The organism is Bacillus sp. 7884-1 (assembly GCF_002272245.1).
In the GTDB taxonomy this organism is placed as follows: domain Bacteria; phylum Bacillota; class Bacilli; order Bacillales; family Cytobacillaceae; genus Neobacillus.
The window spans coordinates 1-54,297 of sequence record NZ_NPDD01000208.1 but is presented as its reverse complement, the minus strand read 5'-3'; the positions used below and the strand labels follow the sequence as shown (position 1 = coordinate 54,297).

Here is a 54,297-nt window from a genome sequence, read left to right as displayed (position 1 = left end):
GGGCCTATAGCTCAGCTGGTTAGAGCGCACGCCTGATAAGCGTGAGGTCGATGGTTCGAGTCCATTTAGGCCCACTTGATAATGATTGATACAAAAACCGAACTATAAAAAGTTCGGTTTTTTTGCGTTTGTGAGGAAAAGATATGAAAAAGCCGTGAAGGGGAGTAGATAGATGCCTGAACTTCCAGAGATGGAAAATTACCGAAGATTATTAATTCAAAAAATAGCGGGTCAAACCATTTCTCATGTACAAATCAATCGAGAGAAATCGGTTAATGTGAACCCAACGCTCTTTATTAATAGTGTCACAAATCAGAAAGTCATGACAGTCAATCGAAGAGGAAAGCATTTATTATTTCATTTAGAAAACGGGCAAGTCCTTCTGTTGCATTTAATGCTTGGCGGCTGGATGTATTTTGGGACAGAGGATGACAAACCGGAAAGAACGATACAGGTTCGGTTATCTTTTGGAAAACACCATCTTTATTTTATTGGATTGCGATTGGGTTATTTGCATTTATATAGTGAACAGGATGTTCAAAAAGAATTATCTTCTTTGGGTCCGGAGCCATTAGAGCCTCAGTTCACTTTGCAGGATTTTTTAAAACTACTAGATGACAGACGTGGGAAAATAAAAACAAAACTTCTCGATCAGGAGCTTATAGCAGGGATTGGAAATTGTTACTCCGATGAAATTTGTTATCATGCCGGAATTAAAACAAAACGGAGTATAGAGGATATAGGTGAGCCTGAACGAAATCTACTTTACCAGTCGATGAAGCATGTGCTCCTAGACGCTTTAAATCATGGTGGATACATGGAAAATCCCTTTTTCCAAGGGGACAATTTAACAGGGGGTTATAATAATCTCTGTCTTGTGTATGACCGAGAAGGAGAGAAATGTAATAGATGCGGGGGCACTATTATTAAAGAAATGATTTCATCTCGTAAAACCTATTTCTGTCCTAACTGTCAAAAATAGTAAGAATCCTATCTCCTGCGGTAGGATTCTTTTTTTTGAAGGGTTAGAAAATTTGTCAAAAAAATGTGCAATAAACTGTTTCACTAATTGTTTAAATGTAATATACTAAATATTAATAAGTATAGCACATTTATATTTTTATCAAAAAATATAACATAATTAAACTGAAAAGGGGGTCAATGTGATTAAACTTTCGAAACGCCAAGATGAAATTCTAAAGATTGTGAAGGAAAGTGGACCCATCACGGGGCAGCAAATTGCAGAAAAGCTTTCCTTAACAAGAGCAGCATTAAGACCAGACTTAGCTATTTTAACAATGGCTGGTAATTTGGATGCCAGACCTCGAGTTGGTTATTTTTTTAATCATAACCAAGAAGTAAAGCATCAGGCAGAAAAATTTCTCCACAAAAAAGTGGCAGATTTTAAAGCTCTTCCAATCGTTGTGGAAAAATCCACATCTGTATATGATGCGATTGTACAACTATTTTTGGAAGATGTTGGTACTCTTTATGCGGTAGATAGTAATGGCTATTTAGCTGGTGTAATTTCTAGGAAAGATTTACTGAGAACAGCCATCGGCAATAAAGATTTGCAAGAATTACCCTGCAGTGTCATTATGACCAGAATGCCTAACATTATCACAATCACACCTGAGGAAACTTTGTTAGAAGCTGCTAAAAAAATGATTACTAATCACATTGACTCCTTACCTGTAGTGAAAGAAATCAATCCGAGAAACCATACATATTTACTTGTCGGTCGGATTACGAAAACAACCATCACACGAGCATACCTAGAAATAATGGATCGAAATTCGGTATAAAGGGGAGTGGCAGCGATTTTTGTAGAGAAGGAAGTAGTCTATGTGGTTTCGGACTCTGTTGGGGAAACAGCTGAGTTTGTTGTGAAAGCGGTAGCAACACAATTTAACGGTGGAAATGTAGAGATTCGACGCAATTCCTATGTGGAGGACCTCGAAGACATTGAAGATGTCCTTATGATAGCGAAAAAAGGAAAGTCAATCATTGCCTATACGATTGTCATTCCAGTGTTAAAGGAATATTTAGATCGTCGTGCAGCAGAAGATAACATTATGGCAGTGGACTTGCTTAGTCCATTGATGAATGCCTTCACCACTAGCTTTAATAAAACGCCTCATCATCAGCCAGGCTTAATGAGAAAACTAGATGAAGAGTATTTTAGAAAAATAGAAGCCATCGAATTTGCGGTTAAATATGATGATGGGCGTGATCCTCGAGGAATTCTCAAGGCAGATATTGTCTTGATCGGTGTTTCAAGAACCTCGAAGACACCATTATCGATGTATTTGGCTCATAAACGCTTTAAGGTTGCCAATGTTCCCTTAGTTCCGGAGGTACCAGCACCAGAGGAATTGTTCGAGATTCCGAGAAAAAATTGTATTGGATTAATTATCTCTCCCAATAAATTAAACGAAATTCGTGTTGAAAGGCTAAAAGCTTTAGGGTTAGGCTCTAAAGCAAGTTACGCAAGCTTCGAAAGAATTCTTGATGAACTGGATTATGCTGAAAAGATTATGAAGCGAGTAGGCTGTCCGATTATCAATGTTTCAAATAAAGCAATCGAGGAAACAGCTGGATTAATTTTAGAAGTGTTGAAAAAAGAGAGGAGCTTATAATGATGGATAAATTCGTTTACTTGTTTCATGAAGGAAATGGAAATATGAAGGAAACGCTTGGAGGAAAAGGAGCAAACCTAGCAGAAATGACGCGGATTGGACTGCCAGTTCCTTATGGCTTTACGATTTCGACACAAGCATGTAATGCCTATTATGATGCAGGAAAAATGATTCCATCGCTCGTTGAAAGCCAAGTATTGGGAGCACTAAACACCCTAGAGGATAAAATGGGGAAAAAACTAGGTGATGCACAAAATCCGTTACTTGTTTCTGTCCGTTCAGGTTCTGTATTTTCAATGCCAGGGATGATGGATACCGTATTAAACCTTGGAATGAACGATGAAACGGTTATTGGAATGGGGAAATTAACGAATAATCTTCGTTTTGCCTATGATTCTTACCGCCGTTTCATACAAATGTTCAGTAATGTTGTTCTTGATATTAATACGTATTATTTTGAACAATTATTAGAAGAAACACGTGAGGAAAAGGGATATAGCGCAGATCCAGAAATGACTGCAGAGGACTGGAAAGAGGTAATCGAAGGGTATAAAGGGATTGTTAAAAAACATACAAGAAAAGACTTCCCGCAGGATCCGAAGGAACAGCTATTTCTTGCCATCAACGCAGTGTTTGATTCTTGGAATAATCAGCGTGCCATCGTCTACCGCCGCTTGAACAAAATTCCGGATCACCTTGGAACGGCTGTCAATATCCAAAGCATGGTATTCGGTAACATGGGCAATGATTCAGGAACTGGCGTGGCCTTTACTCGGAATCCTTCTACTGGTGAACACGTTCTTTACGGTGAATACTTAATTAATGCACAGGGTGAAGATGTGGTAGCAGGAATTCGTACACCCCAGCCCATTCAAACCTTAAAAGATGAGATGCCTGCGGTTTTTAAACAATTCTCCGAAACATGTAAACGTTTGGAGCAGCATTATCAAGAAATGCAGGATATTGAATTTACAGTAGAACGCGGGCAATTATTTATTCTTCAAACGCGGAATGGTAAGCGGACAGCACAAGCTGCAATTCGGATTGCGGTTGAAATGGTGGAAGAAGGAATTATTGATAAGAAGACAGCCTTGCTTCGTGTCGATCCAGATCAATTAAATCAGCTGCTTCATCGCCGAATAGATGATAAGTATGAGCGTACGTTATTAGCAAAAGGTCTGCCAGCATCACCAGGTGCGGCTACTGGTCAAGTTGTTTTTGATGCAGACGAAGCTGAGGAATTAGGGAATGCTGGTAAAAAGGTTATTCTTGTTCGTCCAGAAACAACGCCTGATGATATTCACGGAATTGTTGCAGCTCAAGCAATCCTTACCAGCCGAGGTGGGATGACAAGTCACGCTGCCGTTGTTGCACGCGGAATGGGTAAAGCATGTATTTGCGGATGTGATGCTCTAAAAATTGATGTAAAAGCAAAACAATTTAAAGTGGACGAGAAGGTTATCAACTACGGTGATGTAATCACGATTGATGGTTCAACAGGAGAAATCATGCTCGGAGAAATTCCAATGATTGAACCAGAGCTTTCAGATGAATTCCAGCTTTTACTTGCTTGGGCAGACCAAGAACGAAAAATTGGGGTTCGTGCAAATGCTGATAATCCTGAAGATGCACAAAAAGCCTTTGAATTTGGCGCAGGTGGTATTGGATTGTGCCGTACAGAGCATATGTTTATGGACTTGAAACGTATTCCAATCGTACAAAAAATGATTCTAGCTGAAACATACAGCGAGCGTAAGGACGCACTTGCTGAATTGCTGCCAATGCAGCAGGGCGATTTTGAAGGAATCTTTGAAGCGATGCAGGGATACCCGGTTACAATTCGTTTATTGGACCCGCCTTTACATGAATTCTTACCAGATAAGGAAGAGCTGTTAGTCGAAGTGACGAAGCTGCAAATTCTGGATCCTTCCTCTTCTGAGCTGAAGAAGAAAGAGTTACTATTGAAAAAGGTTCGCCAATTAGATGAGTATAACCCAATGCTCGGCCACCGCGGATGTCGTCTCGGAATGGTGTATCCAGAAATTTATGAAATGCAGGCAAAGGCAATTTTCTATGCTGCGGCTAAGCTTGCAGACAAAGGGATGGAAGTTCAGCCTGAAATCATGATTCCACTTGTTGGTCATGTTAATGAGTTGAAACAAATGCGCCAGCTTGTGATTGATGCTGCTGAAAAGGTACAGGAAGAAACAGGAAAGCAATTTGAGTATACAATTGGAACGATGATTGAAATTCCACGTGCGGCGATTACAGCCGACCAAATTGCTGAAGAAGCAGATTTCTTCTCTTTTGGTACGAACGATTTAACACAAACAACATTCGGATATAGCCGTGATGATGCAGAAGGAAAATTCCTGCAGAATTATATTGAAAATAAGGTTTTGCCAGAAAATCCGTTTGCTGTCCTTGATCAAGATGGTGTTGGTAGATTAGTAGAAATGGGAGTAAGACTTGGTCGTGAAACAAAGCCGACATTAAAAACAGGGATCTGTGGTGAACATGGTGGCGAGAAAACGTCCATTGATTTCTGCTACAAAACTGGACTTGATTATGTAAGCTGTTCACCTTACCGTGTGCCGTTGGCAAGATTAGCGGCTGCACAAGCAACGATTCGCCATGATTCCAATAAAAAAGAAGTTTACACAACAGCATAAATTTTGTGTGAGGACGTGTTCTAAGGTTAAGTAGTTCCGTTTATCTTGAGAAACAAATAGTTAGCAAATTAATTAGCATATCAATTCATAAAAGAATTGGTATGCTTTTTTTTGTTACAATAAAAGCGATTACTTGGGATATAAGTCTAAAATCGCACACATAAATAAATAAATAAATAAATAAATAACTTGTAGTATTTTGGTTGATGTTTTCGTTTTTTTTATTTATATTTTAGAAAATTTTAAGAATTGCATGATATGGTTTTCTTAGTTATTAATAAGAATTAGCGTGGATGAATCGGAGGTGATTATTTGTCCATTAAAATGAGATTTCTGTTGTCCTACGTGGGGGTCATCATTTTTTCTATCACATTATTCTTAGCTGCTGGTTATTTACTTATTTTTACTTTAACAGGCGATGTAAATTCTATAGAGAACTTTTACAAAAAATCTTATCTCCAAAAACCTTTGACTCCTGTTGAGGAAAGTGTGTTTCTTGATTTAAAGCTTTTGGCAAAAAATAACTCTGAGCAGCTATTAAATAAAGAGCATCTGGAGAAGATTGAACATCAGGATATCAAAATTGTCGTTAGAAGAGATAAGAACATTGAGTACTCGACACCCACGGTAGATCAGCAGGCATTAGTTACGTCACTTCCTAAGTTTGAAGAAACAAATATTAATACGAGGGACTCCATTAAAATCAATGACTTCTTTTTCACGTATGTGAAGTTTGATTTTTATTTTTCAGATAAAAGTGAAGGAAGTATTTTTGTATTGAGGAAGGTAAGCTCGAATACGCAGTTAATTCGAGAAATGTTTCCCATTTTATTAGGTCTTTTGCTGCTTTTGTTTATCATGATTATTGGGTTATTAAACTATTTAGTGTCAAGAAGCATTATCAAGCCGATCTCCGTTCTAAAAGAAGGTGCAGAACGGATTAAGTCAGGAGATTTAAATTTTGAAATCAAAACGACTTCAAGTGACGAAATCGGTCAATTAAATAAAACCTTTGAAGAAATGAGAGTTAAACTTAAGGAGTCGATAACCCTCCAGATTCAATATGAAGAAAATCGAAAAGAACTTCTTTCAAATATTTCACATGATCTAAAGACACCGATTACTTCCATAATTGGCTATGTTGAGGGGATAAAAGACGGTGTGGCAAACACACGAGAGAAAATGGAGAAGTATTTAACCACTATTCACATAAAAGCAAGAGATATGGATTCATTGATCGATGAGCTGTTTTTATTCTCAAAACTTGATTTAAAGAAAGAGTCATTCACTTTTGAAATAATCGAACTAGTTGAATACGTGCGAGATTTTGTAGAAAAACTTCATTTAGATTTAGTTCAAAAAGGGATACAGATTACCTATCATCCAATGAATCAACCTATGTACGTGACAGCTGACCGAGAGAAGTTAAAACGTGTTTTAGTAAATCTTATAAACAATTGTGTTAAGTATATGAATAAAGATGATAAGTACATTTCTATTACTTTGCATGAAGGACCATTTGATGTAGTCGTAGAAGTAACGGATAACGGTTATGGAATTGACCCTTCTGCGTTACCATACATTTTTAATCGCTTTTATCGAGCTGAAATGTCTAGAAATTCCCGGACTGGCGGAAGTGGATTAGGGCTGGCCATTTCTAAACACATTATTGAAGAGCACGAAGGGGAGATTTGGGCAACGAGTGAGAAAGGCAAAGGTACAAGTGTTTTCTTTTCTTTGAAGAAAGGTGTGTAAGGATGAAAAAGATATTATTGATTGAAGATGAAGTGAGTATCGCAGAATTGCAAAGAGATTATTTAGAAATTAATCAGTTTCATGTTGATGTAGAACATAGTGGTGATTCAGGACTCCAACTTGCACTTCAAAATGATTATGATCTGATTATATTGGACATCATGCTCCCAGGAATAAATGGGTTTGAAATATGTAAACAAGTACGTCAAGTTAAAAATATTCCGATTTTATTTGTTTCCGCGAAAAAAGAGGATATCGATAAAATTCGAGGTCTCGGTTTAGGGGCTGATGATTATATTACCAAACCTTTTAGTCCAAGCGAGTTGGTAGCTAGGGTGAAAGCGCATATAGAGCGGTATGAACGATTAGCAGGAAGTCAAGCAAAATCAAAAATGATTAAGGTTAAAGAGATTACGATTGATAAGTCAGCACGCAAAGTTTATATAAACGGAGAGTACACATCCTTCACAACAAAGGAATTTGATCTGTTGGTATTTCTTGTGAATCACCCGAATCAAGTATTGAACAAAGAACAGCTATATGAACATATTTGGGGGTATGAAATGGCAGCAGATGTTTCAACTGTGACCGTTCATATCAGAAAAATACGCGGGAAAATTGAAAAAGATCCTGCCCATCCGAAATACCTGGAAACGGTTTGGGGGGCAGGGTATCGATTCAATGTTTAAACAATCCGTCACAAAAGTGGCGGATTTTTTTATAATAATGAACAAATTTTCAGATAAAGTTTATCTTTTTTTAAGAAATTTTTTCGATGAAGTTTAAGGTTTGATATTAACATAAAGATAAGGTCAAATTTATTAGGGAGGTTTGCTAGAATGTGAAAAAAACTTACAGGGGTGAAAATGATGTGGAAGTGCCTGACACTTGTCTTAGGCAGTATATTGGTACTACAGGGTTGTAACTTAAATAACGGTAGAGAACCATATAAACAGGGGATGATTGAGGTGGATATGGAGGAACAACTGATTCAAGCTGCAGAACGGAAAGACGTAGATACTATATTAAGATTAATTGAGGAAGGTGTCGATATAAATACCCAGGATTCAGATGGGCGAACTTCCACAATGATTGCGACTTACAACAATGATACAGAGTCGGCAAAAATACTTATTGATGCGGGGGCAGACGTCAACATCCAGGATGACATGAAAAATAACCCCTTCTTATATGCTGGTGCAGAAGGGTATCTCGACATACTAAAACTTACGATAAAAGCCGGTGCTGACCCAACTGTAACGAACAGGTATGGAGGAACTGCTCTAATCCCTGCTTCAGAACATGGATATGTAGATGTTATTAATGAACTCCTTTCTAAAACGGATATTGATATTAATCATGTAAATGATCTCGGCTGGACAGCAATGCTTGAAGCTATCATTTTAAATAATGGTGATGGAAAACAGCAGCAAACAGTGCAATTGCTAATCGATCATGGAGCAGATGTCAACATTCCGGATATAGATAATGTGACCCCTTTACAGCATGCACGCGAGAAAGGATTTAAAGAGATTGAACATATTTTGGTAAAAGCCGGAGCAAAATAATCAGGTCGAAGCAGATTCCAATAAGTAACAAAAAATGAGGAGACGATAAAATGAATAAAAAAACAAAAGCAATACCAGCTATACTACTTGGATTAACCCTAGTGCTGGCAGGATTCGGCACAACCACACTTGCAAAAACGAGTGAAGTGAAGGCAGAGCAAACGGTAAATATGAATAAGAAACAAGAGAAGGCGACGAAAGGTCAGGAATTCGCTAAAATACTTAGTAACACAAATTGGCAGGGTACAAAAGTTTATGATAAGGATAAAAATGATTTCACGAAAGAGAACGCAAACTTTATTGGTCTTGCGAAATATGACGATGAAACAGCGAGATACGAATTTTTTGATAAAATGACAAAAAAGAGCCGTGGCGATAAAGGAACTTTCTTTATCACCAACGATGGAAAGATTAGAGTATTAATTTCGGAATCAATGGGTTACCAAGCAGTCGTCGAAATAACAGAACTCAATAATGATATGTTTACTTATAAAAGAATGGGAAGAGATGCGCAAGGGAACGAAGTAGAGGTATTTGTTGATCATATTCCATATAAAGAAACAGAACTTACCTTTACGGATCCCGATAAGACGTTGGAAACAAAAACTGGAGAAATTGTTACAGACAAAGATGGAGATAAAATTTTATCTGACACCCTTTGGCAAGGAACAGTGGCATTAGATGAAAACGGCAATGATGTATCAGCTTATAACCAAAATTATTTGGGTCTTGCTAAATATGATTTTAAAACAAATAAATATGAATTTTTTGATGCGAAAACAGGAAAAAGCCGCGGTGATTACGGCTATTATGATGTTGTGCATGGGAATAAGATAAGAGCCCATGTTTCACTAGGAATGAAGTATGGTGCAGTTCTTGAACTTACAGAGCTGAATGAAAATAAATTCACCTATAAACGAAATGGTAAAGATAAAGATGGTAAAGACATAACGATAACTGTTGAACATATTCCATATAAAGGTGATTTCAAACTGAAATTCACTAAATTTTAAACACAATTTGGCATCTGTAAAGGAAATATTAATTACCTAAAAAAAAACAAACAAGGGAGCTTTTTATTGCTTTCTTGTTTGTTTTATTATTCCATTTAAATAAATTCTAAAAAGAGATTAATCTGAAATCATCGAACAATTTCAAAAACAGTACCTTGGTTTAGATCAGTCACTTTCATAGAGCCATAAACCCCTAAATATAGTCTGGTTTGATCCAGATTCGTTCCCAAATTAACATAATAAGCCGATTGAGACCCAAAATCATAATCGGTTTTAATCACATTAAAATCATTTTGTTTACCATCTGGTCTTACACTGGTATAAGCTAAAGCCCCTCTAACCTGAGGTTGAGATTCTTTTCGGGCAAGATCGGTAAACACAACGCTTCCTGTTAAACCTGGGATTCCATTCCCCATATAGGGCTGGACTCCTGTAAGTGCAGTTCCTCCAAACTTATCGGGTCTGGGATCATTATGAAAATAACTAGTCAAAGGCTGAAGACGTCTCCCAGAAAGTGATACTGCTTCATTGTAAAAAGAAATTGTTTTCTCATCCAAAGTCGGATTTGTAGAACAGCCCCTTATCATTGGAGTAGGAAAAGCACCTTCCCACCCTCGCCAGCCAAAGTTAATAAATCCTTCTTGGTTAGGCTCAGAATTCATTAAAGAAGCTTGAATAAGCTGAGTAACCGGTATTGGTTTATAATGAACGAATGAAAAAATCGACTCTACCAAATCCTGTCCGACATTTCCAACATATTTGATATACTGATTAAATCTTTGAAATGATATGCCTGATATATTGCGAACCCCTTTAGCCATTACCGTAAGCGTTTCCTGAATAGGTACGGGAAGTTCATTAAAACGTGTGACTACGGGTGGATTATTGATAAATGTATTCTTAACTACATCGATTTCAATTATTTTACCAGCGATTTCCATATCATCCTGGCTTAGATTAAATGGATCATAGGCTGATCCCCCATCTCCGGTTGTTAAAATTAGTTTTCCTGTTTCAGGTGAGAAGTTTAAGCTATTGAAACCATTATGATTTGAAAATGGTCTTCTTAAGTTAAGTAAAGTCCGTCGTTTTTGAGGTTGACCATTCGATTGTAAAATCCATTCTTCCACTGTATCAATATGATCATATTGAGTTTCTCTATTAACCCACCTTAGGTTAAAAGTTCTGGGGTCACATGGGTCAGGTTTAAAAGGATCAGGTTGAGCACCGGGACCTTGTGTTCCAGCTGCTGAATAATGAAGATAAAACAGACCGTTATAATAAAATTGGGGATGAAACGCAAGCCCTAGCAATCCCCGTTCATCATAACCACCAGAAGCACCTAGTTTTATAATCCGCGGGCGAATATCTAAAAAAGTTCTTAAACTTGAGTTTCCTATGTAAAAGATTTCTCCTAGTTGAGTTGCAATAAATAATCTTTCCATTGAATCACCAGGTAATATTGCTGTTTTTAATACAGTGGGTAAATTTATCTTACTGACAACGGGCTGCAAACGAACTTTTACCATCTAACTTTTCACCCCTTCTAATTGCATTTTTCCTATAAGAATATGACTAAAAATTTTCTATTAGTACTGAATATGTTTGGGTGCCTTTATTTGGAGATTAACGACTGGATAATAGTAAATACTAAAAAAAACTCAAAAAAGGATTGATTATCATGGGAGCCATTGAACGAAACGGATTTCGCTTTGTACCTGAATACAGTGTCAGCCACCAAAATGGGGCGATTCATGTCTATAACAAGGATCGATTCATTGAAGAAATCAAATTTCAGTTTTCAGGGGATTTTCCTGAACTTGATCAAATAGAGGACTTAGTGGATCAATACTGCAACACCCGTCAAATTTAGAAACCGAATATTTATTCGGTTTCTTGTTTTTTGATATAATAAAATTACCAAAAATAAGATAAGGAGGGATAATTTGAGTAAATTAACCGCCATTTACCCTCAAGCGATTGAACATACGAAGAATAAAGTAATGGAGGATATGAACTATTACTTAGAGACAAAAGACAGTCTGCCTTCTTTTAGCCAATATTTAACCGATCGTGGGCATTATCTGGAGCAGATTTGGGTCAATGTCTGGTTAAATAAGGTCACTAATGATGTCCCAAAGAATGAGAAAAAAGAGTTTTTATGGGAAAAAGGGTTTGAGGTTCAAGGAGTGGACCGCAAGCTAATTAATAAACTTTTTCGGGATGAGATGAGAGAGTATCAGCCCTTTCGTGTGTTGGAATGGACGAAGGAAACCTTTGCAGATAAAGAAGAAGAATGGGAACAAAGATATCAACAAGCAAAAACTGATTTTATAAAAAGACAAGAAGTCACTCGTCTTGAGGAAGTGCGACATCATATTCGAGCAATGATAGAAGAGACTGCGGGTGATATGCTTGAAAAGGATTATGCTCAAGTTTATCTTTATGTTCGGCATTTTACAGCCAAACAATTAGCAGCAGACATCAAGAACAATGTGAAATTTAAAAATGTTGATACCTTTGCGCTGGAAGAGAAACTAGAGGATGAGGGTCATTTTAACCCCGAATCCTACACAACGGTCGCAAAGTTTTTTGAGGAATTGACAGGGGATATTCATAAAACGGTAAATTGGGGAAGAAGTTTGTATGAATATCAAACCTATTTTTTTGTTTACGAAAGCTTAATTTCAGATTATTTGTCAGAACTGATTCCGGAAAGGGTTCTGGAGAATCTTCCAGTTGAAATAAAGGAACAGTTTCAAGAAACATTTGGTGAAAAACTTACTCCCTCTTTCATTAAGGGTAGTTTGAAACAGCTTCTTAATGAAGTAGAAGACTATTTTATTGAAGATTTACAAGACGAATACCTTTCTGATCTTTTGAAGATTGTTGATATACCATTTGACCTTTCCGTTCATCAGCAAATTTTTGAAAAGGACTTTGCTGAAAGAGAACGTAAGAAAGCGGAGGAAGAGGCAGAATTACAACGAAAAAGAGAAGAAGAAGAACGAATGATGGAGGATATTTTTGGTGAGGAATACAATCCATCGTTTGGAAGACGTGTTCGTTATATCCTTCATATTGGGGAAACAAATACCGGGAAGACATACCATGCCCTTGAGCAAATGAAGGAAGCAACTAGCGGCTTATATCTTGCTCCACTTAGGCTATTAGCGCTGGAGGTTTATGATAAGTTAAATGCTGAAGGAACACCCTGCTCATTAAAAACAGGCGAGGAAGAAAAAATCGTTCCGGGCGCGAATCATTTTTCATGTACGGTAGAGATGTTTCATGAAAAAGAAAACTATGATGTCATCGTTATCGATGAAGCACAAATGATTACAGACAAGGATCGCGGCTTTTCATGGTATAAGGCGATAACCAAAGCAAATGCAAGAGAAGTACATATTATCGGGAGCAGAAACTCGAAACCGATGCTTTTGCAGCTGTTAGGAGAATCGGATATTGTCATCCATGAATATAGCCGTGATACCCCTCTTGAAGTGGAGACAAAGGAATTCCATATTAAACATGTAAAAAAAGGGGATGCGTTGATTTGTTTTTCAAGAAGACGGGTGCTTGAAACAGCTTCTCGGCTCCAAAGTGACGGCCATACTGTCAGTATGATTTACGGCAGCATGCCGCCAGAAACTAGGAAAAAACAAATTGAGCAATTTAACAGCGGCAAAACAAAGGTAATTGTAGCAACCGATGCAATTGGGATGGGCTTAAATTTACCGATTCGCCGGATTGTGTTTTTGGAAAATGAGAAATTTGATGGTACGAGAAGACGACTGTTAACCTCTCAGGAAGTGAAGCAAATTGCCGGACGTGCAGGTAGAAAAGGAATTTATGATGTCGGGAAGGTTGCCTTCACGAAAGACATCAGGCTGATGAAGAAATTACTTATTCAAGAGGATGAGCCTGTTCATACCTTTGCGATTGCTCCAACTAACTCGGTGTTTGAGCGGTTCCAGCGATATTACCGAGATTTAGGAACATTCTTTGAGCTGTGGGGGAAATTTAACAGCCCGCCAGGAACGAAGAAAGCTTCATTAGCCGAGGAACGGTCACTTTACAACCTGATTGCCGGGACAGAAATTGAAGCACGCTTGCCTTTGATGGACTTATATGGGTTTTTACATCTGCCTTTTTCGAAAAATGAGCAGGCTTTAACCAGACAATGGGAAGATACGATGTATGCAATAATTCAAGGTACTCCTCTTCCGGAACCGCCATATAAGGAGCGAAGCTTGGAGGATCTCGAGTTAGCTTATAAGGCGCTTGGTTTGCATTTGCTCTTTTTGTATCGGTTAGGAGAGCGGACAGAGGCGATTTATTGGGAGCGGCTTCGTGAGGAAATGAGTGACAAGGTTCAAGATAAATTAAAAACAGATATTAAAAAATTCGTGAAAAAATGCAAAAACTGTGGCAAGAACCTTGCTTGGGATTACTCGTTTCCAACCTGTGATGCCTGCCATAGTGCTAAATATAGAAGAACTCGATATGCAGAGGATTTTTAACGATATGATTCTTCAATCATATCGTTTTTTTTTTTTTTTTTTACGTCTGAGAGAAAAATAATTACGTTATAGAGTAATTTATTATTGCGTTTTAGGGTAAGTTAAATTACTATATAAAGTAAGGAGGTGAAAATAATGGAAAATATAAGACTAAATGTTCCATTATTGCGAAGGAGGGTTCCTAACCTTACAAGTGCAGCACGTGAGGTAGGCTTAAGGCCGGCAACTGTATCGAATTTATGTACCGGGAAAATTCCAGTAGGACGCTCCGAAGTTCGCACGATTGTAGCTTTAGCTGAATTAGCACAATGTAGTCTAGATGAATTGATTTTAAGAGGGGAGAATGTAGAGATGATTGAGACAAAAATAAAAACATTAGATCTGTTTGCACCAATCGTTAAGGGGGGAACCATTGGACTTGTTGCTCGTCCAGGAATGGGTCAGTTGGTTGTTTTAGCAGAGTTATTTTATCGTTTTAAGAGAGAAGGTTATGCAACAGTTTTATTGAAACCAGAAAACGATCATCCAGAGTTAGCGGAAATCTTAGATGATACAGAAATTGTCGTTGAAAGTATTGAAAAGGCCTTAGCAGAAATGACCGTAGTTGGTAAAAATAAAGAAATCATTTTCGTTGCAGACCGTTCGCATGTATTAACAGGGGAAATCTTTGAGCTTCAGGAAAAATTACAGGATGTCGATATCAAGACTGTTACCACCTTTTTACTCGATTTAAAGGGAGCATCAGTGGATGAGGACCTGCCATATGGACCGCTTGAAACACTTTGGCAGTTTGATATGGACTTAGCAGCAAGACATCGTTACCCAGCGGTAAATCCAATCTACTCTACATCTTCTGTATTAGAAGGTGCACACCTAGACCAAAACCACCTAACTATCCAACAAAAAGCCCAAAAACTATTACGACGTTATCGAGAATTACGTTCGCTTGTAAATGTAAAAGGTATTAACGGGATACCAGCATCAGAAATAGAAACCTACCATCGGGGAGAACGTTTAGAAGCCTATTTGACACAGCCTTTCTATGTTGCAGAAGCCTTTACAGGAATCTTAGGAGAAGAAGTTAGTTTGAAGGATACATTGAGTGACGTTAAGAAAATTTTAGATGGTGTCGTGGATTCAAAGGATACTGCTTCCTTGAATTTTATTGGAACGATTTAATTGATATGTGTGCTGGAGTGACCGAAATGAAAATTGATAGTTGTTATGGTCATTCCACCGATTTACAAAGCCCAGAATTATTATTTTCAAGAGAGGACGTAACGAATTCCGTTACGTCCTTTTAAATTTTATCAACATTTATTTCTAAAATATCCATTTTTATGTAATCATAATAGTAATGGAAAAATACTTCAGAAGAAAGTGAAGTGCATAGTATGCAGCTATCATTAAACGTAAGAGGACCTGGTGCGGATATGGTCTCGTACTTAATCGCGAAAAACCCTAATAATCCGTATGAACGTAATGAGAAAGGCTTCAAGGTTCGCCTTGTATATCCTATTTTCACAAAAGAAGAAGTGCAATTTGTTATCTATGTAAAGCCTGACCCGATAGATTTAGTGCGAAACTCATCCGATTTATTTGATATTACCCATTACATAAATGATCGCGAGTTTGCTGTCAGTAGCTTATTTATCACTACCATCCGTAAGGCGTTAGGTACCGCTTTAAATGGGAAACCTGATGAAGCGTATTTGCAATGGGTGGACCATCCTTTTGAATTAACGCTCGCATTTGGACCGGTTGCCACCGATTTGAGGGATCAGGAGATTGCCCTGTTATTTGAACCCATTGGCTACAGAGTGGAAATTGAGCGTGGAGATAGTACCATTCGAAAAAAAAGCTCTGCACGATTTGTAACGATATCCGGCAATCAAACTGTTCAAAATGCTTTAAAGCATGTTTCCATTCTTATTCCGGTCATCGATAATTACAAGCATTATTTTTTAGATGAAAGAGAGGTTGAAAAGCTGGATCGTTACGGAGAAGGCTGGTTGGAAGACCATCCTTTAAAGCAAATGATTGTAAAAAGGGCACTCCGCTTTAATGCGTTAATATCTCAATCTAAATTCTATGAAAAGAAACAACAAAATCGCAGCCAGGATGACAGTCCGAGGGTTCGCTTGAATGACCTTCGTTATGAAGCAATCCTAAACTTTATTCGTTCTCTGCCACACAAGGAATCGATAGTAGACCTTGGTGCGGGAGAAGGAAGACTCTCGGTACAATTGGGCTTTTTAGAAGGTGTTAAAGAGATTCTGTCGATTGAGCCTTCGAACAAATCTCGAATACGGGCCATCGAGCGCTTTGAGCAGGTGAATGTCAAAAAAGGGTATATTGAAGCGAAGTCTTTACCGGGGTCACTATATTATTTTGATAGCCGATTGCAAAATAAAGATGTTATCGTTTTATGTGAAGTCATTGAACATATTGATGAGGGCAGGCTTCCTAAAATATTTGATACCATCTTAAATGATTACCGTCCGAAGACATTAATTGTGACAACACCAAACCAGGAATATAACGTTCTTTATGAAATGGATGATGAAATGCGTCATGATGATCACCGTTTTGAATGGACAAGAAAACAATTTACTCAAAATGTCGAAGCATGGACCCAAAACTATCCCTATCAGGTCATCATACAAGGGATTGGCGAAGAGCATCCAACATATGGTCATCCAACGCAAATGGCCATATTCAGAAGGGAGGAGGGGTAATGACAACGATCCATTTACCGCACGGAGGAATCGTCCTGCTTGTCGGACCCTCTAATACCGGAAAAACAACCTTATTAAATCAATTAATACAAGAAGAACAAATTCTTGCTTCTGAAGTGGTCAGTTCCGATCAATTCCGAGTACTTGTCAGTGATATTGAATTTATTAGCTGGAACGGGCGTCCGAAAGACGAAAGTGACGCACTGTTTAACGAATATCAGCAAATATCTGGAGCAGCGTTTGACGCCATGGATTATATCATTGCAAAACGCTGCAAACTCAATAAATTAACGTTCATCGATGCCACCCATTTACGCGAGGAAGAGCATGACAAATACCTGCAAATGGGCAAGAAATATCACGTACCTGTTATCGCGATGGTCTTGAATATATCAGAAACGGAATTACTAAGACGAGATAGTGAACGGGCTTTCCCTCGGGGAAGAAACCGAATCAAGCAGCAGTATCAACATTTTAAAAATGTGCTTAGGTTTATTAAAAAGAAACCATATCTTCGTGTCTATATGCTTGGCGAAGACGAACTTCAAGTACTTAACATAAACCGTCTTGAAAACCCGCTTTATATCGATGTAGGATACGGAATTGATTTTATCGGTGATATTCATGGCTGCTTTGATGAATTTATTGAAATGCTATTGAAGCTTGGGTATCAAGAAAACGACGAAGGATATTACATCCATCCAGAAGGAAGGAAAATTCTTTCACTTGGTGATGTGCTGAGCAGGGGACCTAAATCAATTGAAACACTGCAATTTTTTCAAAAGCATGTAGAAGTCGGACATGCCTATATGATTGACAGCAACCACGGCTGGAAAATTGCCCGCTGGCTCGATGGTAAAAATGTAACGATGGCTCATGGTGATGAAAATGTTGCCGCTGAATTTGAGGAATATGAACGTAAAAATGGCAGTGAAGCAGCAGAAAAGTTAAAGGGGCAGGTAAAAGAGTTACTTTTAGAAGCAAAATCCCATTATATTGTTCGAAAAAATGGGGTTAACGCAGTTGTAGCCGCTCATGCAGGCATAAAAGATCACTATATCGGAAAACAGACAGCACGTATTTCTGATTTTTGCAGGTATGGTGATAGTGAAGGGCTGGATGAACACGGAAAGCCGATTCGAAAAGATTGGTCCATTTCTCATAAATCTAGTGAACTCATTCTTTGGGGACACGATCCAAAGCCACAGCCCTTACTGGTTAACAACACACTAAACATTGACCAAGGTGTTGTGTTTGGAGGAAGTTTAACCGCTTATCGTTATCCAGAAAGACAATTTGTTTCGGTCAAGGCGAAACAGGACTATGCGAATGTACCCGACAATCCATTGAAGGAATGGGAACTCAAAAGGCTGGCTCCTCCGAATATTATGAAATTCCTAGAAGGTTATTCCGTGTTAACGGAACATTACGGCGAGATCATGATTTATGACGATGGCGTGAAACCCGCTTTGGATGATGTATCTCATTACACTCTGCCACTTGAGGATATCGTCTATCTTCCACCAACGATGAGTCCGACGCCAAAACCTTCCCGTTTAGAAGGGTACCTAGAGCACCCAATGGAGGCATTTGAATATTATCAAGCCAATGGCGTTGAAACCTTGGTCGTGAAGAAGAAACATATGGGAAGCAGAGGCATTTTGGTTTTATTTAAAAATAAAGAAATTGCCAAAGAGTATATAGGCAGGGAAACATTAGGCACCATTTATTCCCGGACAGGAAGAGCGTTTTTTCAAAAAGAATTGCAAGAACAAGTAATCAGCAGCTTAAATGAGGATTTAGTGAAAAATGGTTATTTTGAAAGGCACAACACAGAGTTTGTGATCCTCGATGCTGAGATTCTGCCGTGGAATTTAAAGGCGAAGGATTTGGTTTTAAACCAATATGCGCATGTTGGGGAAATGGCATTACTTGACCGCACAAAGTTGAAAGATTCACTTCAAAAGGCAATTGCCAGTGGCAAAGATGTGCTGAACTGGGTTCAGGAAGTGGATTTTGGGATAGAAAATGCTAAAGTCTTTAATGGAGTTTATCAGAAATACTGCTGGGAAACAAATGGTCTGGAAGGAATTCAAATCGCACCTTTTCACACGCTGGCTCACAGCTCGGAAACATTCTTTGACAAGCCACACACTTGGCATATGGAGAAAAATAAAGAATTTAGCGGGATTTCTGGTTTGTTTTTGGAAACAGAATACCGGGTTGTAAACGATGAAGCAACTATGAAAGAGGCCATTAAATGGTGGGAGGAAATGACCGAGGATGGAAATGAAGGATTTGTTGTTAAACCCGAATCGTATATTACACGCCATAAAGGAAAACTACTGCAGCCAGCGATAAAAGTGAGGGGCCGCAAGTATTTGCATATCATCTATGGAATTGATTATCTGCTTCCTGAAAATTTATCTCGATTAAAGAAACGCAATGTAGGTAAGAAACAGCGTAATGCTTTAAAGGAATTTTCCCTCGGGGTCGAGGCGGTTAATCGATTTGTAAAGAGAGAGTCATTGGAACGTGTTCATGAATGTGTGTTAGGAATACTGGCTTTGGAGGCAGAACCCATCGATCCACGATTATAGGCAGGACAAACGGACTGGTTTATTCCAGTTCGTTTTTTTATGCAAAGAGCAATATTACAAGGGAAATCACCATATGATGATGGTAAAGGGGTGTGAGAGTATGGGTGTTCATGTGGTGAGTACGGGAGAAAATTTGTGGGCAATTTCCAATAGGTACGGAGTATCCATGCAAACCATTCTTGAGTTAAATGGATTGCCATCTACTAGTTCTCTCGTACCTGGCCTCGCCTTGTATATTCCGGACAACCAACTGCCTATCCGCTCCTATAAAATAAAACCAGGCGACCAATTTTGGGAATTAGCCCAGAGATTTAATACTGATATTTCATCGATTTTAGGGGCAAATCCTGGGGTAGATCCGAACCAGCTTTTTATTGGTCAAACTATCAACATTCCCTCACCGGTAAAATTAGAAATCGCGACCTTGGGGTTTCTTGTGCCATCAGGTGGGAGTGATGTTCTTTCGATATTAGATTCACTAGCCGGACAATTAACCTATTTAGCGGTTGTGGCGTATTCATTTACTGCAGAGGGTTATGCCTATAACGAAATAGAGGATTCATCGATTGTAGCAAAGAGTAAACAATTGAAAATTACGCCATTATTGATGATCCGTAATTTTACTGGAGTTGATTTTAGTGCGGAGTTAGCAGGTCATGTCCTAGCTAATGCAGTTTACCGCAGGAATTTGGTTCTTAGTATTGTGAATTTAACTAGACAAAGGGGATTTGGCGGGGTATCGATTGACTTTGAATTTATTCCACCTCCTCAGCGCAATGATTTCAATCTATTTTTAAGAGAATTAAAGAATGCATTGGGAGAATTGATCCTGCATGTAAATGTGCATGCGAAAACAGCGGATATTCCAACGAATCGAATTATTGGGGCATATGATTATGCCGCCATCGGGAGCATAGCGGACATAGTTGCGGTGATGACGATTGATTATGGATATCCAGGTGGTCCGCCGGATCCAATTGCACCGATATGGTGGATTGAGCAGGTCGTTCAATACTCCATCACTCAAATCAATCCTCGTAAACTACAAATTGCAATGTCGCTTTATGGCTATGACAAGGTGGTTGGGACGAACGCTACACGTGCGATGTCTGTTGTTTCTGCTCAAAATCAAGCTATTTCAACAGGATCGCCAATTCAATTTGACCAGCGATCCATGTCCCCATGGTATCGGCATTGGAGTGCGAGGGTAGAACAGGTCGTTTGGTTTGAGGATATTCGAAGCTTCATAGAAAAATATCGGTTGATGGATGTTTACCAATTGTCTGGGACGACTTATTGGCAGATAAGCCTGCCGGCGCCGCAGAATTGGGCTTATTTGCGTAAAAAATTGAAGTTATGAAATAAGGTCAATGGTCTTTTGGGTGGCATCGCGGATATGCTTGGATTAACGCTGATATAAATGTTTTATCGCGGATATATTTGATTTAACGCTGATATATGGTCCAGCATCGCTGATATATTTAATTTCACGAAAAAAATTTAGTTTATAATATAAGTTTTTTCCCCAAAAAAGGAAGAAAGTTTGTTTTTTAGGAAAGACTTTATGAAAAAGAGAAAGTTGGAAATGGATTTTGCTGAAAAGATTGAATTTAATCATTTTTATTATTTTTTTAGGTGCATTATTACCACAAACACATCCAGTATTGGCAGATGATAATCTAACCCAGCAGTTAAATCAGCTATTAAATGAAGAACCGCATTTACAAGGGGCAATTGCTGGAGTCAGCATACGGTCGGCCACAACCGGTGAAGTCATTTACAATCATTTAGGAGATGTCCGCCTGCGACCTGCTTCGAATTTGAAACTTTTAACAGCTGCGGTAGCGTTATCTGTATTAGGGGAAGACTATACCTTTAAAACGGAGGTACTCGTTGACGGTACAGTAAAAAAGAAAACGCTTCAAGGGAATCTTTATTTAAAAGGAAAGGGTGACCCAACATTACTAAAAAAAGATTTCGACAAAATGGCTACGGAAATAAAGAAACTAGGCATAAAAAAGATCACCGGCAATTTAATTGGCGATGATACTTGGTATGATGATGTCCGCTATTCGGAGGATTTACCGTGGAGTGATGAACAAACATACTACGGTGCGCAAATCTCCGCATTAACCGCTTCGCCAACCAAAGACTATGATTCTGGTTCGATTTTGCTTGAAGTGAAACCAGGCAACAATAAAGGTGATAAGGCGGACGTAACTGTTACTCCCAATACTGACTTTGTAAATATCATCAATCAAATTGAAACCGTGCCGGAAGATGGAAAAAAGAAACTTACTTTTGAACGAGAACACGCTAAAAACACTATTACGATATCAGGCACATTACCGGTCAAATCCAAGCCTGAAAAGGAATTTATTGGTGTCTGGGAACCAACCAAATATGCTTTAGAGCTTTTTAAACAATCACTAGCAGAACAAGGAATTCAAGTCTCGGGAAAAATTAAAACAGGATTAACACCAGAAACCTCAAGGATACTACATACTCATAGCTCTATAAAGCTTTCTGAGCTACTCGTCCCGTTTATGAAACTAAGCAACAACGGTCACGCAGAAACCTTGATTAAAGAAATGGGTAAAGTGGTAAAAGCGGAAGGCAGCTGGGAAAAGGGCTTAGAGGTTATAGAAGCGGAGTTACCTAAATTCGGAATCAATACGAAAACTTTGGTGCTAAGGGATGGCTCTGGAATATCGCATATTAATTTAGTCCCGGCTTCTCAACTTTCTCAATTGTTATATACAGTTCAGCAGCAAAAGTGGTTCCCTGCTTTTCTTCATTCACTACCAGTCGCAGGTGAAAGTGAAAAAATGGCTGGAGGCACACTACGAAATCGGATGAAAGGTCCTGATGTAAAAGGAAAGGTAGTCGCGAAAACTGGAACTATCTCTACCGTCAGCACGATTTCAGGTTATGTTACAACGAAGAGTGGACAAACTTTGATATTCTCTATAATGTTAAATAATCTATTGGATGAAGCCAAAGGAAAGAAAATAGAAGACAAATTAGTTACGATAATAGCGAATCAATAATGAGTTGTGATCTCTTCGATACAACTCTTTTTTTCTGTTAAAATGCAGGTAAAATAAACCAAAAAAGGGGAAACCATACAAGCCCCTGCTTACTTACCACTTGTAAGCTGAATTTCTTTATTGATGCCTCGGATAGATTTATTCTCGGTCATAGGATATTCCCAATACTCAATATGGTAATTGGCCCATAATAATCAATTTTAAACTATTTTTGACAAAAATGGACAAAAAACCTTACAGGAAATCGAATAATATCTCGGAATGAAATAATTGAAATGTAATTGTAATAAATTGAAATTGATGGTGAACTAATTACATTAACAAGAGTGAATAGGAGAAGGGGTTATTTTGACTAAAGAAATTATTTTATAATGGTGAATTGACGCTAAGCAGGAAAGAAATGCACGGAAAAAGCAAGCAAACAAAAGGTATACCAGTATTCACCTCAAGGATTTAAAAACGTGAATATTATAAAAGCGTAAATCATTTTGATATTCGGAATGTCTTAGATGTGAATGGATTCCTGAAAGATATTCTAAGCAAATTGGAATACATATATTTCACAGGTTAGCCATTGGATTCAAAAAAATCCACTAAAAAGACTAGTAGTGACCGGTATTTTTACCGTGATTCTTGGCTTTTCTTCCATCACTACGAATGCTGCATTAATTGAAGAATATACATACCAGGTAAGAAGCGGTGAAAAAATTGAAGATATTGCTGCGAAACACGGTGTAACACCAGAAGAAATATTAAATGCCAATGGGCTATCTTCCATTGACGGACAGAAAATTCTATTACCAAAAGTACAAGATCGAATGGTTACCGCCACGATACTAAATGTTCGATCCAAGCCAAACACTGAAAGTAGTATTATAGGAAAATATAAAAAAGGCGATGTAGTTAAGGTTGTATTCGAAGAAAACGGATGGGCTGGTATTTTGATTAAAGGAAGAGTTTGTTTTGTGAGTGCGGATTATCTTACAACAAAACAAGCAGCTGAATCAATAACAACTAATAAATCCATGTATGTGACGGCAACATCGTTGCGAGTTAGAGAAGCAGGTTCTACGAGAAGTGCTGTCATTGGCTCGTTAAAATTAAACGATCGTGTGTCTGTGATATCCACTAGTAATGGTTGGGCGAAGATTCATTTCAACGGCAAAACAGGGTTTGTTAGTGAAAACTATTTAACGATTCATGAACCAAACAAAACAAACAATGATACGCTGAATAACACAAGCACCTATGTGATTATGAGCGGTGATACTTTTACAAAAATCGGTAAAAAATTAGGTATCTCTATTTCACTCATTCAAGAACTAAATCCAGGAGTTGACTCATCAAAGATGAAAATTGGACAAATTATCAAGATCCCTTCGACTTCTATACCTACTATAAATCAAATTAAAATAACAGCTATATTAGCAGGGGTGGAAGATAAAGGAACTTTTCGTTTTATCACGTCTGATGGTACCACATATGCTGCAAAAGCATCGGGCAACATGATGAATGAATTATTTAAAAATCAAGGAAAGAAAGCAACACTAACACTCGAAGGAAAAAGGGGTACATTAATGACTTTAGTATCCCTTCAATAGGTTTTTACCAGTAAAATGATTAGCCTCGATATGAGGCTTTTTTTATTGGTACAAGTTACTTTTAACGAATAAAGTTGAGTTTTTTTCTATCTCATAGTAGAGATGTAAATTGAAATGAATTACTAGGAAGTAGTTAAGTGGAGTATTCACGTATCTTATGGACCGAAAATCCAATTTATATTAGTCTGAAAATCTGATTGTGTTCTAGGGCGATTATCGGACGTTATACATGTTTACGTATATTTTTTACACTCACTTAGACCTGTAAAAGTGATAAATAACAATTTAAAAAAGTCATATGAATTTTCTGAATATTGTTATAAAATTGATTTTGTAAGCGTTTTCATTTGTAAAGGTTGCTTGAACAATATGACACAGATTAGGGGAGGGGATACATTAAGTGCACGAACAAATTGATCGTCTTTTACAAAGTGCAGAATTATCAATTGTCGAATTTGATTTACATATTAGGAATGAAATGAAAACCTTCAATAGGAGTCTTCCATTCTATGTGATGTCTTATCACAAGATAGGAGAGGCTATATTAAGAGTAGGAGAAGATGTTTATAAAATCAAACCTGGTACGGTTGCTATTATTCCTCCTAATATTGAACATGATCACTATAAAGAAACGGATGAGGAAACTGTCTTTCTCTGGTGTCACTTTACATATGAATTAGGAAATGTAATTGACGTATTAAAATTGTTTAATTTCCCTATTACTTTCAATCTCAAAAATTCAGAAGAGTTTGAAAGGGTTTTCATGCAATTTAAGGAAATTAATGAAAAAGACAATTTTTTATCTAAAACCATTCTTACAAAAGCGAAATCGCATGAAATGCTTTATTTATTATTAGAAAGTATTATGAATTCAAAGAATGACCTGTTTCAACAAAGCCAATCAGAATGTTTTTTATGTATGCTTACTCAATTCATAAAAAATCCCGAAAAGGATTTATCATTAAATGACTTATCAAGTAACCGTTTTAAAGAGCTTTTCGGGAAATCCCCAATTCAAGTGCAACGAGAGTTAAAAATAGACCGGGCTAAAAAACTTTTACGATCAACACAGTTATCTGTTACAGAAATTGCCCATTCTCTAGGCTTCCAGGGTATCCCAGGGTTTACAAGATTGTTTAAATCATATGTGGGAATTTCTCCTTCACAATTCAGGACCTTAAATAAAAGATGAAGTGAAACTACATAGGACTTCATAGTCAAAAGGAAGTAGACGATATCAAAAAAATCAAAGTGGGGATCGTAGGTACTGGTTTTTCTGCAAGTTCTCAAATAGAAGCATTAAAAAGAATACCGCTTGTTGAGATCGTGGGGATTGCAGGGAGCAGTTTTGAAAAATCAAAAGAAGCTGCAATTAAATATGGAATTCCAAAGCCATTTCTCAATGCGGATGAGCTCATTCGAGACACTGAAATTGAAGTGGTCCATAATTGTACACCTAATCATATGCACTTTTTGATAAATAAAAAGGTTTTATTACATTCTAAACATCTAATGTCAGAGAAGCCTTTAGCCATGAACAGTGATGAATCCAGGGAACTTGCAGAGCTAGCAAGAGCATCAAATACTGTTAGCGGTGTTTGTTTTAATTACCGCCATTATCCATTGGTGCTTCATTGCAAGGAAATGATCGACCGTAATGAACTTGGTAATACACATCTTGTTTATGGAGGTTATTTACAAGATTGGCTGCTTTATAACACTGATTTTAATTGGCGCTTAGAGCCAGTGCGGAATGGGAAATCTAGAGCCATCGCAGACATCGGTTCTCATTGGTGTGATACTATTCAATACGTCCTAGGAAAAAAGATTATTGAAGTATTAGCTGATTTGAAGACGCTTCATTCAACAAGATTAAAGCCAATAAAAGAAACTAACACATTTACTAGTTCACAATCTGGTGAAAAAGCGTTAGTTGAAATTAAAACAGAGGATTTTGGTAATGTTCTTGTACGTTTTGAAGGAGGTACAATAGGCGTTTTTACCGTTTCGCAAGTAAGTGGAGGAAGGAAAAACAAGTTGTTCTTTGAAATTTCAGGTGAAAAAGGATCTATGGCTTGGGATCAAGAGAAAGCGAATAAGCTGTGGATTGGAAACAGAGAGGAAGCCAACAAAGAACTGCTGAGAGACCCTTCATTACTTCATCCAATTGCTTCAAGCTATACACACTACCCAGGTGGGCACAATGAGGGATGGCCTGATGCTTTAAAGAATCTGTTTATAGATTTTTATTCAGTCATTTCAGGTGGATTGAGCAGGGAGCAATGTAATTTTGCGAGCTTAGAAGATGGGCATCGAATAATGAGAGTTGTAGATGCTATTCTGGAAAGTCATGAGAAAAAGTGTTGGGTTACCCTCACAGATGAGACTGCTAGGATTAAAAATTGAAATGGGAAAAAAGTACAATTTAGTCCTGACAATCTTCTGCTGCATAATTTCACTTGCAGGTGGATATTATTATTTTTTTCAAACAACATTTATAAATCCAGTTTTTGAACCAGTATTGGCCGATCCATCAATCATAAAAGCTGAAAATGGTTACATGTATGCTTACGGGACGGAAGATGAGTGGGATGATGGCAAGGGTCCAAAATTTATCCCGATTGTAAAATCAAAAAATATGGTTGATTGGGAATATATTGGTGATGGTTTCAAACAGAGTAATAAACCGTCCTGGAAGGATGGGGGATTATGGGCACCGCATGTTACTTTTTATCGAAATCAATATTATCTGTACTACTCCCTGTCTGTTTGGGGAGATGCAAACCCAGGAATTGGGGTAGCCACATCCAAGTCACCGGAAGGTCCCTTTGAAGATCACGGCAGATTATTCACGAGTGAAGAAATAGGAGTCCCAAACTCTATTGATCCAATGTTTTACGTAGATGAGGGAATTCCATATTTATTCTGGGGGAGCTTCCATGGGATATATGGTGTAGAACTAACTAAGGATGGATTAAGTGTAAAAGGGACGCCCTTCCAAATTGCGGGCAATGCGTTTGAAGCACCCTTTATCATTAAACGGGATAGTTATTACTATTTATTTGTTTCCAGTGGTTCATGCTGTGAGGGAATAGATAGTACCTATAATGTTGCGGTGGGACGATCTAAATCCATTACAGGACCATATGTATATAAGATTGATAAGGATTTAATGTACAGCAGAGGCACGACCATTTTACTAGGGAAAGAGAAAAGTAAATTCGTGGGACCAGGACATAATGCTGTAATAACAGATGAAGCTGGCACCGATTGGATCGTTTACCATGCTTATGAGAAGGGAAATCCATGGATGGAAAGTGGTGCTCCGAGGCGAGCATTGCTGATTGATCCTATCCTTTGGAAGGATGGCTGGCCAGCTATTAAAGACATGGAGCCTGGATCAGATTCACAACGAGTTCCTAAAACTCGATAAAATACTAGATTGGTAGATACTTTCAACTTGGATGTTAAAGAGGAGGAAATAGGATGTTAAAACAATTAGTTGCTGTTGCGCCACACAAGGCAGAAATTTTAGAGTACGAGGATCGTGAAGCAAAACCAAATGAAGTAAAAGTACAAGTTGAGTTTGCATCGCCTAAACATGGTTCAGAATTAGCTGGTTTTCGTGGGGAAAGCCCACATATGAATGAGTATTACGATGAAGAATGGCATACGTTCTTACCGCGTCCAGAAAGTGATCAAAAAGGTGTTGATTTCGGAAGTTGGAATCTAGGGAATCAATGGGTAGGTGTCATTACGGAAGTTGGTTCAGATGTTAAGGATTATCAATTAGGCGAAAGAGTTTGCGGTTACGGCGGCGTTAGAGAAACACAAATTGTAAACGCTATCAATAATTTTTACTTGCTAAAAATGCCTGAAACTATGTCATGGAAAAGTGCCGTTTGCTTCGATCCAGCTCAGTTTGCTTTAGGTGGAATACGGGATGCCCATGTTCGTGCAGGGGACCGTGTGGCAATTATCGGATTAGGAGCGATTGGACAACTTGCAGCCCAGCTTGCAAAACTAGCAGGTGCAAGTTATGTAGCCGTAGTAGATCCAATTGAAAAGCGCCGTGAAGTGGCGTTACGGGCTGGAGTTGATGAAGCTTTTGATCCAATCAATCAAGATGTTGGTCTTGAATTAAAGAAAGCGACCAATAAAATGGGTGTTGATGTTGTCATTGAAACAAGTGCTAACGAATTTGCCCTTCAGCAAGCTTTAAGAGGATTAGCGTACGGCGGAACTATTGCCTATGTTGGCTGGGCGAGACCATTTAGAGGCGGCCTTGATCTTGGCAGAGAAGCTCACTTTAATAATGCGAAAATTGTATTTTCAAGAGCATGCAGTGAGCCGAACCCTGATTATCCGCGCTGGAGTTGGAGACGGATTGAAGAAACTTGCTGGAAAATGCTTTCGGTAGGGGCGCTTAATTGTGAAGAAATTATTGATCCTGTTGTGTCCTTAGAAGAATCAGCAATTGGATACGAAAGCTATGTCGATAAACATCCAGAGAAGAGTGTTAAGCTTGGAGTTAAATTTTAAATCTTAGTCTCTTTCAAAAAGGGTAAATTAGGGGGAATACTATGAAATTAGCAACTCAAGACAGAAGTTTTTTTGGTGAAAGCTTTGAAGAAAAACTGTCAAAAGTAAAAGAACTTGGTTTCGAAGGACTTGAAATTGGCGGCGATGTGTTAATAAACCGTTTTGAAGAAATAAAGAAAGCAGTTAATACAACCGGGGTTCCCATTAGTTCTATTTGCGGCGGTTATAGAGGATGGATCGGTGCCTTTGAGGAAGAGGGAAGAAAAATGGCCATCTCAGACATCGGTGAAATTTTGCGCTATACCGCAGAAATTGGAGCAGCAGGGGTCATTGCACCAGCAGCCTTTGGAATATTTTCAAGAAAACTTCCACCGTTCACCCCTCCAAGAACGGCAGAAGAAGATCGGGAAGTCTTATTGGATTCTTTGGAAAAAATAAATGTTTTGGCTAAAGAAGCTGGGAGTATTTTATTTTTGGAACCGCTGAATCGCTATGAAGACCATATGATCAATCGGTTAGAACAGGCGAAATCATTAATAGAACAGGGTGGATTTTCATCTGTACAAGTCCTAGCGGATTTCTTCCACATGAGTATGGAAGAAGTAAATATCGCGAAAAGCATTGAGGAAGAAAATCACCTCATCGGGCACGTGCATTTAGCCGATAGCAATCGCCTCATGCCTGGCCAAGGGCATATTGATTTTGATTCGGGCTTTAAAGCTTTGCAAAAGATTGGTTTTTCGGGATTCATGTCAATTGAGTGTGAGATTTCCGGAGACCCGGAAAAATCGTATCTTGAGTCCGCTGCTTTTCTTAAATCAATCATAATTAAAGGGGGAGGCAATTTATGAAATTTAATAAAAAATTTAAACTGATCGCTTTGTCAACAACTTTAGTAACTAGTTTAATGCTTGGTGCCTGCAGCAATAAAGCATCAAAGGAAGAGGAAAATGTTCTCAAAGTACCGAATGCAGACATTTGGGGTGAAGAAAGCTCTGCCTTGAGAGTAATGTACGACTTGTATCAAAAGGATAATCCCGATATTAAAATTAAAGAGGTATCTGTACAGGATATGGGGACCGCATTAGCAGCTGGAGAAGCTCCTGATTTATTATTACAAGGACCATTTGAAGCTGCCGAATCCTATAAACATGGTTATATTGAACCGATGGACGCTTATTATGAAAAGTATAAATACGATGAAAAAATGTTCCAATGGTCAAAAAATGCTTATGAATTTGATAATAAAATCATCGGAATTCCTTGGAACTATGAAGGCTTAATGCTTGTATATAACAAAACCTTATTTGAAGAAAATGGCTGGGAAGTTCCAACTAATTATAATGAAGTTGTTAGTCTTTCAAAGGAAATTGAAAGCAAGGGGACGATTCCTTTTGCATGGGGAACATCCGATTGTGAAGGTTGTGACAATTGGTGGATTTCTAGTATCGTAAATAGTGTTTTAGGTCCTGAAGGTACGAAACAACTTTATTCAGGTGATAAAAAATGGACGGATCCTGAAGTGGTAGAAGCAATCCAACGGTATTCAGATTTTTGGAATGAAGGATATGTTACAGAAAAAAAATCTCATGCTATTTCAACTGAAGATGCTTCGAAATTATTTATTACGGGTAAATCCGCAATGAAAATTGATGGTACATGGAGTTTGGCAGCAGGTCTGGAAACGGATTTTGAGGTTGGATATGCACCGTTCCCTAGCTGGAGTCCGGATGGTGAACCTGTTATTCCTCTAGGTGTAGGGGCAGGATTAACCATTAATGCAAAGTCAAAACACAAGGATGAAGTTGCGGAGTTATTAAGCTATTTCTTCCATGAAGATGTAGTTGTGGCAATGGCTAAAAATGGTATTCCTGAACCGATTGAAGCTGATTATAGTGGTTTGGACTTTGAACCTAATGTTGAAACAGCCTTAAATATGATTAATGAGGCAGCAGCAAACGGTAAATCTGGATATCTTTCATTCTCTTATGCATCCCCAAGTGTTGTAGAAGTATTGGAGAGCGAGTTCGCTGGTGTTTATTTAAAGAAGACAACTGTTGAAAAGTGGCTGGAGAAATTACAAAAACTAAAGGAAAAAGATGCAAAAGATGGTTCGTTATATAAGCTAGAAAACTATTAATTTAGTTCTAGGTATCTATGACAATAAGTATAGATACCTAGAGTATTTTTAAAAAGGGGGGGAGTATGTTAGACATTTCTAAAACGGCTGTAATAAAAAAAGTAATCATCAATGAGACAAAGGAAAGAAAAAAGTTTAAATTTAGAAAAATGGCTTGGATGATTTTTTATTTTACCCGGCCTTTTGGTTCATATTTTAGCTGTATCGATTCCGGCCGTGATGTCATTATATTTGCCATTTACTGAATGGAATGGATAAGATACTCCAAAATTTATTGGATTAGCAAACTTTGTGGAAGCATTCGCCGATTTGTTTGTTTGGACAGCCTTTATTAACAATGCTAAATGGGCCTTATTTTGGATAACGATTCCAATTATTCTTCCATTTTTCTTAGCTTACATGCTGCGCAAGGTTAATAAGGGTCAAACACTCTATCAAGCTACATATTTTTCGACATCTATTATAATAGTTACTGTTGCAGACCAAATTTGGTTTTGGATCTATAATCCGTTTAGTGGTGTAAATTTCTATTTAGAAAAAGCTGGTCTTGAATTCTTACAATGGCCAGGATTAACCATTCCGGCTCTAGCTAGCAGCCAAATGACATTGGTTCCGAATCCCTTCCACATATCCGCTATTAAAATTAATACCTATTAGGGGGTCATTGTTCCCTATGTAGGAGGGGGATTTGCTTTTAACGTATTTTTATTAAGAGCTTTTATAATGGGGCAGTGATTAAAATCTAAGGTAAACAAAATGCGATTCACCACTTCCACGCAAAGGATACTTATATTGATCCAATAATGTAAATATGTTTGGATGGTTTAATATCAATTGAAGAAGGATTTCAAAAAGCAGTATCCAATCTTCAAAGCGTGTTAACGAAAGATGAGCTCGGCGACATGTGGTGGGTATAAAATATTAAAATTTATAGTGCCTTACAGGAGTAAGCTTATTTTCTAGGTAAAAATCTAATTGGAGGGGAACAAATGAACAATGTATCAACTCCTTTAACAATGAAAGTACCTCGTTTTAAAGGCGGAGGATTTATCGAATTTGAAGAAATTTCAGTTCCAAAGCCAGGACCAGGACAACTTTTAATCCAAGTAAAGGCCAATGCAATATGCGGTTCAGAAAGAGGTCAATTCATTAATGGTGCTGTTGTTGTTCCAGGTCATGAAGCGGCAGGAGTCGTCGTTGCAGCTGGTACACATACGAGAGTCCCAATGGGCACACCGGGAGTCATCTATCTTATGGACTTTTGTGGTACCTGCCGCTCGTGTTCACAAGGATTTACTAACCAATGTCGTAATAAAAGAGGGGATATGGGATTTAATAAAGACGGCGGTTATGCACCGTATGAATTGATTAATGAAAATATTTTTTTTCCTATAGATAAAAATATTCCCTTTCCTGAGGCAACGATGCTTTTAGACATCATTGGAACAGGTGGCCATGCCATTGATCGAGGTAGAATCTTACATCCGGATATTCGATCCGTGTTTGTCATGGGGGCTGGCCCTATAGGATTAGGTGTTTTGGCTATGGCGAAAATATTAATAGGTAAAGAGATTCCTGTTTTTGTATCAGACCTTGAAGAATATCGATTAGAGATCGTGGAAATATTAGGCGGAATTCCTCTAAATCTAAAGAAGAAGTCTCTTCATGAATTTTTTATGGAAAATGATGTGAAGGCAGTGGATTTGTCGATTGATACCAGTGGAAAGAAAGCAGCACGTCAGTCTGGATTAAAAGTATTGGATCAGCAAGGGGTTCTTATTTGTGTTGGTCATGGCGAAGAACTTCATATCGATGTTTCAATAGACCTAATTCATCCAGAACGAGCGATTTTGGGAAGTGAATACTTCCCCTTTCGTGACCTTGAAAGGAATTTAGACATATTAAATCGCCATTTTGAGTATTTCAGCGCGATTATTACCCACCGATTTGAGGCAGGAAAAATCAAGGAGGCTTTCGATCTTTTCTTAAAAGGTCAAACGGGGAAAGTGGTCATTGTGCAATGAACCATAAAAAAGTAAAGGTTGCTCTGATAGGAGCAGGAGGTTGGGGTTTTCAGCACGCAAGAATTTTACGTGACCGAAGTGATGTTGAGTTTTGCGCTATAGTTGGAAGATCATTGGGAAAAACAAGGGAAAGAGCCAATGAATTTGGTACAAACTATTATCTTTCGATCGAAGAGATGCTAAAAAAAGAAAAGCCCGATATCGTATGTTTATGCCTGCCAAATCAAGACCATTTTGAACCAACGTTAAAGGTGATTAAAGCGGGTTATCCCTTAATTGTGGAAAAACCGCTTGTTTTTAAAATGGAAGAAGCCCGTACCTTAATCAATGAAGCAGAAAAACGGAACTTGTTTTTTGCCATTAATTTCAATCATCGTTATGCACGTACAGTTAAACTTGCAAAAAAAGCAATAAGCGAAGGAAAATTAGGAGAAATTATTTTTGCTTCCTGGCGTTTTGGCGGTGAAGGAATAAGTGATCATCCATTTGCCAATCTAATTGAAACACAATGTCATGGATTTGATATGCTCGAGTACCTTTGTGGACCCATTCAATCAGTGATGGCAGAAATGACAAATAAAACAGGAAAGGGATATAGCACACTATCATTATCCTTAAAGTTTTCGAATGGTGCGGTGGGAAGCTTTCTAGGAACCTACGATTCTTCCTATATGTATTCTGGTACTCACCACTTAGAAATAAACGGTACAAAGGGCAGGATTTTAATAAAGGATACTGTTCGTGAATTTACCTACCAAACAGCAGGGAACGAAATCGCTGAGGTTTGGCGTGCGGGATACTTTAATGATTATGATCGTGACTTCCATAAAACCTTTGACGAGCATATGGAAGTTATTTTATCTGCTTTTAAAAACGGAGAACATCCGCCTGTTCATGCAAGTTGTGGGGTTAGGGCATTAAAACTGGCGTACGCAGCCATTGAATCCTTTAAAAAGGGAATAAGGGTCGAAACATTATAATGGGAATCCTAAAAATCATTTTAAGAACATGAAACATCTATGGAGGGAAGAAGATGAAATATCGTCTAGAGTATCCAAGACCACAACTCGTTCGAAAAGATTGGCTGAATCTAAACGGAGTTTGGACATTTACATTTGATGATGAGAACAAAGGAACAGAGCAAAAATGGTTCAAACAAAACAGCAGCGTGTTTAATAAGGAAATCAACGTTCCATTTGCATTCCAAACCAAAATAAGTGGAATTGAAGACCCGACTTACCATGATGTCGTTTGGTATAAAAGGGATTTTGAAATTCCTGCTAGCTGGAATGATCAGAGGGTAATCCTTCATTTTGGAGCAGTGGATTATCGTGCCTGGGTTTATGTAAATGAGAAATTTGTTGGGTTCCATGAAGGAGGACATACTCCCTTTTCATTCGACATTACAGGTTGTTTAAATGGTGGAAAGGAAACGATTGTGGTAAAAGTTGAAGATCCGTCTATAGATGAATCTATTCCCCGTGGAAAGCAGTTCTGGATGGAGAAGCCATTTGGAATTTGGTATACGCGTACAACAGGAATTTGGCAAACAGTTTGGTTAGAACCAATAAATTCAGCACATATTTCAAAACTTAAATTCACACCAGACGTAGACGAGGGAGAAGTCATCGTTGAGCTTGAAGTTTCTGGTGATACTACTAATAAGGAAGTCCAATTTGATATCCATTTTAAAGGGGAATTAGTAATACGCGACACTTTCTCCGCAATCGAAAATTATAACAAACGTTCATTTAATATATATCAACATAAAATCTTCCGCACAACCTTCCATGATGATGGATGGAACTGGACACCAGAGAATCCCAATCTTTTTGATGTGAAAATTAAATTGAAGGTAGACAATACAATATTAGATGAAATTGATTCCTATTTCGGGATGAGAAAAATCCACACTGAAAATGGTATGGTATACCTAAATAACCGTCCATATTATCAAAAGCTCATTTTAGACCAAGGATATTGGCCAGAAGGTCTCCTTACAGCTCCGACAGATGAAGAAATTAAAAAGGATATAGTACTTTCTAAAGCAATGGGCTTTAACGGCTGCCGTAAACATCAAAAAGTAGAGGATCCGCGCTTCCTTTATTGGGCTGATCATTTAGGCTTCCTTGTATGGGGTGAATGTGCATCGATCCCTTCGTTTAATGCAGAAGCTGTTGCAAGGTTGACTAGAGAGTGGATTGAAATTATTGATCGTGATTATAACCATCCGTCTGTTGTCGCTTGGGTGCCACTTAATGAAAGCTGGGGGATTCCAAATGTGCGTAACAACAGCCAGCAGCAGCATCATTCATTGGCCATGTATCACCTTATCCATTCCCTTGATCCAACTCGTCTAGTAATATCGAATGATGGTTGGGAGCTAACAAAAACAGATATTTGTTCCTTTCATAACTATAACCATGGTTCAAAAAATGAAACTGAAAAATACGACAAGTATATGGAAGATTTGGCGACAAAGGATTCTATTTTATCATCAAAACCTGCAAAAAGAAGTATTTATGCAAATGGTTTTGAACATGGAGGAGAACCCATTCTATTAACAGAGTTTGGTGGTATTGGCTTTAAAATTGGTGAAGACACTGGTTGGGGGTATACAACTGTTAAAAACGGTGAGGAATTCGTTGATGATTACAAGCGTATTATGAAAGCAGTTTATAGCTCGAAAATTCTATACGGCTATTGCTATACTCAGTTAACAGATGTTGAGCAAGAAATAAACGGCTTATTAACATATGACCGGAAGCCAAAATGTGATTTAGAGAAAATTAAAGAGATTAATGATATGTGGCACCCAGGAACGATATAAGCAATATTAAGAACCTCGGAGATTAAGAAGGGCGGATTCTGAGATACAAATAAAGAGGAGAGAAAATGAATTATCGTACGCTCGATAAAACTGGCTAACCTAATATTACGAACGAGGGCTTTAGTTGAACAATAAATAAGGACCGCACATTTTAGATATATCTAAAATGAGCGGTCCTTGTGTTTTTAGTGTTTACCCTATGTAATCTAAATATAATTTTTAAAGTCTGTTTCTTTCTTAAGATAATGCGGTTTTCAGGTCTCCTATTGCTTTCATAACCTTTTGATTATTTTCTACTGTGTTCCGATGATTTCTCGCATGAAGCAGGACAGGTCGAACAGATTCAACAGATCGGCCAAATTCATTCATCCAATCATACCGAGGTACCATCCAGGTGTGAAAATGATGGGTGGTATCTTCGTTGTAAAAGTAATAAACATACTCAATACCTAAAACTTCGCGCTGAGCTTTTCTGATTAAAGTAATAATATTTATGTAATCTAATCTTTCATCCTCGGTAAGTTCATCTAAGCATTTAATATGTCTTTTTGAAGCGAGGATGACTAACCCTTCAATTGGGTAGGCGACATCCTGGTGAGCATGGAAATATTTTGTTTCTATTATGACACCCCCATCTGGCTCAATTAGACCGCTAGTTAAGGCGCAGCTTAAACATTCGACTTCAACTGTTTTTCCATTTGATAACGTAATTGTTCTCATCTAATTCCCCCCCCCCCCAAGTATCCTGAATTATCTTACAACACCCGCATTAAAAAGAATAGTTTAAACTTTAAATGCAGAATCTAACACTAAAAAAGCGGTGTATACGATGATTTTTGGCTGTCATGTGAGTATAAGAAATGGTTATTCAGGAGCGGCAAAACGAGCAGCATCATTCGGAGCAGCGGCTTTTCAATATTTTCCGAAGAACCCGCGCAGCCTTTCGGTAAAGGATTTTGACCGAGGAGATGCCGCAAGCTGTAAGGATTTTTGCCAGGAGCACAACATTGTTTCAGTTGCACATACTCCATACTCTACCAGTTTAACTCCTTCAGAGGATAAAAAAGAATTAACGATTGCCTCTCTTTTGAATGACCTTGAAATTGCAGAATCCTGCGGATCAATAGGAGTGGTTGTTCATTTTGGAAGTCAAATTAGCAAAACTGACCCGCTCGCGAGTTATCATTTAATGCTTGAAATGCTAAATTCAGTCCTTAGTCAATGGGACGGTCAATGTTTACTACTAATTGAAAATAATGCTGGAACAAAAGGAGTTCTCGGGACAACCTTTGAAGAATTAGTACAGATTCGAAATCTGGCTGATAATCCTGAGAAAATAGGATTTTGCCTCGACACTTGTCATATGTTTGCAAGTGGACTTTGGAATGGGGAAAATACAGAAGAATTTTTTTCCAAAGGCCATGAATTATTCTACTTTGAACATCTGAAAATCATTCATCTTAACAATTCTAAGTATTCCACCGGCTCGAGGCAGGATCGACATGCCAATATTTTTCAGAATGGTCTGATCAAGGCAGAGTTTCTTCAGGATATTGTTACATCACCAATTATAAAGCATATTCCATTTGTGTTAGAAACTCCTGATGATGAAGGAATCTCCCATAAGGAAGAAATCAACCAGCTTAAAAAAAAATGGGGATAGTGTAATTTTCACATTGAATATATAATTAAAGATAAATAAGTAAATAAATTGGCAGGGGTAGAGAATGAAACCAGTAAAAAAAGGACAAATCCTATCAGAACGTTTTGAGGTGGCATTCAATCAGGTACACGATGCCATGAAGGATATTGTCAAAATTAATGATGAGAGATTTGTAGTGTTAGTGAAGGTTGGGGCTAAAAAATATCAAATCATCGAAACGTTTAAGAAAGACTTGGAGCAGTATGCAAAACTGCGGAACGCTATTGTTCATGAAAAAATGGAAGTAGGCTATTATATCGCTGAACCAAATGCTAAAGTGGTGGAGCATATTGAGAAAATTGCTAATGTTTTTAACCGCCCTAATTATGCTTTATCGATTGCGACTAAAAATGTACTCTACTTTGATTATAATGATAGTATCTTAAAAGTGACTGAGGCGATTCGTAAGTTTAATTATTCGAAATTTCCGATATATAAGAACAAAGAGTTTGTGGGTCTATTAACGGCAGGGTCGATAGTAAAATGGATGGCACAAAATATGGTGAGAAGTTCGGTGAATTTAGATGATACCCATATTTTTGATATTATGAAATACGAAAAAGACCATCCGATTGATTTTGTGGCGAAAAGCACGAATATATTTGATGTTGAAACCATTTTTGAAAAGTCACATAAGGTTAAGAAAAAATTAGAAGCTGTTATCATCACCGAAAACGGGAAAAAAGATGAGGCACCACTCGGAATTATCACTCCATGGGACTTGATTGAAATCGACTATTCGGTGGAGTAATAAAGGAGGGAGCATACCGATTTAGGTGTGCTCCTCCTTTATTATTTACCTCTGCGCCAAAAGATTGTGCTTTTCTTATGGCATATCATCAAAGTTGAATTCACTTAATTGGTCCATATGGCTGGCAATCATCGCGATAATGGTGCTTGCTTCTTCTTTGCTGAAAATGAAATGAGATTCATCTTTGATTAATTCATCCTCGGTGGTCCAAATCCGATTAATTCGTTTTAGGACTCCATCACCGGTTTCCGGTACAACACCAAATTGATAAGTCACTTCGACTTCATCTTCATGCTTGAAAGCAGTTACCTCAGGAGTGTTCCATTCTACATCAATCTCTTCAAAAATATCATCCGCATTTACTTGCTCAGCCTCATAATACTCGACACCATCATCATCGGCCATTTCATAACAATCTTCATCGTCTACATACATTTCGTCTGATGTAAGATAGACACCGTCATCTGTGTAATGATCATCATCGTTCATATAATCATGCAGGCTTGCGTGGACCTCATCGATTATATCTTCTATGTCCGAAAGGATGACTTTAGCAGTATGCCCACTGTCAACATCAAAGGTATCGATGTAAAATTCTTCGTTCTGAGGATCAAAGAACAATGTGCAAAAATAGTCTCTATCGATTTCTTCTGTATTCACATCTTCTGTTTCTACAAAAAATTCGATCCTCGGGTGTTTGGCAGCTCTTTCAACCGACATTTGACCCACCTGATCATACTCTTCACAAATAGATTCCAGGTGATCTTGAAGCTCGCCGCAAACTCTGTCAAACCATTCTAATGACATTAACATCCCATCCTTTCAAGGTAATCGGAGTTATTATCTCCAACATGTCTATTAATATGTTTTAATCCATGCACTTTTGTAAAAACATGGATTTACCTGTCATTCTGAAAAGGTAAAATGATATAATGTGACCAATAATGTGGTCTACAATGGAGGGGTAACATGCATTCGTTAGTCAATGAACTTAACCAAATCTGTACTCAATTCCTCTTAAAAGAAAAAGTTGTCATTGTTGATTCTTTCGAAATCGGAGAACAAATCAATGAGGCTTTTATTAAGTCGGGACAACGGGCGATTAATCTAAAGTATAAGACTGTACCTAATCTTGCCATGAATCTAGTGGAATTACATGGTGAGGAGCCAATAACCGTACTAGTTGGGACAGTTGGCGTTCATTTTACCTATAACATATTGAAGGAATTAAAGAACCAGAGAAAACTATGTTATTTTTCAGAAATGGAAATTACACCTTCCTTTAGTCATGCCATCTATTCAATGCTTCAGAATCTCAGGCTTGCAGGTTACAATGCGGAAACACTTAGGAAAGACGCTTTCCTTGCTCCCGAAAAAGCAGAGGATTTGGCTGCAATTTTAACTCAATATGAAAAAATGCTTGAAACCAATCATTTTACTGATAAAGCTTCCATCCTTACCAAAGCAATTCATTTTGCCCAAAGGATTGAGAAGACTGTCTTTATACTACAGTCCAATTTGCACCTAACACATTTAGAAGAACAGCTTCTTGGTCAAATCCTGCCGGAAGGTTCATTCAAACTGCCTCTTGCTCCTGTTTTAGGGATAAACATCCCAGAAAGGTCAAGTTTATCATCAATATCCTGGGGAGAGCCAACGCCGTTAAGCTGCCTCTATCAGCTTGATGAAGCAGGCGAAGGAACAGTAAATATAGATATTTTCACTTCAAAAACAGAGGAAATGGAAGTGAAACATGTATTAGAAAAGATTAAATCCTCTAGATTGCCGCTGGATGAGTGTTTTGTTTTTTATACAAATGCTGATTCTTACATAGCACCGTTTTTCAATTTAGCACAAAAGCTTGATATTCCGATAACCTTTGGTGAAGGGCTGCCAGTAGTATATAGTCGGCCAGGACGGTTAGTTTCTGGATTAATTACTTGGATCCAATCTAATTATAGTGTTCATTCCTATATCAATTTGCTGAATGAAGGATTAATCACCCTTGGTGACGATTCACCTTCAAAATCCAAAATCGTAAGACTTCTTCGGGATTTACAAATCGGTTGGTCGAAGGAGCGGTATTTAAAGCAACTTGATAATGAAAGGAAACGATTAACTGAAAAAGGGGAAGAGTCTGAAAGTCGAGTAAATGAAATAGCATGGTTACATCAATGGTTTTCAAAGATTTTTAAAAAGCTTCCTGATAGTAATCAAACCTTTAATTATAAAAAATGCTTATCCAGTATTGCTTATATTTTAAAAAATCATAGTAAAAGCAGCACTAAGCTTGATGAAATTTCAAAAACAACGCTTTTAGAAGAAATCGAAAAAATTGTTCCTTATGCCGATGAGGAGTTAGTCAGGCACGATGTACTTGAAAAGCTGAATGACCTGCTGCTTTCGATAAGGGTGAACCAATCGCGTCCAAAACCCGGATACCTGCATATTACTTCTTATAAAAAAGCTGTCTACCACAGTGCTCCAAATGTATTTTTCTTGGGGCTTGATAATCGGAAGTTTCCAGGGAATTCAGGAGAAGATCCATTGCTTCTTGATACAGAGCGTATTGCTCTTGGGAATAAGATGCCATTACTTCGTGAAATGAGTCAGGAAAACACCTATACACTCCTGCAGGCTTTAGCTCATTCGACAGGTCAGGTGACGGTAAGCTATTGTGATTTTTCCATCAATGATAATCGTGTGATAAACCCTGCTCATGTAATTCTACAATGCTACCGAATGATGACAGGCAATAAAGATGCTGAATTCAATGACTTAAAATTACAAACATCAGACCTCGTTTCGAGTGAGATTTTTGAGGTTAAAGACTATTGGACAAAGAAATTAATCGACGACAATCCTTCACAACTTAACGAAGGGATTTTTAATCATTTTCTAAATCTCAAACAAGGTCTTTCCGCAGAAAGTGCTCGTTTTTCAGAAAGCTATTCCGAATATGATGGGTTAATACAAATGGACTCAAGCCAGTATGACCCACGCATTAATCAGGAAAAAACAATGAGCGCAGGGAAATTGGAAACACTTGCAAGGTGTCCTTATTCCTACTTCATTAAAGAAGTATTAAGAGTGAGGCCAATCGAAGAGGTTTCATATGATGCGAATAAATGGTTAGACCCAGCAACTCGGGGCAGTCTGCTTCATAGCATTTTTGAAACGTTTTATAAGGAAGTAACACAACAAAAGGTTAAGCCAACCTACGCAATTCATTCCGATAAAATCATGGAAATAGCTGTTATTCTCATTGAAAAAGAAAAAGAGGTCCTGCCTCCACCCAATGAACGGGTTTATCAACGGGAAATGAACGATATCTTGGCATGCTGTGATATCTTTCTAAAAGAAGAAGAGATTCATGGCGAGCACTACAATCCACTCCATTTTGAATATTCATTTGGTATTGGAGACAGCGAACCAGCCATTATTAAACTGCCATCAGGAGATGTAAAGATAACGGGAATCATTGACCGCGTCGACCAATCTCATGATGGCAGGTACCATATCATCGATTATAAAACGGGAAGTACGTATGGTTATGAGAAAAATAAAGCATTTAAAGGCGGTCGTCAGCTTCAGCATATGATTTATGCCTTAGCGATTGAACAGCACTTAAATTTAGGTGAGGGTGCTGTGGAGGAAAGTACTTATTACTTCCCGACCATGAAGGGAATGGCACAGCGATTTACGAGAAAGCAGGACATTACTCTAAGGACGAATGGTTTAGATATTTTGCAAAAGCTCATTGACGTGATTAAACATGGTCATTTTGAAATGACAGAGGATGAAAATGATTGTAAATTTTGCGAATTCAAGCTGGTTTGCCGACGCCACTTCTACGATAAAGACTCCCTTGAAAAAAAGCAGTCCAATCAAAAGTTAACGGGGGTTCGTGCATATGACTAAAAAGATTATTGATCAAGCTGCAAGGGATAAAATTAAAAACAATCTGCAAACCAATTTCTTAGTCGAAGCGGGTGCAGGCTCTGGCAAAACAACGAGCCTCGTCGATCGGATGGTGAACCTGATTACCACGGGAACAGCGGAAATCCAAGAAATTGTTGCGATTACCTTTACTAGAAAGGCAGCAGACGAGCTAAAGGTACGCTTTCAATCAAAATTAGAAGCAGCCTGGAAAGAAGAAGGTAGCCTTGATATCAAATTTCGTTTGTCTGAAGCACTTCAAAATTTGGAACGATGTTTTCTTGGTACTGTTCATTCCTTTTGTGCCAAGCTGCTTCGTGAACGGCCTATTGAAGCGAATTTGGATTTAACCTTTAAGGAACTAGAAGAGCCCGAGGATTTAGAGCTTTTAGAGGAAGCGTGGCAGCTTTATTTACAAAATATATTGGATGAAAAACCTAATCAATTTGACCAAATTAATGAATTGGGAATTAGCATTGATCAGATTTTCCCGTGGGTAGAAAATCTAAAAGAATTCTCTGATGTTCAGTGGATTACAGAAACAGTTAACAAACCCACACTCACAATAGATTTTCAATCCTTTATGAAGCTAGTAAAGGAAGCGGAAAAAGCGATACCTGTTGAAGAACCCGAAAAGGGCTATGATTCCTTACAAAAAGCAATCCAAATGGCCATTCAAAAAGAAAGATTGATGGATATAACGAAGGATAAGAACATCATTAGTATTTTCGAATTATTTAATAAAAGCTTAAAACCGACATTAAACCGCTGGAACACTAAAGAGGATGCAAAGTTTTATAGTGAAAAAATCACTGCTTTTCTTGAAGTGTCAATCAAGCCTTTGCTCCAAGCTTGGAAGGAATATTGCCACCCATTTATCGTTGAATTCATTCAAGAAGCATTAACTGTCTATGAAGTCTTAAAAAAAGAGCGCTCTTTATTAAATTTCCAAGATTTAATGTTGCACACCTCACAGTTGTTAAAGAAAAATCCTGAGGTAAGAAGCTATTTTCAAAAAAAATACCGTTTCTTACTTGTAGATGAATTTCAAGACACGGACCCACTTCAGGCCGAGATTATGTTTTTTCTAACAAGTGAGAATCCAAGTGAACCAAGTTGGACAAGTTGCAGACCAAAAGCTGGCTCACTTTTTGTCGTGGGTGATCCAAAACAAGCGATTTATCGATTCCGTCGAGCAGATATTGATACATACAATCGAGTGAAACAGTTAATGGAAGAGCATGGCGGTGAAATCCTGCAATTAATTACAAATTTTAGATCGGTAGATAGTGTAACGGAGGAGTTAAATTCTGTTTTTGAAAAGCATTTACCAGCTGTAGAAACACTGCATCAAGCAGCCTATCGACCATTAATAGCACATCACATCGATGAGGGCGGTGAATTTACTGGTATCAAACGTTTAAGTGTTCCTTCAGACTTCAGTAAGAAAGAAGAAGTAATCCTTAAGGATGCAGAAAATATTTCACTTACCATTCAATCTTTGCTTAATAGTGGATATCGAGCAAAGGACTTTATGGTACTGACAAGATACAATGTTGGAGTTTCAGTCTATGCAAAGAAAATAGAGGCAATGGGGATTCCCGTCAGTATTTCAGGTGAGGTAGTCTTGGGTGAAACAAGAGAGTTTCAGGATTTATGGATTTTATTAAAATCCTTTTTAGATTCTACGGATGAAGTGAGTTTTGTTGCAGTACTTCGCGGGATTTTCTTCGGTATCAGTGATCAAGAACTTTATGAATGGAAGCAAGCAAAAGGTAAATTTTCTATCTATAGTGATATTCCAGAGGATTTGAATCCAGCGATTAAGGAAAAATTTAAAAACACATTAACCATATTAAAGTTATGTCAACAAAGAATCCGGCAAATATCTCCAACTGCTGCTATTGAAAGTATCATGGAGGTTGTAGGCTTTTATCCCTTACTTTTAGTAAATAAACGTAACAAACGTACCTATAAGAGTATGCTGCAAATGATGGAAAACTTACGAAAACAGGAGGCATCGGGGAATACCAACTATAAACAAATAATGGATTCTCTAACAAAATTGCTTTTTGAAAAAACAACTGTCGCGAATATGGAGGAAGGTGCTGACGCGGTTCGGGTTATGAATGTTCATAAAGCAAAGGGACTTGAGGCTCCCGTTGTTTTCTTGGCTCACCCTGCCAAACAGGTGAATCCGGTCTCCTTTTTATCACAACATATAAAACGAGAGGACTATTCCTCACAAGGATACTTTATGTTTACCGTGAGAAATGGCTTTCAAGATAGGGAAATTGCAGTTCCTCTAAACTGGGAAACCTATAAAAACGAGGAATTAGAGTACCTAACACAAGAAGAATTGCGGATTATTTATGTCGCAGCCACCCGGGCAGAAAAAGCACTCATCATTAGTTCAAACGGAAGTAATAAGAAAAATCCTTGGAATGTCCTTTTTGAGATGGAAAACATCGAGGAAGTGGAAATTCCTGAAATAGAGAAGGTCGATAAGGTTTCTGCCAATGAAATCACTTTTGCTGAGTACCAAGCAAAAACAGTTAGTAAGCTTGCTTGGCTGGACCAAAGCAAAGTGAAATCCTTTGAGCACTGGACACCAACAAAGGATAAAGATTTCTCAGATGTATTCGAAATTGAACGGGAAGCAGGAGGCGGAAAAGAGTGGGGGACCCTGATTCATGAAGTCTTTGAAAAGGCCGTTCAGGGTCATGATATTACTAAGTATATCAAGGTGGAATTGAGCAGAAACAATATTCCGCCTTCTAAAGAAGATGAAGTTAATACTTATCTCACCAACTTTCGAACTTCGGAGTTATGGGATGAAATCCAAACAGCTGAGGAAGTCTTAACGGAAGTTCCTTTTACCTTAAAAGTTGAAAAGAATGACTCTCTATATGCTCACATTACAATGAATCCTGAAGATAATCATCCTTATCTTGTAAAAGGAATCATTGATCTTATCTATAAAAAGAATGGTGAATGGAAGATTGTGGATTACAAAACTGACCGAGCCAAAAGAAAAGAAGACTACGAAAAACTGAAAACTTTTTATAGTGCTCAACTATCCTTTTATAAGAAGGCATGGGAAAAGATAACGAATGAAAAAGTAAAGAGAGAAAGTCTTTACTTCCTAGAACCCAATACGGTAGTCCACTATTAATAAGAAAAATTCCTCATTTAAAAAAATGGGGAATTTTTTCTGTTACTTATATTCAAGTTCAAATTTTTCAATCCGTTCCCTGACAAAATCAGGAACAGGGCAGGGTTCCATGGTTTGGTGGTCAACACTCACGTAAATTATCTCAGCAAGGAGCACGGGTTCGATTTCATCTTCTCTCGTAATCATAAAATTCATCGTCATGCTTTTGTTGCCGACTCTTTCCATTCTGCACCAAATGGTGAGCAAATCATTTAAGAATGCGGATCGTTTGTAATCGATTGTCGATTTTGCAAGCACAAAATCAAACTCTTCATCGTGTTGAAGAAGCTGCTGGAAATATTCTGTGACGGCAACATCAATATAAGTTAGGTAATGAGAATTAAAAACAATCTTTTGACCATCAATTTCGGAATAACGTACCTTTAATCGATGTGAGAAACGATAATCTACCATTCGGGACTCCTTTCTTTATTTAACTAAAGCATTTTCTTGTTCAGCTAATTCCTTTACCCTTTCTACAAATTTAACAACTGTTTTATCACTGGCAAACCATAAGAATAATTTAAATATCGTTTTTAATGGTTTATTGGTAGTAGTGTATTTGAAACGTGTTTTATGATCAGTTATTTTGTTTAATTCATAGCCAGCAGTAATTTCAAATATATTTGCTAAGGTAAATCCAACCTTCATTTTTTTAAATTCGGGAGTATTCAAATATTCTAATGTTTCAACATCATACTCTTCAATCCGTTTACCTTCTTTATACTGCTGACGATAGATTGTCCCAACGCCTTCTTCCGTCACTTTCACCGGAGTATTACCTACGACCTGAGGCATAATTTTTTGCATATTTTTTAAAGACCCATCAAATAATGACCAAATTTTTTCAATAGGAGCATCAATTTCTATTTCTTTTGTCCATTCCTTCATCCGAGAACACCTCTTAATATATAATTATTTTAAATTTTTCGAAAAAATAACATGTTTAATTTAATATTCTATTTTTTGCGTGAAATTCCTTTCTATTGTACCAAACTCTAATTTGTCCTGCTGAAACTTGTAATTCTACGGTGTTTGAAAAATGAAAATTTTAGTTTCTAAAGTGAAGTCGACAAACAATACCGGGAAAACTCAGGATAAAATTTACTTTCACATATATCCGAACCAATTTCGTGAAGATGTAGATCTACTAGGTGGATTCTGGCGTCAAATTATTGACGGAAATTCTGAACCTGGTTCAATAGAAGTTACGGAAGTTCAGGTAAATGGAGAAAAAGGTAGTTTTAACATAAATGACACGGTCCTTGAAATACCATTGGACAATTGGAAAAAGGGTTCAGCAATTGACCTTGATTTAATGTTTACGATCAAGGTTCCGAAGAATAATGGTCGTTTCTCCTATGATGACAATGCAATTTGGCTGGGAAACTGGATTCCAATTCAAGCAGTATATGATGAAGTAGGCTGGGTTACAGACCCATATCTTTTCGATGGGAGATCCTTTTTATAGTCAAGTTGGTAAATATACAGTCAAGGTAACGGTACCGGGAACCTATCAAATTGCGAGTACCGGTAAGGAGGTAGAAGCTATAAAGGAACAGGATGGATCCCTAAGCTATTCTACTACAATCGAAAATGTGCGGGACTTTACGATGGTGATTATGGATGATCCTACCAAAAGTTATCGAATCAAGTAGGCGAAACAACTGTGAATACATGGTACCTTGCAAGTGACAGCCAGGAGGCGGTAAAACAAAATCATGAAGCGGGGATAAAAGCATTATCCTATTTTGGCGAAGTTTATGGGCCATACCCTTATCCGGAATATGATATCGTTCGGACTGGTATGTTTACAGCAATGGAATTCCCAGGATTAATTTATCTGCCAAAAAACATTCTAGAGAGTAATGAAACAGAGATTGGCTCAGTCGTCCACGAAACGGCACATCAATGGTGGTATGGGATGGTGGGGAATGACGGAGTGAAGGATCCTTGGCTGGACGAGGCTTTAGCGACCTATACTTCAACGAGATTTATGTTAGAGGAATTTCCGGAGCATGGGGCTGCTAGTTTAGAGATGAGAAAGCTCATGACAGAAGGAACAGAAATGGATGAAAAGATGGGTATATTTATCGGGAGTCCTGTTGATAAATTTACCAGCATCGGTTCCTATTCACAACTTGTCTACCCAAAGGGTGCGTTGATGTTGGAAAACCTTGAAAAAGAAATAGGGAAAGAGAAAATGGATCAATTGCTTCAGACTTACTTTAAAGAATATCAATATGATGTTGCGACTAGTAGTGACTTCATATCTGTATTCTCTGAGAAACTTGGACCAGAGGCAAAAGAATACTTTGAGAGTTGGCTAACTGGTAAAGAACCTGAATTTAAGCAAATAGAGGGTTATTTGATTTCCGATAATAGTGTGTAGATAAAACTAAGTTTTGTGTAGATATCAGTTTGTAAGCATGATTTTTAAGTTTTTCAAGGGGCTATGATACTATAAGAAGGAATCGAAGAAAAAGAGGTGTAACCATGAAAATTGAAGTATGGTCTGATTTTGTCTGCCCATTTTGTTATATAGGAAAGCGTCATTTAGAAGAAGCACTAGCTCAATTTCCACATAGAGACAGTGTTGAAGTAGAATTTAAAAGCTTTGAGCTTGACCCTAACTCTCCTCCATACAGTGGCAAAAGTATTCATGAAGCATTGGCATCAAAATACGGGATGAGTATTGAACAAGCAAAGCAAGCGAATCAAAATGTTGGTCAGCAAGCGGCTACCGTTGGCCTGAAATTTAATTTTGAGAACATGAAGCCAACGAATACATTTAACGCTCACCGTTTGGCAAAGTTTGCGAAAACTCAAGGTAAGGAAGCAGTTTTAACAGAAAAACTACTTTTTGCTTATTTTACTGAATCTAAGAATGTAGGTGACCTAGAAACGTTAGCTGAGATTGCCATGGCGTCAGGGCTTGATCGCGAAGAGTCGTTAAAGGTCCTTCAAGATGAAAAAGCGTATGCAAATGATGTTAGAATCGATCAATCGATTGCGGGGCAGTATCAAATTACAGGGGTACCGTTTTTTATCGTTAATCAAAAATATGCCATCTCCGGTGCCCAGCCAACCTCAACCTTTGCAGGTGCACTGCAAAAAGTATGGGAAGAAGAAAATCCAGCTCCGGTACTTCAGGACCTTTCCACGGTTAGCGCAGAAGATGCAAGCTGTGTGGATGGCAACTGTGTAATTCCAGATAGAAAAGAATAACTCTTTGAGAAAAGCTGCATCTATTTGGTGCAGTTTTTGTTTTAAGTAATATAAAAAGGGTAGTAGGTTATTTTGAAAAGAACTTGGCAGTTACCCTCCCTATATTGAGCTTTTTGAATAAGTTGTTCCCGCAACGAAATAATAGTCGTAAACAAGGTAAGGAGCTAACAATGATGAACGTATTGGTGGTTGGAGCAAATGGGCAGGTTGGTAAACTTCTTGTTAACCAACTTAGAGACAGTCAGGAACATACAGTCAAAGCAATGGTTAGAAGAGAAGAACAAGCTGAGGCATTTAAAAAACTGGATTTAGAAGTAGCGGTTGCCTGTTTAGAACAAAGTGTCGAAGATATTGCTCAGGCAGCAAGAGGCTGTAATGCGATTGTGTTCACCGCAGGATCGGGTCGGCATACGGGATATGATAAAACTCTTCTAATTGATTTAGATGGTGCGGTGAAAACAATCGAAGCGGCAGAAAAGGTCGGGATAAAACGCTTCATCATGGTTAGCGCCATTCAGGCACATAGAAGAGAAAACTGGAATGAGAAAATGCTTCCATATTATGCGGCAAAATACTATGCAGACAAAATGCTTGAACAAAGTGAATTAACCTACACGATTATCCGTCCAGGCGGTCTATTGAGCGAGCCAGGAACTGGGATGATTACAGCAGCAGAAGATATACGAAGCGGGAGGATACCACGTGAAGATGTGGCAACAACTATTATCCATTCCTTAACAGAAGAAAATACATACTACCAATCCTTTGACCTCGTTTCCGGTGGTGTACCCGTTAGTGAAGCACTAAAACTTATCTAATAAACCAGGTAAAAAAGGTAACTGCACTGGTGAGACTATAATCTGTGATAAACCCAATATCGAAATTCTGAAAAGCATTTGAATCTCAAATGCTTTTTTTCGCTGTAAATGGTTTTAATTTTTTTACCTAAAAATATAGTAATTAGAAGTAGATGTCCTATATTGAAACTTTTTCGATAACCAAACGTAATTCTATAAAAGCTATTTATTATTCATTGGAGGGCATTATGGATTTATGGATTAAAGAATTTATTGAACATTTCGGGTACTGGGGCGTGTTTCTCCTCATTGCACTAGAAAATATATTCCCTCCTATCCCATCGGAAGTGATTCTAACATTTGGGGGCTATATGACCGCTCAAACCAAACTGACTGTTCTTGGAGTTATTGCAACTTCCACGTTAGGCTCTGTGTTTGGTGCTGTTATCCTCTACCTGCTCGGGACCATATTAAATGTAAACAAATTGGAAGGTATTATTGAACGATACGGGCGTTTCCTCCGTTTAACAAAAGAGGACCTCTATCGTGCAGATTCGTGGTTTGATAAATATGGAATCTGGACAGTCTTTTTCTGTCGTTTCATTCCGCTCATACGCAGTCTCATTTCGATTCCTGCAGGTATGGCGAAAATGAATTTTTGGCTGTTCATCAGTTTTACAACCTTGGGCACCATCATTTGGAATACTATATTGATAAATCTAGGAGCACGAGTAGGAGAAAATTGGGAAGCTATAGCGGAAAGAATGGACTATTATTCTAATTATATATATGTACTATTATTTATTCTTCTTATCTTCGCTATGGGATGGCAGAGGAAAAGAAGAAAATACTAGGATAAACTACGAGTAAATCTGAAAGAAATCTGCTAAAGTGTTTTTTATGTCGGATGAGAGGGTTTATGCCATGAATATTACGTCTATATTATTAGGCTTATTACTTGTTTTGAATATCATGTTGGCCCTCGTTGTCATTTTTCAAGAAAGAAGGGACGTTGGTTCCACGTGGGCCTGGCTATTAGTTTTATTTTTTATTCCAATCTTGGGATTTGTGATGTATCTATTATTAGGTCAAAATTTAAGTCGAAAACGGCTTTTCCAATGGGATGATCTCAAAAAGACAGGTTTTGAAAAAGCACTAGAAACGCAATTAACCAAACTTCGCCTGAATCAATTCTATTATCGCAATGATGTAACAAGAGATAATCATGATTTGATTTATATGCATATGATTAACAATCAAGCCATTTTAACAGAGGACAATGCTGTAGAGATTTATACCGATGGTAAAGAAAAATTCGATCAGTTATTTAAAGATATAAAAGCAGCAAGGAATTATATTCATATCCAATATTACATTATAAAAAATGATAATCTGGGCAAAAAACTAATCGAAGCTTTGACTACAAAAGCGAAGCAAGGGGTTAAGGTTCGTATTCTATATGATGAATTAGGTTCGCGCAGCTTGCCGAAACGATCCTTTAAAGAATTTCGTAAAGCTGGAGGACAGGTGGAGGTCTTTTTCCCATCAAAATTTCGATTTATTAACCTTAGGATGAACTATCGAAATCATCGGAAATTAGTCATTATTGACGGGAAAATTGGTTACGTTGGCGGTTTCAATGTTGGCGATGAATATTTGGGACTTAATAAAAAATTTGGCTATTGGCGGGATACCCATTTACGGATTCAAGGGACTGCAGTGTATGCTCTTCAGACCCGTTTCATCCTGGATTGGAATCAAGCCTCTGATGACCAAGATGTTGATTATGTTCCAAATTTATACCCAGAAGATATTTCTCATGGGAAAATCGGAATTCAAATTGTAACGAGTGGTCCTGATTCTGAGTTTCAACAAATTAAGAATGGCTATATTAAAATGATTATGTCTGCAAAAAAAACAATTTATATTCAAACTCCATACTTTATACCTGATGAAAGCTTGTTAGATACCCTTCGTATTGCCTGCTTATCTGGAGTGGAAGTCAATATTATGATTCCAGATAAACCTGATCACTTATTTGTGTATTGGGCAACTCTCTCACATGTCAGTGAATTATTAAAAGTTGGCGCAAAGGTATATATTTATCAAAATGGTTTTATCCATGCAAAAATGCTGGTTGTTGATGAAGAAATCTCATCTGTTGGGACGGCGAATATTGACTATCGAAGCTTTAAACTCAATTTTGAAGTAAATGCCTTTTTATATGATGAAGGTGTTTCTAGAAAACTAACGGAAACTTTTAAAGAGGATATAAAGGTATCGATGTTACTAACGTTTGAAGGTTATCAGAAACGTTCTTTAGAGGTTCGTCTTAAAGAATCTGTATCTAGATTACTATCCCCTATCTTATAAAAAATTGAAATGAATAATCGTAAAGTGTACTTCAGACGATTTTTCATGGAGTAGGACTTGTTGAAATTCTTTTTGATTCTTGTTAACCGATTGGACAATCGAGCATGGGAAAGCTTCATCGCCATCTCACCATGCTCATTAATTAAGTTAGCCTATCCCATAGGGGGTAGGCTTTTTTAATGATGAGTTGAATGCAAAAGCTCAGCATGAATTAGATTTGGAAGTAGACTTACGAAAAGCGCTCGAACAATTTCAATTCGAATTATATTACCAGCCACAGTTCAATATAAGAACCAATCAGCTTTGTGGAGCAGAAGCCCTTATGAGATGGATACATTCTGAAAAAGGTATCATTCCACCTAGATCTTTTATTCCTTTAGCGGAAGAGACTGGGCTGATTATTCCAATGGGAGAGTGTGCAATTCGAACAGTCTGCCAAGAAAATAAAAAATGGCAAAAGGCTGGTTATCCACCTATCACTGTTTCTGTAAATATTTCAGCTAAACAATTCTTTCATTCAAATTTGGTTGAAATCGTACAATCAGCATTAACAGAGACGGAACTACAACCTAAATATTTAGAATTAGAGATTACTGAAAGTATTACAATGAATGTAGAACACTCCATTTCAACACTTTTAGAATTAAAGAAAATTGGGGTTAAGATTAGTATTGATGATTTCGGTACGGGATATAGTTCGTTGAATTACCTGAAGAGGCTGCCAATTGATAAATTAAAAATTGACCAATCTTTTATTCGAGAATGTCCTTATGATGTAAACAGTAATACTCTCGTTCGGACCATCATTGTAATGGTACATCTCCTTAAACTTCAAGTCAAAGCAGTGGGAGTTGAAACACAAGACCAAATATCCTTTCTTCTAGAACAAGGCTGTAAGGAGGCACAAGGATATTTTTTCAGCAAACCTATACCTGTCCCTGAATTTGAATCTAAATATATGGAAAAACGCTTGGAATTGTAATCCGAGCGTTTTTCTACTAGTAAACAATTGATTGAGGTGTTACCTCTTTAGTCGCTTAAGTACGCTATCTTCAAATTCAGCTTGATCTATATCTAATCCAATTACTTCATTTCTAAAGGACTTAAAGCGTCCATTCTCCACCTCAAGCGTAAAATATCCTCTAGAACTGGTTAGGTTTATATCTCCAATGATATTTTTCCTTCTGGCTGGATCAAACAAATTCACTAAATTTGGATTGCTTGGATGTGGTTTAAACCGACAGCCCTGTTCCACGCAAAGTCTCACAATATTACGTACCTTAGGATGAGCAATGCTTTCAACCTTTTTTATTACTTCCTCGTTCGCCATAGGGTGTGATTCTCCTTTCCATTCCTTCAACAGTATGCTAATGGTAAGGGAAATATGCTTAACTATTAAAGTAACGTATTAGTCTATGTACTCAATCTTAAAAAAGAATAGATTTCTCTCGTTTCTTCCATATAAACTCTTACAAAAGTGTAAGGTAAATGTAAGGAAAAGAAATTTAGGAATCACAATGATTGTCATATACTCCTCTAAGAGGAGGAGTTATTTTATGAATGAAAGTTTATTTAGACTAATTAATGATTTAGGGAAACAACATACATTCTTTAATCCTATTTTTGTATTTATTGCGGAATATATGGTTATCTTCTTAGCCTTAGCGGTAATCATTTTCTGGGTTACCCGGATAAAACAGAATCGAATCATGATTATTTGTGGTTCAATCACGTTTGTTATTGCTGAGATTGTTGGGAAGTTAGCAGGAAAGATTCATTTCAATAAACAGCCGTTTGCCGAACTGACTAACGTAAATCAATTAATAGAAAAAGCAGTTGATAATTCATTTCCAAGTGACCATACTATTTTGTTTTTTTCATTTTGTATGACATTCTGGTTTTTTAGAGGTGGTAATGGATTTTTCTGGTTCCTGCTTGCATTTTTAGTTGGTATATCACGTATTTGGGTAGGCGTTCACTATCCAGCGGATATAATGGTTGGGGTTATCATTAGTACCATTTCAGCATTTTTGGTGTTTCGTATTGTTCCTAAATTAAGAATGACTCAAAAATTGCTGGGGATGTATGAAAAAGGGGAATCCTCTATCCTGTCCTTAAGAAAAGACAATTATCATGGATAATCATATATATAGAAGAAACCTGCTTAAATCCACCAATTAAGCAGGTTTCTATTCTGTTAAAAAACAAATTTGTCAATAAACTTTGTGGTAAGGTCTCTAAGTATTTTCACTTTTTTCTTAGTGACCGGAACCCCAATAAAGTAAGGGCCAGAATCACTATCCCCTTTATGAGTGACCACTTCTGCTTTTTATAAGATTATGGGGTCTTATCATGCTTATGAGTGACCGCTTCTTCACTTTTTAAAAGGTTTCGGGCTCTCATCCATTAAGAGCTCTATAGGACTGAAACTCAAATAATAATTGGAAGGTTTTACATATTGCGGTATGCCTTATAGGGTGTTATTATAAGAAAGTTCCTTCGCGGAGTGGTAAACAACATTAGGATATTAAAAAATATATTGACACTAACGAAGAAAACGTGGTAAAATATTTTTTGTCGCTAATACGAGTGACACAT

The 54,297-nt window shown here is 37.7% G+C and carries 45 protein-coding genes and 1 tRNA gene; 40 read left to right on the top strand and 6 right to left on the bottom strand.

Annotation, left to right across the window (positions count from 1 at the left end):
• The 9 genes from CHI06_RS23095 (at nt 1) to CHI06_RS23055 (ending at nt 9,647) form a co-directional block, all read left to right on the top strand.
• Nucleotides 1-74 (top strand) — tRNA-Ile (locus tag CHI06_RS23095).
• Nucleotides 75-172: 98 nt separating this feature from the next.
• Nucleotides 173-982, top strand: a complete 810-nt coding sequence (mutM, locus tag CHI06_RS23090; RefSeq protein WP_095250916.1) for a bifunctional DNA-formamidopyrimidine glycosylase/DNA-(apurinic or apyrimidinic site) lyase — start codon at nt 173-175, stop codon at nt 980-982.
• A gap of 181 nt (nt 983-1,163) precedes the next feature.
• Entirely contained in the window at nt 1,164-1,805 is a 642-nt protein-coding gene (locus tag CHI06_RS23085) for a helix-turn-helix transcriptional regulator (protein WP_095250915.1), read from the top strand.
• A gap of 6 nt (nt 1,806-1,811) precedes the next feature.
• Entirely contained in the window at nt 1,812-2,639 is an 828-nt protein-coding gene (locus CHI06_RS23080) for a pyruvate, water dikinase regulatory protein (RefSeq protein WP_257009420.1), read from the top strand.
• A 2-nt stretch (nt 2,640-2,641) separates the two neighbouring features.
• Nucleotides 2,642-5,311, top strand: coding sequence for a pyruvate, phosphate dikinase (gene ppdK / locus CHI06_RS23075; RefSeq protein WP_095250914.1), 2,670 nt, complete (start codon nt 2,642-2,644; stop codon nt 5,309-5,311).
• 312 nt (nt 5,312-5,623) lie between these two features.
• Nucleotides 5,624-7,066, top strand: coding sequence for a sensor histidine kinase (locus tag CHI06_RS23070; RefSeq protein ID WP_095250913.1), 1,443 nt, complete (start codon nt 5,624-5,626; stop codon nt 7,064-7,066).
• A gap of 2 nt (nt 7,067-7,068) precedes the next feature.
• Nucleotides 7,069-7,755 (top strand): response regulator transcription factor, encoded by a 687-nt coding sequence (locus CHI06_RS23065; protein ID WP_095250912.1) that lies wholly within the window; start codon nt 7,069-7,071, stop codon nt 7,753-7,755.
• Between the two features lie 180 nt (nt 7,756-7,935).
• On the top strand, nt 7,936-8,634 hold the full coding sequence (locus tag CHI06_RS23060) for an ankyrin repeat domain-containing protein (RefSeq protein WP_095250911.1): 699 nt from the start codon (nt 7,936-7,938) through the stop codon (nt 8,632-8,634).
• 50 nt (nt 8,635-8,684) lie between these two features.
• Nucleotides 8,685-9,647, top strand: coding sequence for a DUF4822 domain-containing protein (locus CHI06_RS23055; RefSeq protein ID WP_095250910.1), 963 nt, complete (start codon nt 8,685-8,687; stop codon nt 9,645-9,647).
• 128 nt (nt 9,648-9,775) lie between these two features.
• Here CHI06_RS23055 and CHI06_RS23050 read toward each other — a convergent pair whose 3' ends face one another.
• Nucleotides 9,776-11,176 carry a PQQ-dependent sugar dehydrogenase gene (locus CHI06_RS23050; protein WP_095250909.1) on the bottom strand — a complete coding sequence of 467 codons (1,401 nt, stop codon included), beginning with the start codon at nt 11,174-11,176 and terminating at the stop codon, nt 9,776-9,778.
• A gap of 152 nt (nt 11,177-11,328) precedes the next feature.
• Between CHI06_RS23050 and CHI06_RS23045 the strand changes: the two genes are divergently transcribed.
• From CHI06_RS23045 to CHI06_RS22955, 19 genes are all read left to right on the top strand, one after another.
• The gene (locus CHI06_RS23045; protein WP_095250908.1) at nt 11,329-11,520 is read left to right on the top strand and encodes a YbxH family protein; all 192 of its coding nucleotides are present in this window, start codon (nt 11,329-11,331) and stop codon (nt 11,518-11,520) included.
• Nucleotides 11,521-11,593: 73 nt separating this feature from the next.
• Entirely contained in the window at nt 11,594-14,170 is a 2,577-nt protein-coding gene (locus CHI06_RS23040) for a helicase-related protein (protein ID WP_095250907.1), read from the top strand.
• Between the two features lie 135 nt (nt 14,171-14,305).
• A complete protein-coding gene (locus tag CHI06_RS23035) occupies nt 14,306-15,349 on the top strand; it encodes a hypothetical protein (RefSeq protein ID WP_095250906.1) in 1,044 nt (347 codons plus the stop codon).
• A gap of 215 nt (nt 15,350-15,564) precedes the next feature.
• The gene (locus tag CHI06_RS23030) at nt 15,565-16,908 is read left to right on the top strand and encodes a 3' terminal RNA ribose 2'-O-methyltransferase Hen1 (RefSeq protein ID WP_095250905.1); all 1,344 of its coding nucleotides are present in this window, start codon (nt 15,565-15,567) and stop codon (nt 16,906-16,908) included.
• Nucleotides 16,908-19,508 (top strand): polynucleotide kinase-phosphatase, encoded by a 2,601-nt coding sequence (locus CHI06_RS23025; RefSeq protein WP_095250904.1) that lies wholly within the window; start codon nt 16,908-16,910, stop codon nt 19,506-19,508. Before CHI06_RS23030 ends, CHI06_RS23025 begins: the two co-directional genes overlap by 1 nt.
• A 73-nt stretch (nt 19,509-19,581) precedes the next feature.
• Nucleotides 19,582-20,868, top strand: a complete 1,287-nt coding sequence (locus CHI06_RS23020; protein WP_306453841.1) for a LysM peptidoglycan-binding domain-containing protein — start codon at nt 19,582-19,584, stop codon at nt 20,866-20,868.
• A 232-nt stretch (nt 20,869-21,100) separates the two neighbouring features.
• Nucleotides 21,101-22,558 carry a D-alanyl-D-alanine carboxypeptidase/D-alanyl-D-alanine endopeptidase gene (gene dacB, locus CHI06_RS23015; RefSeq protein ID WP_095250902.1) on the top strand — a complete coding sequence of 486 codons (1,458 nt, stop codon included), beginning with the start codon at nt 21,101-21,103 and terminating at the stop codon, nt 22,556-22,558.
• A gap of 608 nt (nt 22,559-23,166) precedes the next feature.
• Nucleotides 23,167-24,159 (top strand): SH3 domain-containing protein, encoded by a 993-nt coding sequence (locus CHI06_RS23010; RefSeq protein ID WP_095250901.1) that lies wholly within the window; start codon nt 23,167-23,169, stop codon nt 24,157-24,159.
• A gap of 400 nt (nt 24,160-24,559) precedes the next feature.
• The gene (locus CHI06_RS23005; protein ID WP_095250900.1) at nt 24,560-25,351 is read left to right on the top strand and encodes an AraC family transcriptional regulator; all 792 of its coding nucleotides are present in this window, start codon (nt 24,560-24,562) and stop codon (nt 25,349-25,351) included.
• Nucleotides 25,352-25,395: 44 nt separating this feature from the next.
• Nucleotides 25,396-26,565, top strand: coding sequence for a Gfo/Idh/MocA family protein (locus CHI06_RS23000; RefSeq protein WP_095250899.1), 1,170 nt, complete (start codon nt 25,396-25,398; stop codon nt 26,563-26,565).
• On the top strand, nt 26,492-27,592 hold the full coding sequence (locus tag CHI06_RS22995) for a family 43 glycosylhydrolase (RefSeq protein WP_257009419.1): 1,101 nt from the start codon (nt 26,492-26,494) through the stop codon (nt 27,590-27,592). Before CHI06_RS23000 ends, CHI06_RS22995 begins: the two co-directional genes overlap by 74 nt.
• 53 nt (nt 27,593-27,645) lie before the next feature.
• The gene (locus CHI06_RS22990; RefSeq protein WP_095250898.1) at nt 27,646-28,701 is read left to right on the top strand and encodes a zinc-dependent alcohol dehydrogenase; all 1,056 of its coding nucleotides are present in this window, start codon (nt 27,646-27,648) and stop codon (nt 28,699-28,701) included.
• Nucleotides 28,702-28,742: 41 nt separating this feature from the next.
• On the top strand, nt 28,743-29,552 hold the full coding sequence (locus CHI06_RS22985) for a sugar phosphate isomerase/epimerase family protein (protein ID WP_095250897.1): 810 nt from the start codon (nt 28,743-28,745) through the stop codon (nt 29,550-29,552).
• A complete protein-coding gene (locus tag CHI06_RS22980) occupies nt 29,549-30,841 on the top strand; it encodes an ABC transporter substrate-binding protein (RefSeq protein ID WP_095250896.1) in 1,293 nt (430 codons plus the stop codon). The genes CHI06_RS22985 and CHI06_RS22980 overlap by 4 nt, the downstream gene beginning before the upstream one ends.
• Nucleotides 30,842-30,906: 65 nt before the next feature.
• A complete protein-coding gene (locus CHI06_RS22975) occupies nt 30,907-31,086 on the top strand; it encodes a hypothetical protein (RefSeq protein ID WP_095250895.1) in 180 nt (59 codons plus the stop codon).
• 46 nt (nt 31,087-31,132) lie between these two features.
• The gene (locus CHI06_RS22970) at nt 31,133-31,498 is read left to right on the top strand and encodes a sugar ABC transporter permease (protein ID WP_142301007.1); all 366 of its coding nucleotides are present in this window, start codon (nt 31,133-31,135) and stop codon (nt 31,496-31,498) included.
• A 332-nt stretch (nt 31,499-31,830) separates the two neighbouring features.
• Nucleotides 31,831-32,865 (top strand): alcohol dehydrogenase catalytic domain-containing protein, encoded by a 1,035-nt coding sequence (locus tag CHI06_RS22965; protein ID WP_095250893.1) that lies wholly within the window; start codon nt 31,831-31,833, stop codon nt 32,863-32,865.
• Nucleotides 32,862-33,845: a Gfo/Idh/MocA family protein gene (locus tag CHI06_RS22960; RefSeq protein WP_095250892.1), complete on the top strand. Its 984-nt coding sequence runs from the start codon at nt 32,862-32,864 to the stop codon at nt 33,843-33,845. The genes CHI06_RS22965 and CHI06_RS22960 overlap by 4 nt, the downstream gene beginning before the upstream one ends.
• 53 nt (nt 33,846-33,898) lie before the next feature.
• Nucleotides 33,899-35,695, top strand: coding sequence for a glycoside hydrolase family 2 protein (locus tag CHI06_RS22955; protein WP_095250891.1), 1,797 nt, complete (start codon nt 33,899-33,901; stop codon nt 35,693-35,695).
• Nucleotides 35,696-35,932: 237 nt separating this feature from the next.
• Here CHI06_RS22955 and CHI06_RS22950 read toward each other — a convergent pair whose 3' ends face one another.
• Nucleotides 35,933-36,415 carry an HIT family protein gene (locus CHI06_RS22950; RefSeq protein WP_095250890.1) on the bottom strand — a complete coding sequence of 161 codons (483 nt, stop codon included), beginning with the start codon at nt 36,413-36,415 and terminating at the stop codon, nt 35,933-35,935.
• 109 nt (nt 36,416-36,524) lie between these two features.
• Here CHI06_RS22950 and CHI06_RS22945 point away from each other — a divergent pair, with 109 nt between their 5' ends.
• Both CHI06_RS22945 and CHI06_RS22940 read left to right on the top strand, forming a co-directional pair.
• On the top strand, nt 36,525-37,358 hold the full coding sequence (locus tag CHI06_RS22945) for a deoxyribonuclease IV (RefSeq protein WP_095250889.1): 834 nt from the start codon (nt 36,525-36,527) through the stop codon (nt 37,356-37,358).
• Nucleotides 37,359-37,422: 64 nt separating this feature from the next.
• Nucleotides 37,423-38,148, top strand: a complete 726-nt coding sequence (locus tag CHI06_RS22940; protein ID WP_095250888.1) for a CBS domain-containing protein — start codon at nt 37,423-37,425, stop codon at nt 38,146-38,148.
• Nucleotides 38,149-38,223: 75 nt separating this feature from the next.
• On the opposite strand, the gene CHI06_RS22935 is transcribed toward CHI06_RS22940, so the two are convergent.
• Nucleotides 38,224-38,955: a hypothetical protein gene (locus tag CHI06_RS22935; protein WP_095250887.1), complete on the bottom strand. Its 732-nt coding sequence runs from the start codon at nt 38,953-38,955 to the stop codon at nt 38,224-38,226.
• Between the two features lie 162 nt (nt 38,956-39,117).
• Between CHI06_RS22935 and CHI06_RS22930 the strand changes: the two genes are divergently transcribed.
• Both CHI06_RS22930 and CHI06_RS22925 read left to right on the top strand, forming a co-directional pair.
• A complete protein-coding gene (locus tag CHI06_RS22930; RefSeq protein ID WP_095250886.1) occupies nt 39,118-42,069 on the top strand; it encodes a PD-(D/E)XK nuclease family protein in 2,952 nt (983 codons plus the stop codon).
• Nucleotides 42,062-45,262 (top strand): UvrD-helicase domain-containing protein, encoded by a 3,201-nt coding sequence (locus CHI06_RS22925; RefSeq protein WP_095250885.1) that lies wholly within the window; start codon nt 42,062-42,064, stop codon nt 45,260-45,262. The genes CHI06_RS22930 and CHI06_RS22925 overlap by 8 nt, the downstream gene beginning before the upstream one ends.
• A gap of 42 nt (nt 45,263-45,304) precedes the next feature.
• Here the strand turns inward: CHI06_RS22925 and CHI06_RS22920 are convergent, their stop codons facing one another.
• Both CHI06_RS22920 and CHI06_RS22915 read right to left on the bottom strand, forming a co-directional pair.
• Nucleotides 45,305-45,715: an acyl-CoA thioesterase gene (locus tag CHI06_RS22920; protein ID WP_095250884.1), complete on the bottom strand. Its 411-nt coding sequence runs from the start codon at nt 45,713-45,715 to the stop codon at nt 45,305-45,307.
• Between the two features lie 15 nt (nt 45,716-45,730).
• Nucleotides 45,731-46,192 (bottom strand): SRPBCC family protein, encoded by a 462-nt coding sequence (locus CHI06_RS22915; protein ID WP_095250883.1) that lies wholly within the window; start codon nt 46,190-46,192, stop codon nt 45,731-45,733.
• Nucleotides 46,193-46,343: 151 nt separating this feature from the next.
• Between CHI06_RS22915 and CHI06_RS22910 the strand changes: the two genes are divergently transcribed.
• The 7 genes from CHI06_RS22910 to CHI06_RS22875 all read left to right on the top strand — a co-directional run bounded on the left by CHI06_RS22910 (nt 46,344) and on the right by CHI06_RS22875 (nt 52,681).
• Complete coding sequence (locus CHI06_RS22910; RefSeq protein ID WP_095250882.1) at nt 46,344-46,772, top strand: hypothetical protein; 429 nt, start codon at nt 46,344-46,346, stop codon at nt 46,770-46,772.
• A 198-nt stretch (nt 46,773-46,970) separates the two neighbouring features.
• Entirely contained in the window at nt 46,971-47,693 is a 723-nt protein-coding gene (locus CHI06_RS22900; protein WP_095250880.1) for a M1 family aminopeptidase, read from the top strand.
• 104 nt (nt 47,694-47,797) lie between these two features.
• Nucleotides 47,798-48,529, top strand: a complete 732-nt coding sequence (locus tag CHI06_RS22895; protein WP_095250879.1) for a DsbA family oxidoreductase — start codon at nt 47,798-47,800, stop codon at nt 48,527-48,529.
• Between the two features lie 173 nt (nt 48,530-48,702).
• Nucleotides 48,703-49,347, top strand: coding sequence for an SDR family oxidoreductase (locus CHI06_RS22890; protein WP_095250878.1), 645 nt, complete (start codon nt 48,703-48,705; stop codon nt 49,345-49,347).
• Between the two features lie 227 nt (nt 49,348-49,574).
• The gene (locus CHI06_RS22885; RefSeq protein ID WP_095250877.1) at nt 49,575-50,180 is read left to right on the top strand and encodes a DedA family protein; all 606 of its coding nucleotides are present in this window, start codon (nt 49,575-49,577) and stop codon (nt 50,178-50,180) included.
• A gap of 70 nt (nt 50,181-50,250) precedes the next feature.
• Nucleotides 50,251-51,699, top strand: coding sequence for a cardiolipin synthase (gene cls / locus CHI06_RS22880; protein WP_095250876.1), 1,449 nt, complete (start codon nt 50,251-50,253; stop codon nt 51,697-51,699).
• Between the two features lie 187 nt (nt 51,700-51,886).
• Nucleotides 51,887-52,681, top strand: coding sequence for a putative bifunctional diguanylate cyclase/phosphodiesterase (locus tag CHI06_RS22875; protein ID WP_095250875.1), 795 nt, complete (start codon nt 51,887-51,889; stop codon nt 52,679-52,681).
• A gap of 39 nt (nt 52,682-52,720) precedes the next feature.
• Here the strand turns inward: CHI06_RS22875 and CHI06_RS22870 are convergent, their stop codons facing one another.
• Nucleotides 52,721-53,029 (bottom strand): hypothetical protein, encoded by a 309-nt coding sequence (locus CHI06_RS22870; RefSeq protein ID WP_095250874.1) that lies wholly within the window; start codon nt 53,027-53,029, stop codon nt 52,721-52,723.
• A 226-nt stretch (nt 53,030-53,255) separates the two neighbouring features.
• Between CHI06_RS22870 and CHI06_RS22865 the strand changes: the two genes are divergently transcribed.
• Nucleotides 53,256-53,840 (top strand): undecaprenyl-diphosphatase, encoded by a 585-nt coding sequence (locus CHI06_RS22865; RefSeq protein ID WP_095250873.1) that lies wholly within the window; start codon nt 53,256-53,258, stop codon nt 53,838-53,840.
• Nucleotides 53,841-54,297: the final 457 nt, after the last annotated feature.

Coding starts and splice junctions, on each gene's coding strand:
- CHI06_RS22915 (WP_095250883.1), bottom strand. CDS start 46,192: ATGAAGGAATGGACAAAAGAAATAGAAATTGATGCTCCTATTGAAAAA.
- CHI06_RS22940 (WP_095250888.1), top strand. CDS start 37,423: ATGAAACCAGTAAAAAAAGGACAAATCCTATCAGAACGTTTTGAGGTG.
- CHI06_RS22895 (WP_095250879.1), top strand. CDS start 47,798: ATGAAAATTGAAGTATGGTCTGATTTTGTCTGCCCATTTTGTTATATA.
- CHI06_RS22995 (WP_257009419.1), top strand. CDS start 26,492: ATGCTATTCTGGAAAGTCATGAGAAAAAGTGTTGGGTTACCCTCACAG.
- CHI06_RS22925 (WP_095250885.1), top strand. CDS start 42,062: ATGACTAAAAAGATTATTGATCAAGCTGCAAGGGATAAAATTAAAAAC.
- CHI06_RS22910 (WP_095250882.1), top strand. CDS start 46,344: ATGAAAATTTTAGTTTCTAAAGTGAAGTCGACAAACAATACCGGGAAA.
- CHI06_RS23035 (WP_095250906.1), top strand. CDS start 14,306: ATGGAAAATATAAGACTAAATGTTCCATTATTGCGAAGGAGGGTTCCT.
- mutM (WP_095250916.1), top strand. CDS start 173: ATGCCTGAACTTCCAGAGATGGAAAATTACCGAAGATTATTAATTCAA.
- CHI06_RS22975 (WP_095250895.1), top strand. CDS start 30,907: ATGTTAGACATTTCTAAAACGGCTGTAATAAAAAAAGTAATCATCAAT.
- cls (WP_095250876.1), top strand. CDS start 50,251: ATGAATATTACGTCTATATTATTAGGCTTATTACTTGTTTTGAATATC.
- CHI06_RS23020 (WP_306453841.1), top strand. CDS start 19,582: ATGATGATGGTAAAGGGGTGTGAGAGTATGGGTGTTCATGTGGTGAGT.
- CHI06_RS22965 (WP_095250893.1), top strand. CDS start 31,831: ATGAACAATGTATCAACTCCTTTAACAATGAAAGTACCTCGTTTTAAA.
- CHI06_RS23025 (WP_095250904.1), top strand. CDS start 16,908: ATGACAACGATCCATTTACCGCACGGAGGAATCGTCCTGCTTGTCGGA.
- CHI06_RS22950 (WP_095250890.1), bottom strand. CDS start 36,415: ATGAGAACAATTACGTTATCAAATGGAAAAACAGTTGAAGTCGAATGT.
- ppdK (WP_095250914.1), top strand. CDS start 2,642: ATGGATAAATTCGTTTACTTGTTTCATGAAGGAAATGGAAATATGAAG.
- CHI06_RS22985 (WP_095250897.1), top strand. CDS start 28,743: ATGAAATTAGCAACTCAAGACAGAAGTTTTTTTGGTGAAAGCTTTGAA.
- CHI06_RS23060 (WP_095250911.1), top strand. CDS start 7,936: ATGTGGAAGTGCCTGACACTTGTCTTAGGCAGTATATTGGTACTACAG.
- CHI06_RS22980 (WP_095250896.1), top strand. CDS start 29,549: ATGAAATTTAATAAAAAATTTAAACTGATCGCTTTGTCAACAACTTTA.
- CHI06_RS23050 (WP_095250909.1), bottom strand. CDS start 11,176: ATGGTAAAAGTTCGTTTGCAGCCCGTTGTCAGTAAGATAAATTTACCC.
- CHI06_RS22945 (WP_095250889.1), top strand. CDS start 36,525: ATGATTTTTGGCTGTCATGTGAGTATAAGAAATGGTTATTCAGGAGCG.
- CHI06_RS23030 (WP_095250905.1), top strand. CDS start 15,565: ATGCAGCTATCATTAAACGTAAGAGGACCTGGTGCGGATATGGTCTCG.
- CHI06_RS22990 (WP_095250898.1), top strand. CDS start 27,646: ATGTTAAAACAATTAGTTGCTGTTGCGCCACACAAGGCAGAAATTTTA.
- CHI06_RS23065 (WP_095250912.1), top strand. CDS start 7,069: ATGAAAAAGATATTATTGATTGAAGATGAAGTGAGTATCGCAGAATTG.
- CHI06_RS23055 (WP_095250910.1), top strand. CDS start 8,685: ATGAATAAAAAAACAAAAGCAATACCAGCTATACTACTTGGATTAACC.
- CHI06_RS23045 (WP_095250908.1), top strand. CDS start 11,329: ATGGGAGCCATTGAACGAAACGGATTTCGCTTTGTACCTGAATACAGT.
- CHI06_RS22920 (WP_095250884.1), bottom strand. CDS start 45,715: ATGGTAGATTATCGTTTCTCACATCGATTAAAGGTACGTTATTCCGAA.
- CHI06_RS22890 (WP_095250878.1), top strand. CDS start 48,703: ATGAACGTATTGGTGGTTGGAGCAAATGGGCAGGTTGGTAAACTTCTT.
- CHI06_RS22960 (WP_095250892.1), top strand. CDS start 32,862: ATGAACCATAAAAAAGTAAAGGTTGCTCTGATAGGAGCAGGAGGTTGG.
- CHI06_RS22885 (WP_095250877.1), top strand. CDS start 49,575: ATGGATTTATGGATTAAAGAATTTATTGAACATTTCGGGTACTGGGGC.
- CHI06_RS22870 (WP_095250874.1), bottom strand. CDS start 53,029: ATGGCGAACGAGGAAGTAATAAAAAAGGTTGAAAGCATTGCTCATCCT.
- CHI06_RS22955 (WP_095250891.1), top strand. CDS start 33,899: ATGAAATATCGTCTAGAGTATCCAAGACCACAACTCGTTCGAAAAGAT.
- CHI06_RS22930 (WP_095250886.1), top strand. CDS start 39,118: ATGCATTCGTTAGTCAATGAACTTAACCAAATCTGTACTCAATTCCTC.
- CHI06_RS22865 (WP_095250873.1), top strand. CDS start 53,256: ATGAATGAAAGTTTATTTAGACTAATTAATGATTTAGGGAAACAACAT.
- CHI06_RS22935 (WP_095250887.1), bottom strand. CDS start 38,955: ATGTCATTAGAATGGTTTGACAGAGTTTGCGGCGAGCTTCAAGATCAC.